The organism is Candidatus Accumulibacter phosphatis, assembly GCF_012939955.1.
In the GTDB taxonomy this organism is placed as follows: domain Bacteria; phylum Pseudomonadota; class Gammaproteobacteria; order Burkholderiales; family Rhodocyclaceae; genus Accumulibacter; species Accumulibacter delftensis.
This window is the reverse complement of record NZ_SPMY01000016.1, coordinates 57,672-107,583: the sequence shown is the minus strand read 5'-3', so window position 1 is coordinate 107,583 and position 49,912 is coordinate 57,672. Positions and strand designations below refer to the sequence as shown.

General features: G+C 62.4%; 44 protein-coding genes and 2 pseudogenes (1 of these 46 running past the window's edge). 15 read left to right on the top strand and 31 right to left on the bottom strand.

The window, feature by feature from the left end:
- A partial coding sequence (locus E4Q23_RS05680) for an IS4/Tn5 family transposase DNA-binding protein (RefSeq protein WP_169065727.1) occupies positions 1-324 on the bottom strand: 324 nt, incomplete at its 3' end.
- Positions 325-547: 223 nt separating this feature from the next.
- Between E4Q23_RS05680 and E4Q23_RS05675 the strand changes: the two genes are divergently transcribed.
- Positions 548-3,136 carry an SIR2 family protein gene (locus tag E4Q23_RS05675; protein ID WP_169065726.1) on the top strand — a complete coding sequence of 863 codons (2,589 nt, stop codon included), beginning with the start codon at positions 548-550 and terminating at the stop codon, positions 3,134-3,136.
- On the top strand, positions 3,133-7,245 hold the full coding sequence (locus E4Q23_RS05670; RefSeq protein ID WP_169065725.1) for a hypothetical protein: 4,113 nt from the start codon (positions 3,133-3,135) through the stop codon (positions 7,243-7,245). The genes E4Q23_RS05675 and E4Q23_RS05670 overlap by 4 nt, the downstream gene beginning before the upstream one ends.
- 269 nt (positions 7,246-7,514) lie before the next feature.
- Here the strand turns inward: E4Q23_RS05670 and E4Q23_RS05665 are convergent, their stop codons facing one another.
- The 7 genes from E4Q23_RS05665 to E4Q23_RS05635 form a co-directional block, all read right to left on the bottom strand.
- Positions 7,515-8,786, bottom strand: coding sequence for an EAL and HDOD domain-containing protein (locus E4Q23_RS05665; protein ID WP_169065724.1), 1,272 nt, complete (start codon positions 8,784-8,786; stop codon positions 7,515-7,517).
- A gap of 95 nt (positions 8,787-8,881) precedes the next feature.
- On the bottom strand, positions 8,882-10,297 hold the full coding sequence (locus tag E4Q23_RS05660) for a phosphomannomutase/phosphoglucomutase (protein ID WP_169065723.1): 1,416 nt from the start codon (positions 10,295-10,297) through the stop codon (positions 8,882-8,884).
- Positions 10,294-11,301, bottom strand: coding sequence for a hydrolase (locus E4Q23_RS05655; protein ID WP_169065722.1), 1,008 nt, complete (start codon positions 11,299-11,301; stop codon positions 10,294-10,296). Before E4Q23_RS05655 ends, E4Q23_RS05660 begins: the two co-directional genes overlap by 4 nt.
- Complete coding sequence (locus E4Q23_RS05650; protein WP_169065721.1) at positions 11,298-11,744, bottom strand: YybH family protein; 447 nt, start codon at positions 11,742-11,744, stop codon at positions 11,298-11,300. Before E4Q23_RS05650 ends, E4Q23_RS05655 begins: the two co-directional genes overlap by 4 nt.
- The gene (gene waaF, locus E4Q23_RS05645; RefSeq protein ID WP_169065720.1) at positions 11,741-12,757 is read right to left on the bottom strand and encodes a lipopolysaccharide heptosyltransferase II; all 1,017 of its coding nucleotides are present in this window, start codon (positions 12,755-12,757) and stop codon (positions 11,741-11,743) included. The genes E4Q23_RS05650 and waaF overlap by 4 nt, the downstream gene beginning before the upstream one ends.
- 45 nt (positions 12,758-12,802) lie before the next feature.
- Positions 12,803-13,000: a zinc-finger domain-containing protein gene (locus E4Q23_RS05640; protein WP_169065719.1), complete on the bottom strand. Its 198-nt coding sequence runs from the start codon at positions 12,998-13,000 to the stop codon at positions 12,803-12,805.
- A gap of 22 nt (positions 13,001-13,022) precedes the next feature.
- Positions 13,023-13,943: a branched-chain amino acid transaminase gene (locus E4Q23_RS05635; protein WP_169065718.1), complete on the bottom strand. Its 921-nt coding sequence runs from the start codon at positions 13,941-13,943 to the stop codon at positions 13,023-13,025.
- A 106-nt stretch (positions 13,944-14,049) separates the two neighbouring features.
- On the opposite strand from E4Q23_RS05635, the gene E4Q23_RS05630 reads away from it, so the two are divergent.
- The 5 genes from E4Q23_RS05630 to E4Q23_RS05610 all read left to right on the top strand — a co-directional run bounded on the left by E4Q23_RS05630 (position 14,050) and on the right by E4Q23_RS05610 (position 19,066).
- Entirely contained in the window at positions 14,050-14,496 is a 447-nt protein-coding gene (locus tag E4Q23_RS05630; RefSeq protein WP_169065717.1) for an NUDIX hydrolase, read from the top strand.
- Positions 14,493-15,173 (top strand): hypothetical protein, encoded by a 681-nt coding sequence (locus E4Q23_RS05625; protein ID WP_211203649.1) that lies wholly within the window; start codon positions 14,493-14,495, stop codon positions 15,171-15,173. The genes E4Q23_RS05630 and E4Q23_RS05625 overlap by 4 nt, the downstream gene beginning before the upstream one ends.
- Positions 15,160-16,287 (top strand): tRNA 2-thiouridine(34) synthase MnmA, encoded by a 1,128-nt coding sequence (mnmA, locus tag E4Q23_RS05620; protein ID WP_423753311.1) that lies wholly within the window; start codon positions 15,160-15,162, stop codon positions 16,285-16,287. The genes E4Q23_RS05625 and mnmA overlap by 14 nt, the downstream gene beginning before the upstream one ends.
- Positions 16,288-16,384: 97 nt before the next feature.
- Positions 16,385-17,578: an MFS transporter gene (locus tag E4Q23_RS05615; RefSeq protein ID WP_169065737.1), complete on the top strand. Its 1,194-nt coding sequence runs from the start codon at positions 16,385-16,387 to the stop codon at positions 17,576-17,578.
- Between the two features lie 279 nt (positions 17,579-17,857).
- Entirely contained in the window at positions 17,858-19,066 is a 1,209-nt protein-coding gene (locus E4Q23_RS05610) for an SGNH/GDSL hydrolase family protein (protein ID WP_169065715.1), read from the top strand.
- Here the strand turns inward: E4Q23_RS05610 and E4Q23_RS05605 are convergent.
- The gene (locus tag E4Q23_RS05605; RefSeq protein WP_169065714.1) at positions 19,063-19,275 is read right to left on the bottom strand and encodes a hypothetical protein; all 213 of its coding nucleotides are present in this window, start codon (positions 19,273-19,275) and stop codon (positions 19,063-19,065) included. The two genes, E4Q23_RS05610 and E4Q23_RS05605, sit on opposite strands and share 4 nt — an antisense overlap.
- A 26-nt stretch (positions 19,276-19,301) precedes the next feature.
- Positions 19,302-19,484 (bottom strand): hypothetical protein, encoded by a 183-nt coding sequence (locus tag E4Q23_RS05600; protein WP_169065713.1) that lies wholly within the window; start codon positions 19,482-19,484, stop codon positions 19,302-19,304.
- Between the two features lie 726 nt (positions 19,485-20,210).
- Between E4Q23_RS05600 and E4Q23_RS05595 the strand changes: the two genes are divergently transcribed.
- Positions 20,211-21,191 (top strand): PEP-CTERM sorting domain-containing protein, encoded by a 981-nt coding sequence (locus E4Q23_RS05595; protein ID WP_169065712.1) that lies wholly within the window; start codon positions 20,211-20,213, stop codon positions 21,189-21,191.
- A 186-nt stretch (positions 21,192-21,377) separates the two neighbouring features.
- On the opposite strand, the gene E4Q23_RS05590 is transcribed toward E4Q23_RS05595, so the two are convergent.
- The 8 genes from E4Q23_RS05590 to E4Q23_RS24780 all read right to left on the bottom strand — a co-directional run bounded on the left by E4Q23_RS05590 (position 21,378) and on the right by E4Q23_RS24780 (position 29,175).
- The gene (locus tag E4Q23_RS05590; protein WP_169065711.1) at positions 21,378-22,169 is read right to left on the bottom strand and encodes an SDR family NAD(P)-dependent oxidoreductase; all 792 of its coding nucleotides are present in this window, start codon (positions 22,167-22,169) and stop codon (positions 21,378-21,380) included.
- Positions 22,151-22,801 carry a class I SAM-dependent methyltransferase gene (locus tag E4Q23_RS05585; RefSeq protein ID WP_248595262.1) on the bottom strand — a complete coding sequence of 217 codons (651 nt, stop codon included), beginning with the start codon at positions 22,799-22,801 and terminating at the stop codon, positions 22,151-22,153. The genes E4Q23_RS05590 and E4Q23_RS05585 overlap by 19 nt, the downstream gene beginning before the upstream one ends.
- A 10-nt stretch (positions 22,802-22,811) precedes the next feature.
- Complete coding sequence (locus E4Q23_RS05580; protein WP_169065710.1) at positions 22,812-23,522, bottom strand: class I SAM-dependent methyltransferase; 711 nt, start codon at positions 23,520-23,522, stop codon at positions 22,812-22,814.
- A 216-nt stretch (positions 23,523-23,738) separates the two neighbouring features.
- A complete protein-coding gene (locus tag E4Q23_RS05575; protein ID WP_169065709.1) occupies positions 23,739-25,340 on the bottom strand; it encodes an FAD-dependent oxidoreductase in 1,602 nt (533 codons plus the stop codon).
- A 20-nt stretch (positions 25,341-25,360) separates the two neighbouring features.
- Positions 25,361-26,548 (bottom strand): glycosyltransferase, encoded by a 1,188-nt coding sequence (locus tag E4Q23_RS05570; protein WP_211203648.1) that lies wholly within the window; start codon positions 26,546-26,548, stop codon positions 25,361-25,363.
- 163 nt (positions 26,549-26,711) lie between these two features.
- Positions 26,712-27,908, bottom strand: a complete 1,197-nt coding sequence (locus E4Q23_RS05565) for an ABC transporter permease (protein WP_169065707.1) — start codon at positions 27,906-27,908, stop codon at positions 26,712-26,714.
- Between the two features lie 32 nt (positions 27,909-27,940).
- Entirely contained in the window at positions 27,941-28,711 is a 771-nt protein-coding gene (locus tag E4Q23_RS24785) for an ABC transporter permease (RefSeq protein WP_336511610.1), read from the bottom strand.
- The gene (locus E4Q23_RS24780) at positions 28,645-29,175 is read right to left on the bottom strand and encodes a hypothetical protein (RefSeq protein ID WP_336511609.1); all 531 of its coding nucleotides are present in this window, start codon (positions 29,173-29,175) and stop codon (positions 28,645-28,647) included. The genes E4Q23_RS24785 and E4Q23_RS24780 overlap by 67 nt, the downstream gene beginning before the upstream one ends.
- 351 nt (positions 29,176-29,526) lie before the next feature.
- Between E4Q23_RS24780 and E4Q23_RS05555 the strand changes: the two genes are divergently transcribed.
- Positions 29,527-30,429: an MBL fold metallo-hydrolase gene (locus E4Q23_RS05555; protein ID WP_169065706.1), complete on the top strand. Its 903-nt coding sequence runs from the start codon at positions 29,527-29,529 to the stop codon at positions 30,427-30,429.
- Between the two features lie 38 nt (positions 30,430-30,467).
- Here E4Q23_RS05555 and E4Q23_RS05550 read toward each other — a convergent pair whose 3' ends face one another.
- From E4Q23_RS05550 to E4Q23_RS05520, 7 genes and pseudogenes are all read right to left on the bottom strand, one after another.
- Complete coding sequence (locus E4Q23_RS05550; protein WP_169065705.1) at positions 30,468-31,535, bottom strand: nitroreductase family protein; 1,068 nt, start codon at positions 31,533-31,535, stop codon at positions 30,468-30,470.
- Positions 31,532-32,423, bottom strand: a pseudogene (locus E4Q23_RS05545) (ThiF family adenylyltransferase). The gene E4Q23_RS05550 and the pseudogene E4Q23_RS05545 overlap by 4 nt, the downstream one beginning before the upstream one ends.
- 65 nt (positions 32,424-32,488) lie before the next feature.
- Positions 32,489-33,010 (bottom strand): gamma carbonic anhydrase family protein, encoded by a 522-nt coding sequence (locus E4Q23_RS05540; protein ID WP_169065704.1) that lies wholly within the window; start codon positions 33,008-33,010, stop codon positions 32,489-32,491.
- Between the two features lie 59 nt (positions 33,011-33,069).
- Positions 33,070-34,290 carry an ABC transporter permease gene (locus E4Q23_RS05535; RefSeq protein WP_169065703.1) on the bottom strand — a complete coding sequence of 407 codons (1,221 nt, stop codon included), beginning with the start codon at positions 34,288-34,290 and terminating at the stop codon, positions 33,070-33,072.
- On the bottom strand, positions 34,284-34,994 hold the full coding sequence (locus tag E4Q23_RS05530) for an ABC transporter ATP-binding protein (protein WP_169065702.1): 711 nt from the start codon (positions 34,992-34,994) through the stop codon (positions 34,284-34,286). The genes E4Q23_RS05535 and E4Q23_RS05530 overlap by 7 nt, the downstream gene beginning before the upstream one ends.
- The gene (locus E4Q23_RS05525) at positions 34,994-36,223 is read right to left on the bottom strand and encodes an efflux RND transporter periplasmic adaptor subunit (protein ID WP_169065701.1); all 1,230 of its coding nucleotides are present in this window, start codon (positions 36,221-36,223) and stop codon (positions 34,994-34,996) included. The genes E4Q23_RS05530 and E4Q23_RS05525 overlap by 1 nt, the downstream gene beginning before the upstream one ends.
- The gene (locus E4Q23_RS05520) at positions 36,220-37,557 is read right to left on the bottom strand and encodes a TolC family protein (protein ID WP_169065700.1); all 1,338 of its coding nucleotides are present in this window, start codon (positions 37,555-37,557) and stop codon (positions 36,220-36,222) included. Before E4Q23_RS05520 ends, E4Q23_RS05525 begins: the two co-directional genes overlap by 4 nt.
- 353 nt (positions 37,558-37,910) lie before the next feature.
- On the opposite strand from E4Q23_RS05520, the gene E4Q23_RS05515 reads away from it, so the two are divergent.
- Positions 37,911-38,288, top strand: coding sequence for a DUF3301 domain-containing protein (locus tag E4Q23_RS05515; RefSeq protein WP_169065699.1), 378 nt, complete (start codon positions 37,911-37,913; stop codon positions 38,286-38,288).
- Positions 38,285-38,878 carry an ACP phosphodiesterase gene (locus E4Q23_RS05510; protein ID WP_169065698.1) on the top strand — a complete coding sequence of 198 codons (594 nt, stop codon included), beginning with the start codon at positions 38,285-38,287 and terminating at the stop codon, positions 38,876-38,878. The genes E4Q23_RS05515 and E4Q23_RS05510 overlap by 4 nt, the downstream gene beginning before the upstream one ends.
- 69 nt (positions 38,879-38,947) lie before the next feature.
- Here the strand turns inward: E4Q23_RS05510 and typA are convergent.
- Both typA and E4Q23_RS05500 read right to left on the bottom strand, forming a co-directional pair.
- Positions 38,948-40,781 (bottom strand): annotated as a pseudogene (typA, locus tag E4Q23_RS05505) (translational GTPase TypA).
- Positions 40,782-40,860: 79 nt separating this feature from the next.
- The gene (locus tag E4Q23_RS05500; protein WP_169065736.1) at positions 40,861-41,247 is read right to left on the bottom strand and encodes a group II truncated hemoglobin; all 387 of its coding nucleotides are present in this window, start codon (positions 41,245-41,247) and stop codon (positions 40,861-40,863) included.
- Between the two features lie 257 nt (positions 41,248-41,504).
- On the opposite strand from E4Q23_RS05500, the gene E4Q23_RS05495 reads away from it, so the two are divergent.
- Together E4Q23_RS05495 and E4Q23_RS05490 are read left to right on the top strand one after the other, a co-directional pair.
- Positions 41,505-42,020, top strand: a complete 516-nt coding sequence (locus E4Q23_RS05495) for a phasin family protein (RefSeq protein ID WP_169065697.1) — start codon at positions 41,505-41,507, stop codon at positions 42,018-42,020.
- A 250-nt stretch (positions 42,021-42,270) separates the two neighbouring features.
- The gene (locus E4Q23_RS05490; protein WP_169065696.1) at positions 42,271-42,549 is read left to right on the top strand and encodes an ArsR family transcriptional regulator; all 279 of its coding nucleotides are present in this window, start codon (positions 42,271-42,273) and stop codon (positions 42,547-42,549) included.
- Between the two features lie 80 nt (positions 42,550-42,629).
- On the opposite strand, the gene E4Q23_RS05485 is transcribed toward E4Q23_RS05490, so the two are convergent.
- A complete protein-coding gene (locus E4Q23_RS05485) occupies positions 42,630-44,069 on the bottom strand; it encodes a DUF294 nucleotidyltransferase-like domain-containing protein (RefSeq protein ID WP_169065735.1) in 1,440 nt (479 codons plus the stop codon).
- Positions 44,070-45,067: 998 nt separating this feature from the next.
- Here E4Q23_RS05485 and E4Q23_RS05475 point away from each other — a divergent pair.
- On the top strand, positions 45,068-45,271 hold the full coding sequence (locus E4Q23_RS05475) for a heavy-metal-associated domain-containing protein (protein ID WP_169065695.1): 204 nt from the start codon (positions 45,068-45,070) through the stop codon (positions 45,269-45,271).
- Between the two features lie 91 nt (positions 45,272-45,362).
- Here the strand turns inward: E4Q23_RS05475 and E4Q23_RS05470 are convergent, their stop codons facing one another.
- Complete coding sequence (locus E4Q23_RS05470) at positions 45,363-47,216, bottom strand: SUMF1/EgtB/PvdO family nonheme iron enzyme (RefSeq protein WP_169065694.1); 1,854 nt, start codon at positions 47,214-47,216, stop codon at positions 45,363-45,365.
- Positions 47,217-47,389: 173 nt separating this feature from the next.
- Here E4Q23_RS05470 and E4Q23_RS05465 point away from each other — a divergent pair, with 173 nt between their 5' ends.
- The gene (locus E4Q23_RS05465) at positions 47,390-48,640 is read left to right on the top strand and encodes an Rpn family recombination-promoting nuclease/putative transposase (RefSeq protein WP_248595260.1); all 1,251 of its coding nucleotides are present in this window, start codon (positions 47,390-47,392) and stop codon (positions 48,638-48,640) included.
- Positions 48,641-48,764: 124 nt separating this feature from the next.
- Here E4Q23_RS05465 and E4Q23_RS05460 read toward each other — a convergent pair whose 3' ends face one another.
- Entirely contained in the window at positions 48,765-49,676 is a 912-nt protein-coding gene (locus E4Q23_RS05460) for a DMT family transporter (protein WP_169065693.1), read from the bottom strand.
- A 132-nt stretch (positions 49,677-49,808) separates the two neighbouring features.
- On the bottom strand, positions 49,809-49,912 hold the 3' end of the coding sequence (locus E4Q23_RS05455) for a hypothetical protein (protein WP_169065692.1). Its footprint extends 376 nt past the window's final position; only the last 104 of its 480 coding nucleotides appear in the window; its start codon lies off the right edge, out of view; its stop codon occupies positions 49,809-49,811.

Sequence of the window (49,912 nt, the reverse complement as noted above, 5' to 3'; positions counted from 1 at the left end):
TTCGTAGCTCAGCGGCCCCAAGCCAGAGATGCTCTGCCCGTTGAAGTCCAGTTCGGTGGTGTCCTGCAGCATCAGCACCACTTTGTGCTGCGCGATCCGTCTTCGGGAGCAAGACCAATGGGGCGTGAGGATCGCCTCCCAGGTAATGTCATCGTTGCCGAAGAAGCGGTAAGCCGCCATCGTCTCCGACCAGTCCGAACACGCCCCCGGGATACTCGCCGTCGGTCTCGCAGAAAGCGTATCCAGCAACGCGATCGCTCGTTTGTCCCGACGGCGATCACCCAGGTTGATTCCATTCAGTTCCTCCTCAGCCCACCTCGCCATGATACCTTCTCAAGGAAAAACGACAGCTTACAGACGAAACCTAAAGTTGTGTATAAGGCTATGCCTTGACAGGGGGCGTCGAGGGTAGGGGAGTTCGGTGCACGGTGATCCGGGCCCAGCATGCAAGCTGATTCAATGGCAAACCATGAGCGCGCAGCAAGGGGCCAAAACGAGTGAACCGGATTGCACGTGCCAAATCGCCAAGCGAGGAGGGCCCTGAAGAATGAGCACAACACGGCTATTCATCAGCTACAGCCACAAGGATACCAGTTGGTTGGAGAAGGTCATGCCGCATCTGAGTATTTTGGACGCGCAAGGCCTAGTCAGCGCTTGGGCCGATCAGGAGATCAAGCCCGGCGAGCGCTGGAAAGAAAGGGTCGACGCTGCCATCGGCGAGGCGGAGGTTGCCGTGCTCCTCGTCTCGGTAAATTTCCTCACCTCAGAATTTATCATGAAGTACGAACTACCCACTCTCCTGGCGATCATGAACGGCGAGAAGAAAGGCCGCTTGCGCCGTCTCGTGCCGCTACTTCTCAGGCAGTGCAGGTGGGGGTCCGTTGCCGAGTTAGAGCAGTTGGAGATGCGTCCGAAGGTTCATGGGAACGTTGAAGCACTCGAGGGTTTGAGCCAGCACCAGCAAGACGTTCATCTGACCGATTTCGCCGAGCAGGTGAGCAAGCTTCTGTTCGACGCGCCGAGATCGGAGGGGAAGGTAGCGGCAGCGGCAGGCGGCGCCGCGGTGGCCGTTATTGGTGCCAAGGACTACGCAACCCTGGAGCTGCGGATTTCACACAGTGCCTGGAATAGCTACCGGGTGGAACTGTGCTTCACTTGGTCGGGTAGCCGTAAGGAGGACTTCGTGTGCCGCTACGGCGTTTGCCTGAACATGGACGCCTTTGCCGTGATCGAGGACGCGGAAGATTACGCGTTGGAGCTGCGCAAGGCGCTATTCCCGAAACCGGAAAATTGGGCTGCGGTAAGCCTCGCCAGAGAACGCGCCGAAGCGAAACGCGTGAAACTGCGGGTGCGCATTTGCATCGATCGGAGTGCGCGCGAGTTGCATTCCCTCCGCTGGGAGAAGCTGACGGTCTGGGGTGGCTCTGATAATCCGCTGGCCCTGGCTTCTGTTGCCTTCGCTCGGTATGTTCTGGGCTACGGCGGTGGCTCGCACGCCACCCTGGTGCGGCGCAGCGCCGAACCCAGAGCGTTGTTGCTGGGGCTTGCGGTCACGCCTGCCGATCGGAGCAGTAACGACGAGAGTACTGAGACGCTGGAGCCGGTAGCGCAGGTACTCTCGGAGGCGGGTATCTGCTGCACTGTCGAACAGCACTGGTACGCGATCCCGGACTTGCGCGAGCTCTTGCGGAAGCACAAGGAAGTCGACTACCTCTACGTGTTGATACGCGACTGTCCTTGCGATCCACAAGGGGCGTTGCTATGCAATCCGGACTCGGGTGATTGTGGGCCGACGGACCGTGTTCGCAGCGCCATTGCTGACGCTCTCGAGGCCATGGATCGTCTGCCCCGGTTGGTCGTCGTCGCGCCGAAGCTGGCGTCCGCGGATACTCCGCTGGAAGCCAAGCCCTGGTCCTGGCTGGCGCATCTCGCGCACGAAATCGTCCGGCGCGGCGTGCTCGGGGTCGTCACTTTGCAGGAGCCGCTGAATACTGCGACCTGGCACATGTTTCTTGCCCGATTCTTTGAGGAGTTGATGGCGCACGGGCTTTCTGACGAGGCGACGCGTGCCGCCCGGGAGAAAATTGTCAGCCTGCCCGAAGCGTCGGCGCCGGTGATGGTGACGCGCCTGCGTAGCGCCAGACTGTGGTACGAGCCGCACCTGATGGACGAAACGCGGCGCGACCAGACCTGGGATTTGCTCATTTCGCGCATCGCCGAAGGCCGTTGCACACCGATCGTCGGGCCCGGGGTCGATCACCGTGTCGCCCGCTTCCGCCAGCACATAGCCCAGGACTGGGCCGAGCGTTATCAGTATCCACTGGCCATGCACGAACAGCTGAGTCTGCCTCAGGTCGCACAGTATATTGCCGCAACCCGCGGCGATGCCTACCTGGAGGCGGCCTTCAGCAAGGACTTGCGCGATTTCGCTCTGCAGCGCTATGGACACCTCCTCAAAGGGGGCGAGCGAGGCCTGCCCCTGACGAAAATGCTCTCGCTTATCGCTGGCAAGGTGCTGCTCGCCGAGCCTGATGACCCACACGTGGTGCTCGCCTCGCTGCCTTTTGCGACCTATGTAACGGCCAACTTCAACAACTTTCTTGCCGAAGCCCTTCGCCGCTCCGAGCCTGCGCGAGTGCCGACCGAGCTGGTCTTCAGCGCCGACTGTTCGTCGGAGACGGACGCGGTGATTTACGCTCCGAGTCCAGAACAGCCGCTGGTTTACCACCTCTTCGGGCGGCTTGACGACATCGAGTCGCTGGTGTTGACCGAAGACGATTATTTCGACTTTCTGATCGACTTCTGGCGCGAGCACGAGCGCGTTCCCTCTGTGGTGCGCGCGGCACTGGCGAGTTCGAGTTTACTGTTCCTCGGTTTCAACCTGAATCAGTGGGACTTTCGTGTTCTCTTTCGCAGCCTGCTTAAGGGGGCAGGCCACCAAAAGCGGCGCAAGCAGTTGCATGTTGCCGTTCAGGTGGACCCGGACGACGACCAGATCACCGATCCGGACCGGGCGCGCGAGTACCTGGAACAGTATTTCGAGGGCTTCTCTGAGAGCGAAGTGAGCATTTACTGGGGTTCCTCGGAGGACTTCCTTACGGAGTTACAACGGCAGTGGCGGGAGCGAGGATCATGATTGGCACGCACAACCCTTACGTCGGGCCGCGCCCCTTCCGTCCCGACGAGGCCCTCTACGGGCGAGATAACGAGTCCCGGGCCCTGCTCGACCTGCTGATTGCCGAGCGCATCGTCCTGCTCTACTCGCCCTCTGGCGCTGGCAAGACCTCGCTCATTCAGGCCAAGGTGATTGTCGAGATGCGTGCTGAGGACTATCAGGTGCTGCCCGTCGTGCGCCCCGGCGCAGACGTCAATACCCGGCAACCGCAAGAGATGGGAAATCCCTTCGTTGCCCGTGTCGTCGCCGCCTGCGAGGACGGTAAGCCAGACGGCGAAGCGCCCCTGTCCAAAGTCGCCGGCATCACCCTCGCCTCTTACCTTTCGCAGCGTTCCTGGATACGGGGTGATCCGCGGCTCAAGCTCCTGATCCTCGACCAGTTTGAGGAGGTCTTGACCTCTGACCAGAACGACAAGGATAGGGCTGAGTTCTTTCAGCAGTTGGGCGAGGCTCTGCGGAACCCGCAGATCTGGGCGTTGTTTTCCATGCGTGAAGAATATAGCGCGGCCCTCGATCGCTACCGTCACCTGCTGCCTACCCGCCTCGCCAGCCACTTTCGCCTGGAGTTGCTCGATCTGGAAGCGGCCGAGAAGGCGATCCGCAGGCCTGCAGAGAGCGCTGATGTCGCCTTCGACGACGAGGCCGTCGCGCAGCTGGTCAGGGAACTCGCTACCGTGCGCGAGCGTACCGGCGACGGCGCGATCATCGAGCGTTGCCTGGCGATCGTCGAACCGCTTTACCTGCAGATTGTTTGCCACCAGCTCTGGGAAAAAAAGATTTCGCCGGGTACCCGCCGGATCGTTGCGGAGCACCTTGGTCTCGATGCGGCGTCTCGAAAAAACGGGGGCGGCATTGTCGAGCAGGCGCTGGAGGAGTACTACGCAACAGTGGTGCGCGAGGTCTCCATCGAGGGCGGAGTGGCAGAACGCCAGATTCGCGAATGGTTTGGGCGGGAGCTGGTCACTTCGCGAGGGCTGCGAAAACAAGTGTCGCGGGGCCAGCAGGAGACCGCGGGGCTCGCCAATTCACTGGTTGAAGCCCTCGCTGGGCGCCTCCTCTTGCGCAATGATAGTCGCAGCGGCACCTTGTGGTACGAGATCGCGCACGACCGTTTGGTCGAGATGATCGTCGGTGGAAATGCTAAGTGGTTCGATCAGCATTTGACGAAATTGCAGCTCCGGGCTGTGCGCTGGGATTTGCTACGGCGCAATGGCGCCACCGATCTGGCCGAACGCGAGCTCCTCGTCGGGAGTGATCTGCGCAAGGGCGAAACGTGCCACCGACAACATCCGGATGAGCATGCGAGTGCAGTTGACGAGGAGTTTCTCGGCGCGAGCAGGAAGGCCCGGAAGGTCGGGAGCTGGAAGCGCCGGGCGCGGATCTGCGTCGTTGGCCTTGCAATCCTTCTCGGAGGCGTCGTCGCATACTGGTTTCCGCAGGAAATCAAGCTCAACAAGGAGCTCACCGAGCAAATCGCCCGCACACGCGCCAACTCACTGCTGTCCGCCTCTGCCGGTGAAAGGTGGCGCGGTCATGATCACGAGTTGGCGAGCTTGCTGGCGATTCAGGCCTACCGTTTGACGGCTGGGGAGCAGCACGAACAGGAGGGCGGACTCGATAACCGGGTTGAGGAAAGCCTGCGCGGGGCTCTCCGAGAGCAACCTTTTGCGTTTGGAGCCACAGCGATCGCACCACGCACGGCGACCAGTGTGGGCGCCGACGAGGTCCGGGTCTGGCTTTCCAGCCAGCCGGGACTAATCGCGGTCAAGGAGGGGCCGCGCTCGCTTGTCGTGCGTAATTTTGTGGGTGGGCCACGTGATCTGACTACCATCACACTCGCCGACGACCTGGTCGGCGCGGCCTTCGACCGCGGCGACCGCAGGCTTGCAGTCCTGACCAAGTCGGGACTGGAGTTGCACTCGCTGCCCGCCCGCTCAGGGACTGCAGAAGGCGCCGGATCGCTACTCCTGCCCATCGATACAACTCCGCGCGGCCCTTTCTGCTTGTCGCCGAACGGGGCAGTTGCGGCCGTCGTAGTGGGCTCGGGGGACGTCGTCGAGGTCTGGAGACTGCTTCCTGCTCCGGTCCGGGTCGCGTCACTGTCGCCCTCCACCTTCCCGGATCGGACGGTGCTTACTGCTCTGGCCTGCGATGCGACAGGCGACCTGCTGGCCTGGGGAAGTCAGAGCGGCGATGTCGGACTGGCCGCCCTGGCGGACGGGACGTCGCTTTGGATCTCGCACAATCTTTTCAACAAGTGGCCAAAGTCATTACAGAAGATCCTGAAAAAACGCGAGAGGAACATGGATCGGGCGGTGACCGCGTTGCACTACCTGCCCGAAACGCAGCGGCTGATGGCGATCTACCGGCAGGGGCCGCCGCGGCTCTATGACCTCCGCAGCGGTGGTTCACCGCTTGGTGCGCACTACCTGCTCCCCAACCTGCGCAGTGCGACTGGCTTGGAGCTTGCCCAAGACCGCGGCCGAGCAACGCGCAATATCGTTAGCCTGCCGCGTTACTTGAGTAGCGACGCCAGCGCGGATGAGCGGCGGATCGTCGTCGGTGGCGCACGTGGTGAGATCGGTTTGTGGGACATCACCTCGTTGAATGCCAAGCTCGACCAGGGCGCCGGGCCAGTAAGCGCGCCAGAAGGCACGGCCGCCGCCTACGCCGCCTACGAGGAAATCGCTGGCTTTGACGGCAACGTCGGGGCGATCAGATGGGCGCTGCCGTCAAGGCGGTCGACGGAGGCAGTGGACTCCCCCGTCGGCGTGGAGCAGCGCGGGTTGATCGCCGCCAACGATCGTGGCGACCTTCGCTGGTGGTCCCTGGCCGGCCTGCAGACGGTCGGTTACCGATCCTATCCAACGTGGAGCAAGGAGCCGGCGGTGGTCTACGCGCTGGCCTTCATGGCCCGTGCAAACGACGACCCGGGAGCTTTGCTCCTGGCATTCGGTGGGACCGAGAACGCGGGCGTGCTGCGCATTGACCCACAGGATCTGAGCGTGACGAAAGATCCCTCCTTGCAAATTCCACCGAAAGTCCGTTCGCTAGCCACCAATGCCCGGGGGGAGCGTCTGATCATCGCAACCGGCAAGGTCGACAGGGGCGAGTGGGCGCGTCCACCATGTCCGCAATGCTCACAATACTCGTGGTTGCTCGATCTGACCAAAGGTGCTCAGGAGAAGGCGGTGCCGCTGCCGGGAGATCATCACGACGACGGACAATGGGCAGCAGTCATCAATGCGCAAGGAAACCTTCTCCTGACGGCCGGATATGATGGCGTGGCGATTATCTGGCGACAATCCAAACGCATAGACATGGAGTGGGAAGCGGAGACACTGCCGGACTCTTTTCCGAAAGACCAACGTTCAGCAATCTATTCCGCCGCGCTGGGTGCCGGCGACCGTGACCTGGTATTGGGGACCCTCGATGGTAAAGTTCGGCTGTGGCGAGAGAAGAGTGCTCGTTTCATCGAGCAGGAACTGCTGCTCGACGCCAAGGTTCCCATTCGCTCCCTGGCCTACAGCCCCGACGGCAAACGACTCGTTGCCGGTGACGAGAACGGTCTGCTGCGCGTCTGGAGTATCCGCGACGGCCATTACAAGCAAGAAAAAGCTGTATCCGCGCACAAGGGTACGATCTACACCGCCAGCTTCAGCGGCGACGGACGCCTGCTGACAGGCGGTGGCGACGGCCGAGTCTACGTGTGGAGCGAAGTGGATGGCCGCTTCGATCGTAAGCTGCGGCTGGGCCTGGAGGGGCCCCGGGCAGAAGTCGTTTCAGTCGTTTTTGAACCGACGGCCAATCTTGTCGCGGCCAGCGACGCGGATGGTTATGTCCATCTATGGACCTTGGGCATGCCGGGTCTGGTCGAGAAGGCATGCGCGGCACTTGGACGCAATTTGTCAGGGAAGGAATGGGAAAGGTACTTGGGGCGAACGGACTACGAATGCACCTGTCCGCGTCTTTCCCCCGCTCCGGAGCTCAAGCCGGAGGCGCTTGCTAAGGCGCGCGGGTGCGACGCCATCTCTAAGCGCGGGCGTCAGGCGGTGCGGGAGGGGGGGTGATGGATCAGGGATCGCCGCAGCACACAGTTCCCTTCGTACGGGCTTGAAATACCAACGCACGCGTGCGTCATCGCGCTGGCTGCCGATAGCATCGGCCCCACGACGAATGAGGTCAGCCAGGCGTCGCAAGTGTTGTGCATCTCCACATCTGGCAGCGGCGAAGTCGGCGTTGGTCGAGGCGGTCCTCCACAAGCTGCACGCCCGGGTTCAGGGAGTGGGCAGGCGGTCAGCGACAGGCGGGGGGGCAGTGCAACGCCTGAAGCAGCCGCTTAGTCCTCGTCCCCGCTGCTGTTCAACCAGCTCAGCGCGGCGCTCAGGCCGGTATTCAGGGTCTGGCGGTCGAAGTTGCCGGGCAGCCTGGACAACAGGCCGTCGCAGCAGGCGGCGTCGTCGTTGTCGAAGCACTCGAGCAGCGCCAGGATGGTTCCCAGCAGGCCTTCGTGCTGGCGCAGGGCCTTGCCGACTTCGCGCTCGACCGCGATCTGTTCGAGAATTTCCTCAATGGGCAGGCCGAGCGCTGCGGGCATCATCGACAGGATGCCGGTGATGAACGCCAGGTCGGACAGTTTGTGGTCTCTTGGCTTGCCGACGGCGACCAGCAGCTCCATCATTCGCCCACGCAGGGCGGCCACTTGCAGTAGCGGCGAACGGCTCGGGTCGAGCGAATCGTTGCTATGGTTGCCAGGCGCCAGAAGCAGCAGCGACAGCCAGCGCTGCAATTGGCGCCTGCCGAGCAGGGTGATGGCGTGGCGCAATGAGGTTACCGGTTGCGTGGACCGGTTGCCGAGGCGCCCGACGGAGTTGACAATACGCAGCAGGTTGAGCGTCAGCGCCGGCTCGTGCTTGAAGGCATCCTCGATGACGGCGGTATCGACGTCACGGCCGACCAGGTTGCACAGGCGAATCAAGGTCGCATGCGCCGCCGAGAGGCGGCGGCCGCTGACGATTTCGGCCTGCGCAAAGTAGCGCCCCTGGAAGAGGGCGAAGCCGAGGTTTCGACAACATTCCATCTGCGCGTGGCTGTCGACAGCTTGCGCGAGAAGCTTGAGCGGCAATTGGCGCAGGGAGCCCGCCAGCTCCTCAAGGCGGGCTTGGTCAGCATGGCGCAGGTCAATCTTGACGACCGAAACCAGCGGCAGCAGCGGTCGGCTGTGATCGTCGATGCCCTGGTAGTTGCTCAATGCCAGTGAGTAGCCGCGGTCGACGAGGGCGCGACAGCGTGTCAGTGTCGGTTTCGTGGGTGCGCCATCAAGCAGCAATTCGAGGACGACGCCTTGCGGTGGCAGTAGCTCGATCGCTTCCTGCTGCAGGAAGTTGGCATCGACGCCGAGGTAGGCACTGGTATTGCCCAGGGCGCTGCGCATGCCGAGTTCGGAATAGGCGGCACAGAGCGGTGCGCCAGCACCGCGGCGGGCGGTCGGGTCATCATCGCCGACTTCCTCGCCGCTATGGAACGACAACTGGTAGCCGGCCAGCTCCTGTCTGCGGTTCAGGATCGGCTGTCGGAAGAGGAATGCGTTTTGCAGGAATTGATCACTCATTGGGCATGCTTGTCTGCGCTATGCATTCCATTATCTGGCGGATCCCGGTTGCTCATCTTAGCACTGCCTTTCGGCAAAGTGCTCGATCGGAGTTCTCAGAAGGGCAGTGCCAGGCCCGGACGCGCGGCATGGATGACCCGACGGAAATCCGCCTGGATGCGTTCGAGGGCCGCCTGGTTGTCGGCTTCGAAGCGCAGGACTACCACCGGTGTGGTGTTCGACGGCCGCGCCAGACCGAAGCCGTCGGCGTATTCGACGCGCAGGCCGTCGATGGTGATGATCTCGCGCGCTCCCGTAAAATGGGCATCACGGCGAAGCTCTTCGATCAGCGCCAGGGGTTCGCCTTCCTGCATGGCGATGTTCAGTTCCGGCGTCGAACTGCTGTCGGGCAAGACCGTGAGCAGGGCGTTGGCGGCGTCGGCGTTGCTGCTGCGCGACAGGATCTCGAGCAGCCGGGCTCCGGCGTAGAGGCCGTCGTCGAAACCGAACCAGCGTTCCTTGAAGAACACGTGCCCGCTCATTTCACCGGCCAGTGGCGCGCCGGTTTCCTTCAGCTTGGCCTTGACCAGCGCGTGCCCGGTCTTCCACATCAGCGGTTCACCACCATGCTCGCGAATCCACGGCGCCAGCTGGCGGGTACATTTGACGTCGTAGATGATCTGCTGGCCTGGGCAGCGGCTGAGGACGTCGGCCGCAAAAAGCATCAGCTGACGATCCGGGTAGATGATCTGGCCGTCCTTGGTGACCACGCCGAGACGGTCGCCGTCGCCGTCGAAAGCAAGGCCGAGCTCGGCGTCGGTGTCGCGCAGGGCGCGGATCACGTCCTGCAGATTCTCGGGCTTCGAGGGGTCGGGATGGTGATTCGGAAAGTTGCCATCGACCTCGCAGAAGAGCTCGACCAGCTCGCAGCCGAGCGCGCGGAAAAGTTGCCCGGCGATCACGCCGGCAACGCCGTTGCCGCAGTCAACGACGATCTTCATCGGTCGTGCCAGGCGAACGTCGGCGACGACGCGTGCCAGATACGCTGGCAGGACATCGGCGTTGCTGGCCTGGCCCCTGCCATTGCGCAGCTCGCCGGCGTCGACACGCCGCCGGATGCCCTGGATTGTTTCGCCGGCCAGGGTCTCGCCGCCAACAACCATCTTCAGCCCGTTGTAGTCAGGCGGATTGTGGCTGCCGGTGACCGCCACGCAACTATCGCAGCCCAGCTCATGGGCGGCGAAGTAGGCGACCGGCGTCGGCACGCAGCCAATGTCGATGCTGTCGATCCCCGCCAGGCGGATGCCTTCCATCAGTGCTGCCGCCAGCTCGGGTCCGGAAAGGCGGCCGTCGCGGCCGACGGCAATTGCGCGCTGACCGCGCTCGGCGGCCAGCGAACCCAGGCCGTGGCCGATGCGGCGGACAGTGTCGCTGGTCAGCGTCTTGCCGACGATGCCGCGAATGTCGTAGGCCTTGAAGATCTCTGCAGGGAGTGGAGTGGCGCTTGGCTGGGGGGGGAGGGGGCATTTCAAACCTCGTTCTGGAAATGGTGAAGAAGGCGCTGCGGCAGCCAATCAAGGTGCCCAGGCGGCTGGCCAGCGACGAAGCCGACATGGCCGCCACGCGCCGGGAATTCACGCTGCACGCTGGCCGATACCTGGCTGGCTGTGGGCAGCGCCTGCTCTGGCAGGAAGGGATCGTTGCGCGCGTTGAGCAGTAGCGTCGGCAGGCAAATGCTGGCCAGCCAGGGCTTGCTCGAGGCACGTCGCCAGTAGTCGTCGGCGCTGGCGAAGCCGTGCAGCGGCGCGGTGACTGCCTCGTCGAAGTCGTGCAGATTGCTCGCCGCCCGCATCCGCCGCTCGTCGAAAATGCCAGGGTGACGGCGCAGCTTGTCGGCTGCCTTACGCTTCAGCGTGTGCAGGAAGTGCCGGGTATAGAGGCGGTTGAAGCCGCGTGCCAGATGGTGGCCGGAGACGCTGAGGTCGAGCGGGGCGCTGACCGCTGCTGCTGCACGCAGACAGTCGGCGGCATCCGTTTCGCGTTCACCGAGCCATTTGAGCAGCGCATTGCCACCTAGCGAGACACCGATGGCGTAGCGCGGGCGGTGCGGGAAGAGCTGTTGCAGGCGGCGCAGAATCCAGTCGATCTCGTCGCTGTCACCGGAATGGTAGGCGCGCGGCAGGCGATTTATCTCGCCCGAGCAGCCGCGGAAATGCACCACTACGCCGGTCCAGCCGATGGCTGCGGTGGCGTGCATGAGCGAGCTTGCGTAGTGGCTGGCCGAACTGCCCTCGAGACCGTGAAACAGCACCAGCAGCGGCGCGGAGTTCGGCGCAGCGTTGGTCGCAGCGTTGGTCGTAATCTCCGGCGCCAGGCACGGCGGGCGGGGATCGCTCCAGTCAAGGTCAATGAAATCATCGTCGGGCGTTTGCCAGCGCTCGCGGCGATAACCCGGAGAAGGTGACTTGATGAGCAGTGGGTAGATGGTCTGGGCGTGACCGCCTGGGAGCCAGGAAGGCGCTGGGTAGCCGGTCAATGCAAAACCCGTTGGCTGGTTTCCTCGCGCTCACCGGCGCGCTTGTCGGCCAGGTCGCGATCGGCGGCGGTCGACGAATGATGCGCGAGCAGGCGCCAACCGTTGGTGCCACGCTGAAAAACGTTGGTGGCGAGCATCGGGCCGTGTGCCTTTTCCTCGTCGCCGATGTACAGCGTTTCAACGACGTTGTGCACCGCCAGCAGCATGCTGTTCCAGCGCAGGACGCGCGACAGGCGAACTTTCAGGCGCGCGTTGTTGGCGAAAATGCTGCGCCAGCTGTCACGGATGGCCACTGTGCCGCTCAGCCGCTGGCCGGTCGGGTGGATGCAGACGATGTCTTCGTCGTCGGCCCAGACGCTCATCAGGGCAAGCAGATCGGCGCGCGCGATGGCGTCGTAAAAAGCCGCTTCGACGTCGGCGGGGCTGGCGAAGGTGGCGATCATGCCGTGCTCCTCGACAGGCAGGCGTCGAGCACGCGCAGCGGCTCGAGCTTGTTCAGGCAGTCGAGATGGCCAAGCGGACATTCGCGCTTGAAGCAGGGACTGCAGGCAAGCGCGAGGCTGATGACCTGCGCCCGCTCCGACAGCGGCGGCGTGAAGCCGGGCGACGACGAGCCATAGACGGCAATCAGCGGTCGGCCGAGGGCGGCGGCGACGTGCATCAGGCCGGAATCGTTGCAGACGACGAAAGAGGCCGCGGCCAGCAGGTCGATCGCCTGACGCAGCGAAGTGCTGCCGCAAAAGTTGCGTGGCGCGCTGGCCCGATCGGCCAGCTCGGTGATCTCGTCGGCGATCGGCCGGTCCTTTGCTGAGCCGAGCAGCCAGATGGCGTAGCCACGTGCTGCCAATGCGTCGGCTAAGGTCGCGAAATGACGTGCCGGCCAGCGCTTGGCCGGGCCGTATTCGGCGCCGGGGCAGAATACCGCGAGTTTTTCGGGGCGGTCGACGGCAAGTTCGGCGCGGGTTGCGGCGCCTTGTTCGCGGCTCGAAGTCAGTCGCGGCAAGGGTAGCGGTCGCGGTAGCGGAGCGCCGGGGGTTTCGGCGAGTTGGGCGAAGCGTTCCGCCATCTGCGGCAGCAGAGTCTTGTCGAGCGTATGGCGCTGGTTGATCAGCCCGTAGCGCTTCTCGCCGACAAAGCCGATGCGTTCGGGAATGCCGGCGAAGAACGGCACCAGCGCTGATTTCAGTGAATTGGGCAGGACGTAGGCCCGCTGGTAGCCGGCCGCCGCCAGTTGGCGCGCCAGACGATGACGTGCTTGCAGCGACAATTCGCCGTGGGCGAAGGGGCTGTCGACAAGCTGTGTGATTTCCGGCATGCGCTCCAGGACCGGTGCCACCCAGCGTGGCGCGAGGGCGTCAAGCTGCAGGCCTGGCGTGCGTTCGTGTAGCCGCCGGAATAGCGGTTGCGCGAGAACCGTGTCGCCGATCCACGACGGGGCGACAATCAGTGCTTTCATGAGCCTTGCTTCAGTCGGCTATCCGTCGCCGGCAGCCGCCGACGATCAGTGGTGGCCCTTTGGCAATTCGCCGGTCAGCACGTAGTGCGCACTGCAGTACGGGCAGACGGCCTCCCCGGTGTGGGTGATATCGAGAAATACGCGCGGATGCCGAGCCCAGAGCGGTGCGTCGCTGGTTGGGCAATGCAGGGGCAAATCCTTGGCGCCGATCGCGATGGGCTTCTGCTGGATGTTCTGGGGCATGGTGGCAACCTTGCAAACTGGGTTAGACGTAGGCGAGCCAGTCTGCATGCGCCGGAATGCGGCCGTTCACGCAGTCGAAGTACAGGCTCTGGATGCGGGTGGTGATCGGCCCGCGGTGGCCGGCACCAATCTGGCGATTGTCGAGTTCACGAATCGGCGTCACTTCAGCAGCGGTGCCGGTAAAGAAGGCTTCATCGGCGCAATATACTTCGTCGCGCGTGATCCGCTTTTCGATCACCGGAATGCCCAGTTCATCAGCAAGTTGGAGCACCGAGGCACGGGTGATGCCTTCGAGGCAGGAGGTCAGGTCCGGGGTGTACAGCTTGCCGCGCTTGACGATGAAAATATTCTCGCCGGCACCCTCGGCGACATAGCCATCGACGTCGAGCAGCAGTGCCTCGTCGTAGCCGTCGTGTGCCACTTCCTGATGGGCGAGGATCGAGTTGGTGTAGGTGCCGACCGACTTCGAGCGGCACATGTTAATGTTCACGTGATGGCGAGTGAATGAAGAGGTCTTGACGCGGATGCCTTTTTCCATGCCCTCGGCACCAAGGTAGGCGCCCCACGGCCAGGCGGCGATGGCCACGTGCGTACTGATCGCCGTGGCGGCGATGCCCATGGCTTCGGAACCGTAGAAGACGATTGGCCGGATGTAGCACGACTCGAGTGCGTTGGCGCGGACCACTTCCTTCTGCGCTTCGAGCAGTGTTTCCTTGTCATAAGGCATTTTCATCTGGAAAATGTACGCCGAATTGAACAGCCGGTCGGTGTGCTCTTCGAGACGGAAAATGGCGGTACCCTTATCGGCCTTGTAGGCGCGGATGCCTTCAAACACGCCCATCCCGTAGTGCAGGGTGTGGGTCAGCACGTGCGTCGTTGCCTCGCGCCACGGCACCAGCTTGCCGTCGTGCCAGATGAATCCGTCGCGATCCGCCATGGACATGGTTTGCTCTCCCTTTGCTGGAAATGCTGAAACGGAAAGTTTAGCCGATTTCGCTTCTCGGTTGGCGGTAAAATGGCGTGTTGTCTCTATTCGCAGGGCTTGTCGAATGGTCTGGAAACCCAACGTCACCGTCGCCGCGGTGCTCGAACGCGATGGCCGCTTCCTGCTCGTCGAAGAGGAAACGGAGTACGGTGTCTGCTACAACCAGCCGGCAGGCCACCTCGAATGCCGCGAATCGCTGCTTGCTGCGGTGATCCGCGAAACGCTCGAAGAGACGGCCTATACGCTGAATCCACAGTACCTGCTTGGCGTTTATAACTGCCGCAACGACGCTCGTGACGTGACCTACCTGCGCTTCAGCTTCGGCGGCGAGATCCTCGCTCATGATCCTGATCGACCGCTTGACAACGGCATTCTTGCCGCGCACTGGCTGACGCTTGCCGAGATCCGCGCACTGCAGGCGCAGCATCGCAGCCCGCTGGTTCTGCGCTGCATCGAGGACTGGCTGGCGGGCAAGCGCTATCCACTGGAACTGCTGACCCATTGCTCATGAAATGGCTGCTGGCGCTGCCGCTGTTGGCGGCGATGGCACCCGCAAGCGCTGGCGAGACGATCAGCGTCTGTTACAACTACGCTTGTCTGGCACAGTCCCAAGTGCATTACGTAGACGCGCAACTGGCGCAGGTGCAGGCCCTTCTCGGCGCGGCAACGAGCGCCAGCGACGAGCGCGAGAAGCTGGCGCTGGCGATTGGCCAGTTGCATGGCTGGGCCGGCCGGCAGACGCCGATTGCTGCCGACCGTGGTGGCAACACGGCGGACGATGGCGTCTACGGGCGTATGGATTGCATCGACCACTCGACCACGACCACACGCCTGTTGCGCTTGCTGGAGGAGCGCGGCTGGCTGCGTTTCCATCGTGTCCTGGAGCCGGTATCGCGCGTTCTTTACATGTTCCAGGTGCACTATTCGGCGCAGATCGAAGAGATCGCGGCAAGCGAGCCGGCAAGCGACACGGCTGACGTGGCCAAGCAAGCCGAAGCAGGGGCCGAGCAGGCCCGTTATGTGGTCGATACCTGGTTTCGCGACAATGGTCGGCCGGCGGTGGTGATCGGTTTGCAAGACTGGTTCGATGGCCAGGATGACGGGGATGGCGACGCTGGACGGGACGAAGGGGCGCAGCCGAAGATCGTCCTCGATGGTCGTGGCAAGGAACAGAATGTTGAACCCTAGCAAAGGCAATGGCATGAACGAGGCAAAGACAGTGGTCGTCGGCTTGTCCGGCGGCGTCGATTCGGCGGTCGCGGCCCTGCTGCTCAAGGAGCAGGGTTGGCATGTGCTCGGCCTGTTCATGAAGAACTGGGAGGACGATGACAGCGATGAGTACTGCTCCTCGCGACAGGACCTGGTCGATGTAATCAGCATTGCCGATAGGATCGGCATCGACGTCGAAGTGGTGAATTTCGCTGCCGCCTACAAGGAGCGCGTCTTCGCCCACTTTCTCAAGGAATACCAGGCCGGTCGCACGCCGAACCCGGACGTGCTGTGTAACTCGGAGATCAAGTTCAGCGCTTTTCTTGAGCATGCAGTGAGCATCGGTGCCGATTATATTGCCACCGGACATTACGCCGGCGTGCGCGAGTTTGCCGGCGCTTTCCAGTTGCTCAAGGCCGAGGACGGTACCAAGGACCAGAGCTATTTCCTGCACCGCCTAAATCAGCAGCAGTTGGCAAAGACGCTGTTCCCGCTGGCTGGCCTGTACAAGCGCGAGGTACGCAAGAGGGCCGAGGCGGCCGGCTTGCACGTCGCGCTCAAGAAGGATTCGACGGGTATTTGCTTCATCGGCGAGCGGCCGTTCAAGGAGTTCCTGATGCGCTACCTGCCGCCGCAGAAGGGCGAGATTCGCAGTCTCGATGACGAGCGCCTGCTGGGCGAGCACGATGGCATTGCCTATCACACCATCGGCCAGCGCAAGGGCCTGCACATCGGTGGCGTCAAAGGGGGCAAGAGTGGTGACAGTGGCGACCACGACGCCTGGTTCGTGGCCCGTAAGGACATCGCCAGCAACACCCTTTACGTCGTGCAGGGGCACGCGCATGCGGCGCTACTGGCCGATGAACTGCGTGCCGAGGATCTCTCCTGGGTGGCCGGCGCAGCAGCACATACGCACTGGGTGTACACCGCCAAGACGCGCTACCGCCAGGCCGACGCCGCCTGCGAAATCGAGCGCGTCGACGCGGATTCCTGCCAGATCCGCTTTGCCGAAGCGCAGTGGGCCGTCACGCCGGGCCAGTCGGTGGTGGTCTACGAAAGCCGGGTCTGCCTCGGCGGCGGCGTCATCGCTTGAACCGGGTGCTGTCCAGCGCAGTCGCGGCGCGGGGGCGCAGGGCGACGGCTGCCGCGGCGAGCCATTTGCCGGTCGTCTGCAGGGGCGCTCCGTGACGATGACTGCGGTGACGGTGGCTGCACCGCACTATCGGCGAAATATTGGCCTGTTGGCGGCCGCGCAGGCCTTGCTGCTGACCAACGGGGTAACGCTGGTGGCGATCAATGGCCTGCTCGGCTTGCAACTCGCGACCGACCAGCGCCTGGCGACCCTGCCGATCACCACCTACGTCATCGGTGCTGCGCTGGCGGCCGTGCCGGCGGCACTGTTCATGAAGCGCCATGGGCGGCGCGCCGGTTTCATGCTTGGCGCAGCTTTCGGGATCGCTGGCGCGCTGTTGTCGGCTTTCGCAGTGCACGCGGCCAGCTTCTGGCTGCTGTGCTTGGGAACCGTCTTTGCCGGCGTCTACAACGCTTTTGGCCAGCAGTATCGCTTTGCCGCCGTCGACGCTGCGCCGGCCGACTGGACCAGCAAGGCGATTTCGCTGACTCTGGCCGGCGGCATCGTCGGTGGCGTCATTGGCCCGCAGGTCGGCATACTGACCCGCCATCTGCTGCCAACGACCTACCTGGCGAGCTACGTCGCGCTGGCCGCATTTGCTGCGCTGGCGATGCTGATCGCCAGCCGGCTCGATATTCCGTTGCCGGCTGTTCGCGAACAGCAGGCTGCCGGGCGCCCGTTCGCGGAGATCGCATGCCAGCCGACATTCATCGTCGCCGTCGTCGCTGCCGCTTGCGGCTACGCGACGATGAACCTGCTGATGACGGCGACGCCCTTGGCGATGGATATCTGTGGTCTGCCTTTCGCCGACACCGCTTTCATCCTGCAATGGCACGTGATCGGCATGTTCGCCCCATCGTTCTTCACGGGCCACCTGATCAAGCGCTTTGGCGTGCTCCTTGTGCTGCTCGTCGGTGCAGCCCTGGTGCTGGTGTGCATCGGTGTTGCGCTGTCCGGTGTCAGCCTGATGCACTTCTGGTGGGCCTTGCTGCTGCTCGGCATCGGCTGGAATTTCCTCTTCGTCGGCGGCACGACCCTGCTGATTGAAAGCTGCCGCCCCGAGGAGAAAGCGAAAGTGCAGGGCAGCAACGATTTCATCGTGCTTGGCGTACAGGGGCTGACCTCATTTGCCGCCGGCCTGTTGATCAGCGACGGTGGCTGGGCGACGCTCAACCTCCTCGCACTGCCGATTGTTTCGCTGACTGCGCTGGCCAGTTTGGGCTTGGCGATCAGCCGACGTCGACACGCCTGAGGCATTGCAGGCGCGCGCCGCCGGGCCTCCCGAAGCGAGCCTGGTCCCTGCGTCGCCAAGACGCAATGGCACTCGTAGGTGTCGGGAAATTTTACAGTCTCAGGCTGTGCGGCTGCTAAGTGTATGAAATATATAGATGGCACGTTTTTTTGCGTCCCAGGGTCCGGGCGCTGTCGACTTGTCTCGATTGGTGACAAAGCAGTAGGCGGGTCGTGGCAGTCGGGGCGGTGCTGGGCAGCAAATCCATCCGGGTGAATGTTGTTTTGGGGGGACTTACGCATGCGTAGATATCTCATTGGCTGCCTGGCGGCCGTCGCACTTGTCATGCCTGTTGCGGCCTTGGCAGGTTTCTCGAACATGTACGTTTTTGGCGACAGTTTGTCCGACAACGGCAATCTGTATGGCTGGACCGGGGCTCCGAACCCGGTTACTGGCGTGACGCCGATTCCAGTCGCACCACCGTACTCGCCAGGGCGCTTCCAGAATGGTCCAAGTTATTCCGAACTGCTATGGACTGGGCTGCAGGCCGCCAATCACCTGCCGGCTGGGGGCGACCTCAAGCCGCGGGGCTTGTTGCCGTGGGGGCCGCCTGCGCTCGACCCGAATCCTCCGGCCGGGACCAACTACGCTGTCGGTGGCGCCCGTTCGCGTTACCACCGCTTTGACGTACCAACCGATCCGAAAACGCAGCGACTCGTGCCCCCGGTGACTACGCCTTTAGGCGCTGCCACTTTTTATCCGTTCAGTCTGCGTGGACAATTTGCCCAGTTTGCGATGGACGTCAGCGGTAGTGTCGATCCCGACGCACTGTTCGTCGACCCCGGCGCACTGTTCGTCGTCTGGTCCGGTTCGAACGACGTTGGCGACGCGCTGCTGCTGTTCGACCCCGCTTCCGCTGACCCGTTTGCCAATGTCAATCTTCGCATGCAAGAAGCGCTGCAGGATGTCGGGACGGTGCTCGGTGGCCTGGTCACCGCTGGCGCCGAGTACCTGTTGGTACCTAACGTTCCGGACCTGGGTCTGACTCCCGAGCTTAATGTGAGCCCTGGAGCCGCGTTCCTGGCCACCGGCTTGTCGGCGGCCTACAATGCTGCGCTCGAGGGGATCATCGCGGGTCTGTTCAGCATCAACCCCAACCTTACCGTTTATTCCTTCGATACCTTTGCTCTGTTGCAACAGGTGGCCGCTCACCCCGGCGACTTCGGATTCACCAACGTGACCGAGCCGTGCCTGGTGAATTTCTTCGTCGGCGGCGCCATCGATCCCGCTGAGCCCGTCACAGTCTGCCCCAACCCCGACGAGTTCCTGTTTTGGGACATCAACCATCCGAGTGCTGCTACCCAGCGGATTCTGGCGAACGGTATGCTGTCGGCGATTCCCGAGCCAGGCAGCTGGCTGCTTGTCGGCATTGGCCTGGTGGCGCTTTCCTTGAGAAGGAGCGGACGGCGTGCCACGACGGTGCCGGCGGCGAGTTTCGCACGGGTCTAGAGTGCCTCAAAAAAAAAGCTACGTACTTGTTGGGCTGCGGTCGGTGCCGGTGGCGCGCCGATCGCTTCGCGGGCGCGCTGGATCCCTCGCCGCTGGCACGCCAGACGCCAGACGTATCGCGTCGGATGGTCGCTGCGCTCCGTCAGAAAACTGGTGATGGTGTTCGCCAGTTCCTTGACGGAAGCAAAGCGATCGGCAGTGCCGCGCATTGAAACGTCGCCGAAGAATCGTTCCGTCAGATCGAGCCCGGACGATGAGGTCCGTGCGAAGTGCGCGTGAACGTGTGGATTGGATGCGCCTGCAGCCAGGCCTTTACCTCAGCATGCTTATCGCTCGCATGGTTGTTGCCGACCAAGCGGATGGGCAATTCTTTGGAGGTTTCACGGTCGATTTTCTTGCGGAAGGGCAAACGTTCCATGATGCAGCTGCCGCTCGCCATTGATCGTGATCAGTTCGCCTTCCAGAGAGTTCGGTGAATGGCGTGAGGGTGCCGTTACCCAGAAGTTTTCTTGCCGGTGCCGGCAGCCATGCCGCGGCAGCTCCTGCGTCCCACCGTTTGCGGGCAGCGGTCTCGATCAACTGCCCGACTGCCAGCGTGGGTACATTTGGCTTCCGGCCCCGGTCGGCGGCATCTGGCAGGCGAGCAGGTCGCTGTTGCGCAACGCGCCGGCACCAGTGATGATCCATGCTCACCCGCGTCACACTCAATGCGGCGCCGATGGTTTCCGGTTTCTGGTCTGCGGAGGCCGGCAGGATGATCTGCGCGCGCAAGCGGTCTGGAATCGCCGCGGACTGGCTTGCGTGCGCCTTCAGCATCAAGCACAATCGATGTTGTCGGTATTGCTCGGTCCTCCACGAGCGCGTCCCTGCCGTATCGATCAGATGTTGGCTAGATCGAGGCATGGGAGAGACACTGCGCCAGCACGGCTGAACGACGCGGCTGCCAGCGAACGTTCTATGGCTCCTGCACTAGTTTCCACTGTCGGTATTTTTTTACACTTTTGTAAGAGTGTCTGGGTTGTCTTTGTGTAAGTGATTGACCTAAAAGAAAAAAAAAAGACTGGCATGGAGATTGCTTTGTTCTTGACAGGTGCAGCGTTAGTGGCACCACACGATTAACACGATAAGTCCCTTGGAGGTAAATATGAAATTTAAGAAATCTCTTCTGTCGGCTCTGGTTGTCTCTGGACTGAGTCTGGCCGGCAGCGCCCATGCTGGGCAAACCAATTTCAACTGGGGTAACGGTGTGCCCGGAAATCTGGCCCTGAACCAGACCAGCCTTGACTGGAACGAGCAGGGTAGCGGCGTCGCCAAGGGCCGCGGTCCCTTCGGGAACGTCCCCGCCTTGCTGCCGGGCCAGAAATTCCAGTTCCTTTACCAGTCCAACCTGGTTAACGTGAACCCGACCGGTACTCCTGTTGCGGGTCTTGACACCAGCTCCAATGGTGTCTGGGCCTCGCCTAGCAGCTTCGAATTCACGCTGGTTGCCACGATCAACGAGGTCGTGGATACCCTTACTGCGATTCCAGGCGCTCCAGGCGATCCAGACGTCGGCTACTTCGCATCTTTTGGGCTTGATACGTCTCTGCACAGTTCCATTTCGATCTACTACGATTCGGCGGCGGGCGGCGGCCTTAATGCTAGTACCGCAACAGGCACCGGTTTCGATGACGGCCTGGAAGTCCTGCGCATGACCGTGGATACCGGTGTTCCGGGCTTCGCGACGCTGAGCAGTTTCCTTGCGACGACCGCAGGCCCAGGGGCGGGTACCGGGCAAGGGTCGGCCAAGATACATGCCGCCAAGGACTTGGCTTTCGGTGACTTTGTCGACGAGAACTATTTCCAGGGCCTGCTTGATTTCATCTGGGACTCTGAGTTCCAAAGCAACCTCAACTACCCGTCCGGTACTTCGTCGACGATTGGTTTTCATGTTGGTGGGGACCCTATGTATCCCAGCTATGCCGTGGTTCCCTGCACGCCTGGCGCCACCACTTGCGACCTGCTGCTTAAAGTCGATGGCCAGAGCGAGTTCACTGTCCCAATGGATGTACCGGAACCCGCGAGCCTCGTGCTCCTTGGACTTGGGCTGCTGGGTCTTGGCGCTACGCGCCGCCGCCAGGCCTGACAGCACGGAGTTCGCCAATACTTGGCAACCCCGGAACCCGACCGCGAGGTCGGGTTTTTTTTGTGGTGCGCCCAGCATGGGCGCACTCTTGCGGGTGCAAGTCACCGTCGTAAGTCGATCTGCTGCCGCGCCTCGTCAAACTGACGGGCATGTTCGCAAGGGCGCGGTTTTCTCCGTGCTTAGTGCTTAGCTGCCGGGGGAAAACATCCGGCTGACCTGTCGAATCACGAATTTGGCAGGGAGCAAAGCAAATAGCCGTTGCCACAGCGTGCCACGGGCGGCGGTCACCACTGCTGTCGCCTTCGCGAGATGTGGCAGCGATAGGCGTACCGGATAGGAGGCCCCTACTGTCGTGCCAATGCCTTTTCCACGAGTACCTGCCTGTGCGCCTGGCAATTCGGTTGGCGTTGGACCGGGGAGCAGGGTCTGCACCAGCACCCCGTGCTTGCGCCACTCTTCGTGCAGGGCCTGACTGAAGTTGTGCACGAAGGCCTTGCTCGCTGCATAGACGGCCAGGAACGGGACCGGTTGATAAGCGGCCGGCGAGGAGACGTTGATGATCGCGCTATCGTGATGTGAAGCCAGGTCGTGCAGGAAGTTGTGACATAGATTGACGACGGCCAGGGCGTTAACCCGGATCAGCGCTTCGTAGGCCTGTGTCGTACCGGTTTCGAAGGGTGCCCAATGGCCGAGGGCGGCATTGTTTACAAGAAGCCGGATCTTGATCCCCTGCCGCTGCAAAAGCTGGTGCAGTTCTTCCGCAGCCATTGCTTGCGCGAGATCGATGGGTAGATCCAAGGCCTCGATGCCGTGTCGCGCACGCAGGTTTGTGGCGAGGGATTTCAGCCGATCGGCGCGCCGCGCGACCAATACCAGGTTAACCCCGGCAGCCGCCAGTTGCAGGGCGAACTCCTGGCCAATTCCCGATGAGGCGCCGGTTACCAGGGCCCAGTCCCCTTTCAGATCCTCCAGATGCATGCGAGCCCTTCCGTGTGGCTGTGGAAAGTCATGTGCAGCACCCGACACCGTACACGTAGTCGCCTCCCCCCTTCTCCGACCCAGTTGTTCCCGACGCAAAAACGCTGTCGCTCCAGTTCCGCGATAAATTCCTGTGTGCTGAAACGGTTCTCGGCAGGATGCTCCAGGAAGGTTCGAGCGAACCACTTGTCCAGGAAGTGGCGGGTCACCTCCTGAAAATAAAAACGGCCCCCGGGTTTCAGTACCCTGCGGATTTCGGCCACGCCATCCTGCCAGACCGGGACATGGTGCAGGATAGCGAAGTCAAAAACGGCATCATAGGTGGCATCCTCGACATCAAGTTGGGTCACGTCGCCCAACGACAAGCGCAGGCGGTCGCTGGGATAGCCGGCTAGCCTCTTGCGGGCCAGCTTGATCATGTCAGGATCCACGTCGAGGGCGTGGACTTCTTTGGCAGCGAAGCGTTCCAGGATCTCCTCCGTGCCTACGCCGCGGCCGCAACCCACCTCCAGGACCACTAGTCCGTCGGTGCGGCCGCCCAGTTTTTCCAAGAGAGGGGCCTCGTATTGGCGCTGAAAGGCCGCCCGGATCGGGTTGTTCATCAGGAACTTCTCGACGCTGTTCATCTTCATGGGTAATTCCTCAATCAGGCGCGGGCTGGCGCAGGAGCACCGCTGGCTCGCATGCGGAAGGGGCGAAATAGCCGAAAAAAGCGTAAAAGATGAGGCTCGGTCGTCTCAGCAAAACTCTTGCCGCGTCCGGAGCCATGGCCCGGTCCATGTTGTGGTCTAGCGCCGCGTTGAATTCATCAAGGAAACGGTAATTGGCAAAAGGAATGAGGGTATCCATGTAGGACCGTCGCCAGTTGCGCACCAGATTCATGCCTGTTTCGGCAGCGAGCTGCTGTAGTCCCTGTTCGGTAAGGATCACACGGTGAAAAGGTTGGTGCAGTCGCATCAGGTGGGGCGCCAGATTGCTCATGTCCACCGGCTCCGAATCAGCGGTGCCGACATAGAGTAGCCCTCCTGGTCGCACATGGCGGACACAATCCGCCAGCATCGCGCGCGGGTCGTCCACATGCTCGATGACGTCGTTTGCCAGCACGCAGTCGAACTGCCCTGTGGGCGGCCGCGAGAATTCCCTTACGTATGGGTCGTATCCAGTCAGCTTTCGGTAACCGCGCCGCTCTAAGAACTCAAGGAAAATACCGTTACCACAGCCGTAGTCCAGAATTGCCGCATCCTTGCTAAGACCAGCCTCCGTGAGACGGCTTAACAGATTGTTCAGGGTGCCCCTGGCGAAGACGTCCAGACGTCGCTTGTTGGGAGGATAGTCGCGATAGATGTCGACCATATCCACCGCATCCAGGCTGTGGAGGGTGAGGCACTGCGGGCATTTCCATAGTCGGAATAGCCGTTCCAGGAAACGCGCGGTATTTCCCCTGACGCTACCATATTCCCTTGTTAGCAGGGGTTCGGCAACATGACCACAGAGGGCACATGCAATAGCGGGTGTGTCAGATGGCATTTGTCGATCCTTCATTGGCATGTTCGATGCTCGTGGTGAAGCTTACGCAAGGATTCGCTCAGCGACCCGCAAGGCGTTGGCGGCAATCGTCAGCGCGGGATTGCTTCCGCCGCTACTTGGGAAAAACGAGGCGTCAACGATATATAGGTTGTCGATATCATGCGCCCGGCAGTCCGGGTCAAGAACGCTATCGGCCTTGTCCGTCCCCATGCGACAGGTGCCGCACACATGTGCGATCCGTTCATTATTCTCCGCCTGCTTGATCAGCATCGGTCGGCGGGGGCCCAGGGTATTCCGCAGGAGCGCCCGCATGGCCTTGATCCGCTCCTTGTCATAGGGGCGGATGCGGTATTGAAACGCCAGTTGGCCCTCCTCCAGTGAGACGTGGTTTTCGTAATAGGGCAAGTCCTCCATGAGGCTGGCCAACACTACGCCGCGTTCCGAGAGACGGTGAAGAAACGCCGTTACGAGAGGCTTGAGCAGGTTGAACGGCCCTAGCAACCATGGTGCCGGACCGTTGCGAATATCGCTGCAGAGGTTTTCAGCCAGCAGGGCCGCCGGAGGCAGTTGGCCAAAAGACTGCACCGAGCCCAGCTTCTCGTCCCCCATTTGATAGAAGTCGTTAAAGGCGATCGTCTTGTCCGCGTTGCCATCGGAGCGATTCCGCTTCATGACATAAAGATCAACGTAGTGGCGCATCATGCATCTGCCAACAAATCCGGAGGTGTTTGCCAAGCCGAGCGGCCACTGCGATGATTTTGAAGCAAGCAGGATGGCGGGGGTGTGCAGGGCACCTGCCGCGAGTACCACCATTTTTCCTTGAACAGAAAACTGTCGACCCTTGCGGATACAGTTTACGCCTGTGACCCGGGTGTCCGAGGCCTGCAGCGAAACGATCTGGCATTCATCCAACAAGGTCGCACCGTATTGGGTAAGCGCGGGTTCAAGGCAGATGCGTGCACTATCGTTCTTGCAGCCTTGCTTGCACAGGTAACCTTGACAGAGTTGGCAAGTGGCAACATATTCACAGGCCATATGTAGCCGGTAGGGATGCAGGCCACGGCCCGCAAGAAAATCGAACAACTCCTGTTGGCCGCCAGGCATCGGGCTAGGCGTCAGCAACTGACCGGGCGCTTCGTTGCGCAGCGGATCTGCTTCTCCTCGTACGCGGTAGAGGGCCTCGGCTCGAGCGTAGTAAGGTTCGAGGTCCTGATAAGAAATGGGCCAGGACTCGGGCAGGTCGGTTCCGTATGCGCCCGGGTGATTCCGGCGCGGGACGAAGTCGGCGGGGAAGAAGCGCTCCAGCGCCATACCGTAAAGTGCGCTGGAGCCCCCGATTCCCGAGCCGATAAACGGGATGAATGGCTTGCTGCGGCGATCGGAACGGTCAAGAATCTCCTCGTCGTGACGGCCTCCACGCCTGAGAATGTCCTTGAACTCGACCTGATCATGCCACGGGTCGTCGGCGAAAGTCTCGGGATAGTCTCCGCAGAGACTGTTCTTCGCCCCGCTCCCTGGGTACGATCGCCCTCGTTCGCAGAACAGTACGCTCAAACCCGCCTTGGCTAGTGCGTAGCCCAGCGTCGCCCCGCCCATGCCGGTGCCGACAATAACCACGTCCCACGTTTGATCGGTTGGGTTCATTGCTGAGGCGCCTCTCATTGCTAGGACAGGAGGCTGGCAAGCAGAGCGGGGAAGCTTTCTTCGACCCGGCGTTTTGAGCACAGTGTCTGAATCTGTCGTGCGGACCTGCAATAGGGGCTCTCGTCTGCCAGCATGGCCATGACCAAGCCTGCCAGCGCGGTTGCCGAGGCCTGTTCACTGCGTACCATCATACCTGCGCCGTAGTCTTGCAGGTAACGCATGTTGAGGAACTGGTCGAGATTGCCGGGAATCCCAAGGACCGGACGACCCGCCGCGAGAGCAAGATAGCTGGTCGGACTGCCGCCATTACAGATCACCAGATCGGACCGGGCGATGGCCTGGGCTGCGGGGAGGTAATTCGCCACATGGAGTCGTTCTCCATATACCCTGTCGATGGGCATTCGCCCCGCAGTAGCCACCAGCAGGTGGACCGGAAGGCTCGATAAGCCGGCGAGAATTTCGGGTAGATACGCCACCGGACCGGAACTGCCCAGGCTGATGAACAGCGTCTTTTCGTCCAGGGGAATAGTGTGCCACCAATCCGGGAGATCCATGGAGGGTTCCCAGAGGACTGGCCCAATGTAGTGGTGATTGGGCGGCAAGGCATGCGTGGTGACCAATTCGGGCAGATCGGCATAGAGCACGTGATCGGCATCGGTGTAGGTCCGGCGGAGATCATGGCCGAGGCTGCGGAGCCCATGCCGGCGGCGTACGCGATTAAGCGGATGGCAATGGTATGCGAAGGCTAGCGGTCGGGTGATGTCGAAAATGAGTTGACTTACGCCGCTGCCGAATAATCCAACCATGGGTAGGTCGGGCACGGTGTAGCGGGGTTGCGCATAGGGACTCCAATAGGCATTGGTGATGGCGATGTAAGGTTTTTTCGCCAGACGACAGCTTACCGAAAGAGATAAGCGAAAGTCCCCAATCACGATGTCGGGATCGAATTCGTGCATGACTTCCAAGTCTTCCTGCACATAACGTTCCAGGGTTTCGACATCATAGACGGGGCTCCCCTTGGCGAGGGCCTGCAAGAAGTCCTGTGTCGGTATGGATCTGATCTGGCGGCTGGCAAAAGGGTGCCGACCGAGCAAGGCGTCGTAGCGGTCGTCCTTGGCAATACAAATCGCATAGTCCAGGGGGTTGAGAGTGGAAGCCAAAGCGAGCGGTCGAACGACATGCGCCAAGGTTACCGCTTCGGCGAACATTAGAATACGCTTCTTGTGCGGCTTCACTGGCGCCCCCCGGAGTCCTGAGAAAACGGTGTGCACTGAGCCAAGGCTGCCGACGCCATGGTCAAGGTGAGCGTATCGCTTCTGTCCCGAACACCGTTCCTTGGTCTCATACTCGCAGGAATTGTCCAGCGCTTTGTCATGCGCCCTGCCGTAGTGCGTCAACCACAGGCCAGCGTGATGCCCGGCGAGCGGGAATAATAGCCGCCAGGCAGGTGGCAATAAGGCCGACACTACCAGCACTCAATACGTCATCAAGATTCAGGCGAATAACAGCGGTATAGCCGATGTTGGAATTCGGGGGAGGGGGCATGGGGATGCCAATGGCTGAAACGATCCAGGCTAACACCACTCCGAGCGCCATACCGACGGTGGCACCAAGCAGGCCGAGCAGCGTACTTTCCAAAATGATCAGCTGAAATACGCGTGCCGGTCTGTCGCCCAGCGCCTGCAGTGTTCCAAATTCTCGCGTTCTCTCAAAGAGCGTCATGTTGATACTATTCGCGACGCTCAGCAGGACCATTGCCAATATGATCAGGCGTAGCACACCAAACTGTGCGGCATACAGTTCGACGGCTTTCTCGTAGAAGTCCGAAAGCTCCATCCAAGACATGACCTGAAGCTGTTGTCCGGACATCCTCTCCCGAACGGCATTGACGGCGCGCAGCGTATCATGCGTGTGCTCGAGGCTTATGACCACCACGTGTGCGCCTTCAGTGTCGAGCAGCTGGCGTGTCGCAGACAGAGGAATGCGCACCGATCGAGCGTCGAACTCTCTGGAAAAGCTCTGAAAGACGCCGACCAGCAGGAAGTCCTGCGTGTTCAGGGCGCCTTGTGCGACGCTGGCGACAAGGGTGACACGATCTCCTACTTGGAGGTCCAGAGTGCGCGCGACGCCTTCTCCGACGACCATCCCATCGAGATCATTGTCGGTGAGGGCGCGCCCTTCGATGTAGCGCAAGAAGCTACCGATTTTCGCCTCTCCGTCGGGCTCGATACCATCCCCTATGATGCCGAGGTCGCGTTTGCCATTATTCAACATTCCAGAAAAGTTTATCCGGGAAACCACCTGCTCGATTCCCGGTTCTCCGGCAAGCAAGCTCTTGATACGCTCTGGCTGGGAAATCAGGTGCAAGTCGGATGCGCGCCTCCGGCTTTCACGAAATCCCTCTTGCGTCAGCTGTATGTGCCCAGTCTGCGAATGAATGGTGGCCTCACCGAGCTGTATGAAACTGTCTTGAACGAAGCCGCCAGCAACAATCAGGCTGGCGACCCCGAGACCGATCGCCGCCAACGTTGCCAGCGTGCGTGTACGATGGCGGAAGATATTTCGCATGGCGAGCGCGAATCGACCCGTAGCAGCGAACCTCACTGGTTAAACCTTAACGCGTCTACGATGTTCATGCGGCTGGCCCGCCCAGCCGGCAATGTGCTTGCCAGCAGGGTCGTCACCAGTGCCAAGACAAAAGCGTCAATTGCCATTCCAGACGTAACAAGGATCTCTGCTGTAAAGCCGGTGGTCATTCCAGGTGCAGGCGGCATGGGAATACCAACCACAGATATAATGGTAGCCAGTAACCAGCCGGCGGAAACCCCGACGACGCCACCAATCACGCCGATCAAGACGCCCTCGACAAGAAAAGTGGACAGCACTCGCGATCGACGCTGCCCAATTGCCATGATTGTTCCAATCTCGGTTGTTCGTTCAAGGACGCTCATGGTCTGAGTGTTGGAAATCGTAAGGAGGATGAGCGTCGCGATGATGTATTTCATCAGGTTGATCTGTTTGCTGTACAAAAGAACAGTCTTGTTGTAGAAGTCTGCCAAATCGGTCCACGGGATTACCTGAAAACTCTCGGTTGGGAGAACCTCGCGCAGGTGCTCAACCGTGGCCTTTGTTTGCTCCGTTCTGTCAAGCAAGACCACCCAGGACGTGGCACCGTCCACGCGCATCAGCTTGCGAGCCAGCTCGATTGGCAAACGTAAGGCATTGTCATCGAACTCCTTTGAGGCGGTAAAGAAGATTCCGGCAACCTTGATCTCGATCGCGTTTGGCCCGCCGCTTGCCGTTGTTACCAACAGGACGATATCGTCTCCCGGCTCCACGCCGAGGTTTTTGGCCAGGCCTTCGCCGAGCAAGGCCGCTTTTTTCGTCCGAGCGGCTCAGCTTTTTTTCCTGAGCGCAGGTTGATGTCATCGCTGATGGCGACCTCCCTTTCGGGTTCGACTCCTTCACCGATGAAGCTGACTGTCGAGTCCCCGTGGCTGAGCAATCCGCTGAACGCAAGTCGTTGCGCAACGCTGACGACTCCGTTTGCCTGCTGGATGGTCTCGAACTCGGGGGAAGTTGCCGGGAGAAGAAAGCGGTACGGATCCGCCACTCCCTTCACCATGTACCCGGGCCTGACAATCTGGACATGGCCCAGTTGCCAGCGGATCGTTGCCTCGCGCATGCTCTGGAATATCCACTCGATGAATCCGCCCGCGAGCAGAAAGGCTATTATTCCCATTGCTACCGTCAAGACCGCAACCAGCGTTCGATTGGGGTTGCGCCTGAGGCTTCGCGCGGCGAGGCGCAAGTCCATCATCAGAAAGCTGCTCATTGGCACGCGGGCCATGCTCCGAGGAAGAATGGTAGGATGGTAGGGCTGGAAATTGTACTACCAAACCTAATCCGGCGTGATTTCGGGGAGAGGACGAGAACATGGCGGCCGTTTACTACCATCCGGCGCTTTCAAAAACTACCGACTGGGTCTCGTGGGTCCTGGAGAGACGGCTTCCCGGTTTGATGCAGCGACTGCCGGTTCGCGGCCTTGGCCTTGGCACGCTGGCCTTCCGGGCGCCTTCGAGAGGCCTGCTTCGCTCCTCTCGACAGCGCTGGTGTCGGTGTTACGTCAGCGCTACGACGGAGACTTTGCAGTGGCACACGTGGGCAAGGAGAGCAAGAAAGCTCGATGCCAACACGTTCGCGCGCGACTGCTTTGTGGGTCAAAGAGACATTCAAGCAGAATCGCTCGATGCTTTCCTGGATGGTGCCGCCGGACGGGTTGACCGCGGCTGGGACCACAGATCGTGGCGCTGACCGAGTGATAAAGACCTGGTACAGGATTCTCCACCTGGGCTTGCTAATCGCCGCGGGAGCCGCGCCGGCAGAAGCGGCCACTGCCGCGCAGGTCGTCCACGTCCGCCTGAGCATGTCGAACGTCTATCTGTTAAAGGGGGCGCGGGGGCCGGTGCTGGTGGACTCCGGCTCCAAGAACGAGATGGCTCCTCTCGTCGCGGCGTTGGCGGAGGAGGGTGTGCGCATAGAGGATCTGCGCGCTGTCATTCTCACGCACGGGCACGCCGACCACGCCGGCCTGGCGGCAGAGATACGTCGTCGCAGCGGTGCCGTGCTGATTGCCGGGCGGGGCGATCGCTTGATGATGGCCGCTGGCGTCAATGACCCGGTGACGCCGACCGGCCTTTTCGCCAGGCTGATCCTGATGTTCCCACTTGACGCTCGCTATGAGCCTTTCAGCGCCGATATCGAAGTCGACACCGAGCTTGACCTGTCGGTCTACGGCCTAGCGGGTCGCGCCCTGCCTATGCCGGGACATACGCCCGGGTCGCTGGTCGTCGTACTCGACGATGGCCGCGCGTTCGTTGGCGACATGATCCTTGGTGGCTGGCTCGGTGGCGCACTGTTCCCGCATCGCGCCGGTGAGCATTATTTCCACCAGAACGTAGCGCAGAATCATGCCAACATTGTCGCCCTCGCCAAGCGTCCGATCCGGCAGTATTTTCTGGGGCATGGCGGGCCGGTGAGCGCGCAGTCGGTACGGGAAAACTTTGCTCTCGGTGCGGTCGTACATTGATCGGGCACATACACTGCCGGCAGTCCGGCAGCTTTCCGCTAGCGCATCAGCCGCTCGCGTGGCAGGCGCAGAGAGCGACTCCAGGGCGCCGCCGCCACGCCGACGCGGCAGAAGAAGAAGAACGGCTCGTCCGGCCCGCACTGTGCCAGGCGCTCAAAGACATGCGACAGGCGTTGCGCATCTTCGAACAGTGCCGGAGCGGACGAGAAGCGGCGATTGTCGCGCGCGTACCAGCGAAAGATCACCGGTGTTAGTTCGGGCTGAAGGTGTAGTCCTTCCTTGGTGACCGTTAGCCAGAGCCGCTGCAGGGATATTCCCAGACGTACCCAGTCTTCCAGTTCGGTGGGTGCGCGGGCGGGGCGCAGTAGCAGATGTGCGGCACAAAAAACGGCTGGCAGGAAATCGAGCTGGACGCGCGGGGCGACGGTGCCGAGAAGGTAGCGATTGAAAAAGCGCACGCGCTCCCAGCTCTGCATGACCCATTCCATCAAGCGCGCGGTCAGCGGATCGACGCCGACCGCCTGCTCTGGGATGCGATCTTCACTGAAACGAGCCCGCCACTCGATGACCTTTCTGTGCACGGCAAATGCCTCCGGGCAGGTCAGGCGGATTCTGGCGTTGTGCCAAAGCAGCGACGCCACTTCCAGGCGCTCGGAAAAAGATTCGAAAAACTGGACCTCCAGTTCGTCACCGGCCGATGCTTGAATGGCGGCGCGCTGCGTCGGTGTTAGCGCAGTGGTCCGCATCGGCCGTCGTTGTACGACGCGTTTTTCAATGTACGGGAAGAGTGGGTCGGTCGACATATCCGACTGTGCCGAGAAATGAACGTCGTAGACCGGGCTGCGCGCTTCGCTATCGGCTTCGACTGTCCAGTGCGTTGCCAGACCGAAACTCGAGGCCACGACACGCAGCGTCTCGAGCAGTGCGCCGTGCGCAATGTGGCTGGCGCGGCCCTCGTAGTCATAGAGAACTTCGTCGCGCGTGTCGTGGCCGTGCACGCGCAGATGTTGCTCACCGACGATGCTGAAGCGCCATGGTTGGGTGTTGTCGCCGCTCGGCGCCCAGCGGGCGAGGTCGATCACTTGCAGCAGGATGTCACGATTCATGGCGCGCTCCGCTTGCTTGCACGCTGCACCATCGCCTTGAGCTGCACTTTGAGCAGCATGATCATCAGGCGCTGCAGCGGGTTTCGGTAGCCCCAGGGGCGCCAAGTGCGCACCAGACGCATGCGATACGCATCGAATTGGGTCGCCCACGGAGCCAGTCGCACGCCACCACGACCGAGCAGCAGCTTCAGGACCTCAACCGCGGCGACTCCCGCGCAGAGCTGACAGGCGGCAATGCTTGAGGGGCCCCGGTGTTCGGCCAGGTTCACCCGCGTTTCGTCTACGATGTAGCCGCGCTGCAGCATCGCTGGCGACAGGCCGACCAGGAAGCGGATCGACATCTCCAGCTCGTCGCTATCGTCCCATCCGAAGTAGTCCTCGAAGGACATCCCACCAGGCGCAAAGCTCACTACTGCGGTCCCCAGGCCGAGAGGGGCTGCGGTGACCACCGGAATGCCTTTCCTTTCGCACGCGGCAAACGTCATCCGACGTGCGGCGAAAGCAAAAAAAATCGAGGCCGTCGACGTAAACATCTACACCATCCAGGAAGTCGTCGAGTGACTCTGTATTGATTCCCGCCGGACAGCAGCGGAGCTCTGCGTCCGCATTGATATCGCGAAGCTCAGCGGCCATCACGTCTATCTTGGGGCGTTTCAGGGTACTCATTCGGGCGCCGACCTGGCGATTGAAATTCGCCATCTCGAAAACATCGAAGTCGGCAATCGTGAAGCGGCCGATGCCGAGGCGCGCCAGCGTCAGCAGGTGAACGCCGCCAACGCCGCCAAGCCCACCAATCGCCACTCTGCAGTTGCGCAGTTTCTCCTGTTCGGCTTCGGTAACCCAGCCGATATTTCTCGAAAAGGCGTCATGATAGTCAAACATGTCCATGTTCTCCTTTCGTCGCTTCAGTGAGATGTTGGACCCAAACGCTTACTCTAATGGCCGCCCGTCCGCTACTGGGCTGCGAGCTCAAGCCGGTAGCGCTGCCAGTTGGCGACATAGTGGTCGGCACTATGCGCGAGGCGCTCGACCTCGGCGTCACTGAGTTGTCGGATCACCTTGCCCGGTGAGCCAATGATCAGCGAGTAGTCGGGAAAGACCTTGCCTTCGGGAATCAGGGTGTTGGCCCCGACGATGCAGCCCTTGCCGATCACCGCATGGTTGAGCAGCACCGAACCGATGCCGATCAGTGAGCCGTCGCCGATCCTGCAGCCGTGCAGCATGACCAGGTGGCCGACGGTAACGTTGCGGCCAACGATGAGTGGCACACCTTCGTCGGTGTGCAGCACCGAGTTGTCTTGAATGTTGCTGTTTTCGCCGATGCTGATCGGGTCGTTGTCGCCGCGTAGTGTGGCGTTCCACCAGATCGAGGCATTCTTTGCCAAGCGGACGTCACCGATGACGATCGCCGTGGGGGCGACCCAGCTCTGCGGGTCGAGTTGCGGGCGGCGGGCGCCGATTGCGTAAATGGGCATGGCAGGGGTCTCGCGGTCGTTGCGGACTGCAGATTGTAGCCTGTAAGGAGTTGCCAGGACTATTGATGGCGAAGTGCTTCGATCGGGTCGAGCGCGGCGGCCCGACGCGCCGGGTAGAAGCCGAAGAAAATGCCGATCCCCGCCGCAACGCCGAAAGCGATCAGCACCGAGCCACCGGAGATGACGATCACCATATCGGAGATGGCGTTGATCAGCAGCGCGCCGCCGATTCCGAGCAGCAGGCCGATCAGGCAGCCAGCGATGGAGATCATCAGTGCTTCGAGCAGGAATTGGCTGCGGATGTCCTTCTGGCGGGCGCCGATGGCCATGCGAATGCCGATTTCGCGCGTTCGCTCGGTCACCGAAACGAGCATGATATTCATGATCCCGATGCCGCCGACGAGCAGTGATACCGAAGCGATGGCGCCGAGCAGCAGCGACATCACGCGCGTCGTCTCGGCAGCGGAGTCGGCGGCAGCGGTCAGATTGCGAACGTAGAAGTCGTTGTCCTGTCCGTCGCGCAGGCGGTGGCGCTGGCGAAGCAGGGCAATCATGCTGGTTTCCACGCCTGACATGGCTTCGGCGGACACGGCCTGGACCAGCATCACGCGCACCGATCCGGGAAAGGGCGTGCCGAAAACCTTGCGCTGGGCGGTGCTCAGCGGCACGATGACCGTGTCGTCCTGATCGCGTCCGTCGAGGTTCTGGCCCTTCTTGGCGAGAACGCCGATGACCAGGAAGGGGCTCTGCTGAATACGGATGGTCTTGCCGACGGGGTCGTCGCTGCCAAAAAGGTTGGCGGCGGTGGTCTGGCCGATCAGCGCGACGCGGGTCGCCGAGCGCAGGTCGGAGTCACCGAAAAGATAACCGTTGGTCACCGCCCACGCACGTGCGTCAAAATACGCGGGTGTCGTGCCGACCACCGTCGCACTCCAGTTGTTCGCGCCATGCACCAGTTGTTGTCGCCCCTGGTGGACCGGTGCCACGTGGCTGACGCCGTCGAGTTGGGCTATCGCCTCGGCGTCGGCAACGTTCAGCGATGGGCCGCCGCCACCGCCGCTGCGTAGACCGCCGGAGCTGGTCGATCCCGAGATCACGATGTACAGATTGCTGCCCATGGTGCTGATGGTCTGTGCCACGGCGTACTGCGCACCCTGGCCGATGGCCATCATCAGGACCACCGAGCCGACGCCAATGACCATGCCGAGCATGGTCAAGGCGGTGCGCATGCGGTTGGCACCCATCGCCTGCCAGGCTTCACCGAGCATGGCTTTCAGCATTCGCCGAGCGCTCTTGCCGGGCTGGCGACATCGCTGACGATGAGCCCGTCGAGGAAACGCACCTGCCGCCGTGCATAGGCGGCGATGTCGGCCTCGTGGGTGACCAGGACGATAGTGATCCCGGCGCGGTTGAGCTCCGAAAACAGGTCCATGATTTCCTCGCTGGTATGGCTGTCGAGGTTGCCGGTTGGTTCGTCCGCGAGAATCAGTGCCGGCGAATTGACCACCGCGCGGGCGATTGCCACGCGCTGCTGCTGGCCGCCGGAGATGCGACTGGGCAGCGAGTCGAAGTAGCCGGCGAGCCCGACGCGGTCGAGTGCCTGCTGCGCTCGCAGGCGTCGCTGCGCGCGCTCGACGCCTGCGTAGACCAGCGGCAGGGCGACGTTGTCGGTCAGCGTCATCCGCTGCAGCAAATTGAAACCCTGGAAGACGAAGCCGATGCTGCGGTTGCGCAGCGCTGCCAGTTCGTCGTGGCCGAGATGGGCGACATTGCGGCCGAGTAGAAAATAATCGCCGCTGGTCGGTGTGTCGAGGCAGCCGAGCACGTTCATGAGGGTCGACTTGCCGGATCCGGACTGACCCATGATGGCCACGAACTCGCCGGCTTCGATGCTCAGATCGATGCCCCCGAGCGCCGCGAAGGGTCCGGCAGCCGTGGCGTAGGACTTGCCGAGTGCGGCGACCCGAATCAGTGGCGGCGGCATCAGAACAAGCGCAGGCCGACGCTGCTCGGCTTGCCGCCCGAATTGAGCGCGTTCTCGCCGATGACCACCCGCTCGTCGACCTTCAGCTCGCCAGCGAGGACTTCACTGTTGCGGTTGTCGGTAATGCCGAGTTGCAGACGTACGGCTTTCAGCTGGCCTCGATCGACGATGTGTACGGTGCCGCTGCTGCCGCCGCGGTTGGCTTCGCGCGTGCGGCCCTTGCCGGTGCCCTTGCTGGCCTCTGCGGGGCGCTCCGCGGACTCCGCAGACTCCGCCGATTCCGCGGGGAGCGACTTGTTGGCGTCCTCCGGAGGCTTGAAGCGCAGCGCCGCGTTGGGGACCAGGAGAGCGTCGTCGCGCTGGGCGACGGCGATGCTGACGTAGGCGGTCATTCCGGGCAGAAGAATGTGTTCGGGGTTGGAGAGCGAAACGCGGACGTTGTAGGTGACGACGTTCTGCTGCGTGGTCGGATTGAGGCGAATCTGCTGCACGCGGCCCTCGAAACTACGCTCCGGGAAGGCATCGACGGTAAAGCGCACGGCTTGTCCTTCACGGATCTTGCCGATGTCGGCTTCCGCGAAGCTCGAATCGATGCGCATTTCGGACAGATCCTGGGCAATCTTGATCAGCGTCGGTGTCTGCAGACTGGCGGCGACCGTCTGGCCCAGGTCGATGACGCGGTCGACGACGACGCCTGAGACCGGCGAGCGAATCGTGGTGTAGCGGAGATTGACCTGATCCTTGTCGGCCGCTGCCCTGGCCTGCGCCAACTGCGCCTCGGACGAGCGGCGCGTCTGGATCGACTGCTCGAATTCCTGGCGGGAAACGTACTCCTGCGCGAACAGGGCGCGCATGCGTGCTTCGTTGGCGCGTGCCAGATCGAGTGCTGCCGAGACGTTACGCACGTTGGCCGCCGATTGCCGAGCCTGGGCGGCGAGCAAGGAGTCGTCTAGTTCGAGCAAGGCCTGTCCCTTTTCGACCTTGTCGTTGAAATCGACATATAGCCGGGTCACCGTTCCCGAGACCTGCGTGCCGACGTTCACCAGCACTACCGGGTTGAGAGTGCCGTTGGCCGATACGGTCTGGGTGATCTCGCCACGCTCGATGGGCTGCAGCTTGTAGCGCTGCTCCGGCGACAGGGTGGCGTTCTTGTGCTGCCAGTACATGCCGCCAGTGGCGAGGGTGACGGCGAATAGGCCAAGAAGCGATTTTGTGAGTGAGATTTTCATGGTTTACGGGCATTTGGTTCTGCGCTGACCGAGAGCAGCAGGCTGCTGTCGAGGGCGCCGATCGATCTGGCCAGTGCGGCGCGCGAGACCTGCCAGTCGAGCATCGCCTGGATGCGCTGCAGGCGCGCCGCGGCGAGTGCGCTCTGCGCGTTGAGGACGTCGAGGATATTGCCGACGCCGGCTTTGTAGCGCCCCAGGGCAACGCGTTCGGACTGCTCGGCACTGCTCAGCAGGTCGGCGCTGCTGCGGATGGTCTGGGTGGCGGTGCTCAGGCTCTGATAGTTTTCCCAAACCTCCAGCGCCACCTGCTGGCGAGTGTTTTCGAGGCGCGCAGCCTGAACTTCGCTGCGCGCCTCTGCGGCGCGTATCTGGTAGGTGGTGTTGAAGCCGGAAAAAATCGGTAGTTGGACGCTCAGGCCGATCGAATTGCCCTGGCCCGAAAGACCGTCGAGGTGTTCCCATTGCGGGCCGCCACTCAGTGAGATCGTCGGCCGACCGGCGGCGCGCGCGTAGTCGATGCCCGCTTCAGCCGCTTTCAGTTCCGCTGCGGCGGCCTGCATCTCGGGTCGTCGTCGGCGCGCTTCGCTAATCAGCGCCGCGACGTCGCGGTCGAAACCGCTGTCGGGCAGGGTCTTTGGGATGTCGTCGAGACGCAGCGGATGGTTGGCGTCCAGGCCCATCACCTTGGCCAGTCTGCCGAGCGCATTGCGTAGCACGCCCTCGCTCCTGATTCGGTTGAGCGTCGCTTGCGACCAGGCGGTCTGTGCCTGCAGGCGGTCGGCCGGCGTGCCGCTGCCAACGCGGTAGCGCACTTCGGCGGCGGTCAGGCTTTCGCGACTGGCTTTTTCCGACTCCAGCGCAGCCGTGACTGCAGCCCGCGCCGCCTGGGTGTTGAAATAGGACTGCAGGGCGCTGAGAAAAACACTCTGCACGGTGGCGTCGAGCGTTGCCGACGCGGCGCTGAGCAGCTGCCGGGCGACTTCGAGATTGGCCGAGCGGGCACCGAAATCGACCAGCAGCCAGGACAGGGTCAGCGACGCATTGCGTGGGGTGGCGCTGCGCGACTTGCCGTGCAGGCGATTGACCGCCAGTTGGCCGTCGATCGCCGGCAGGAACTGGGCCTGCGCGACGCCGACCTCAGCCGCTTGTAGGCGAGCGATGGCCCATATTTCGCGCGTCGTCGGGTTCTTGCACAGCGCCAGGTCGACGACTTCGAGGACGCCGTAAGGGGGTGTCGCTGGGCAGCGCCTGGCATGGCAGATAGGCCTTCTCTGTGGCAGTGAGATCGAGGGCCGGGCGAGGTGGGGTGATGGCCCTGGTGGCAAAGGGATCACTCGCTTCCAGGGCCGAAAGCGGCTTGGGAAGCGCAGCGAGCAGGAGTGACGAGGGGGGGCGAGGAAGCGAGCCGCGGGCGGTGGCAGCGAAGCCGGTCGGGATGTGGTGATGGCCATTTTTCGCTAGTATAGCCAAGCTCGTCGCGATCGCAGTGGAGCGATGCGCTCGGCGTCGCTTTTCCGATGGGTAAATGTGGCAGCCGCGCAGGCGGTGACCCGGCGCTGCCGCGACTTACGATAATGAGGCCATTGGTGATGACATTAAAGTGCTCAGGTTTCGGCGCCCGGCGCCGCCGGGCCGCCATCTCCGGCGGCAGCATGTCTGTCGCTGGCCGCGGCCGCGGCAGCCGCTGATGCCCTGGGTGGAGGTACTCAGCCTGCTGGCGATGCTTGCCGGCTGTGCCTTGTGGTTCGACAGCTTCCAGTCGCGTGAGGCTGGCATGCGAGCCGTTCGCGCGGCCTGTGCTGCCGAGGATCTGCTGCTTCTCGACGACACCGTTGCACTCGCTTCCTTGCGCCCGGGACGCGATGATGAGGGTCGCTTGCGACTGCGTCGCGTCTATCGTTTCGAGTTCAGCGATACCGGTAACAATCGTCGCAATGGTCAGGTAACGCTGCTCGGCAGCGAGCTGGTGGCGCTGCACTTGCCGCACTCGGAGCGGTCGCGTCTGCGCTTGGTAGGCACGGCAGACGACGAGCAGAATCGACCGTTTCCCCGCCTGCCGTCTTGAACTACCTGGCACACGCGCTGCTGGCCGGGCCCGACGACGACTACCGGTTCGGTGGCTTGCTCGGCGATTTCGTCAAGGGGCCGCTGTCGCCAGCGCCGCCACAGTTCAGCGCGGCCGTCGTGCAAGGTCTGCTATTGCACCGGCGGACCGACAGTTTCGCGGATGCGCACCGGGCTTTTGCGCGCAGCCGGCAACGGGTCAGCGTCGAGCGTCGTCGCTACAGCGGCATCGTCGTCGATATGTTTTACGATCATTTCCTGGCTGCGCACTGGGCGCGTTTTTCGACGCAGCCGCTGGAATCCTTTTCTGCCGCCGTCTATGCGCTGCTCTCCCGGCGACGGCTCCCCGATCGTCTGGCCGGGATTCTGCCCAGAATGCGCCAGGAGGATTGGCTGGCCAGTTATCGTGAGCCGGCGGCGGTGGGCCGGGCGCTCGACCAGATCGCCGTGCACCGGCTCAAACGCAGCAACACGCTGAGCGGCGCGGGTGGCGAGCTTATGCAGCGCTACGCCCAGTTTGAAAGCGACTTCCTCGAGTTCTTTCCGGCAGCCGTGGCCTTCGCCGAGCACTTCCGCAGACAGCGCGCGTAGACAAACGCTAAAACGCTCAAACACCGCCGAGCTATCCGGTCAGCGGCCCGCCTTTGCCGGCGATCAGCTTTAGCGCGAGGCGCGTCGGCGCTCGTTGTCGGTCAGCAGGCGCTTGCGGATGCGAATGTTCTTGGGGGTGATTTCGACCAGTTCGTCGTCGGCGATGAACTCGACGGCCGACTCCAGGCTCAGCGCCACCGGTGGCACCAGGCGCACCGCTTCGTCGGTGCCCGAGGCGCGGACGTTGGTCAATTGCTTGCCCTTGATTGGATTGACCACCAGGTCGTTTTCGCGGCTGTGGATACCGATCACCATGCCCTCATAGAGCTTGTCGCCAGGGCTGCTGAACATCCGCCCGCGATCCTGTAGCTTCCACAGCGAGTAGGCGACGGCTTCACCACGCTCGGCCGAGATCAGGACGCCGTTGCGGCGGCCCGGAATGTCGCCCTTGACCGGTGCGTACTCGTCGAAAACGTGGCTGATCAGCCCGGTGCCACGCGTCAGGTTGAGGAACTCGCCCTGGAAACCGATCAGGCCGCGCGCCGGGATGCGATATTCGAGACGGACGCGGCCGCGTCCGTCCGAAGACATGTCCTGCAGATCGCCGCGCCGATAGCCGAGCGCTTCCATGACCCCGCCCTGATGCGCCTCCTCGACGTCGAGAGTGAGCATTTCATAGGCTCGCACGCCTCGCCGTCGATCTCCTTGACGATCACCCGCGGCGCCCGACGGCCAGTTCGTAACCCTCTCGGCGCATGGTCTCGAGCAGGATCGTCAGATGCAATTCGCCGCGACCGGAAACCAGAAAGCTGTCCGTGTCGGTCGTCTCCTCGACCCGCAGCGCCATATTGGTGAGCAGCTCTTTGCGCAGGCGCTCGCCGATTTGCCGGCTGGTGACGAACTTGCCTTCAGTACCTGCGTAGGGCGAGTTGTTGACCATGAAAGTCATGTTCAGTGTCGGCTCGTCGATGCGCAGCATCGGCAGTGCTTCGGGTTGCTCGGTGGAGGTGATGGTGCAACCGATCGAGAGGTCATCCATGCCGGTTACCAGCACGATGTCGCCGGCAACAGCCTCGTCCATCGGTACTCGCTCCAGGCCCTGGAAACCGAACACATGATTGACTTTCGCCGTCTTTGGTGCGCCGTGCTCGAAATTTCCGTCGGCATCTGCCTGGCCGTACATGATGGTGACTTGCTGGGCCGGCTTCAGGCGGCCACGCTGCAGGCGGCCAATGCCAATGCGCCCAACGTAACTTGAGTAATCGAGCGCTGAAATCTGCAGTTGCAAGGGCCCATCGATCTCGTCGGCGTGCGGTGGCGGAACGTGCTTGAGAATGGTCTCGAACATCGGCCGCATGTCCGGCGAGGGTTGTGCCAGATCCAGCGTCGCATAGCCGTTGATCGCGGAAGCATAGATCACCGGAAAGTCGAGCTGCTCGTCGCTGGCGCCGAGTTTGTCGAAGAGGTCAAAAGTGTGATCGACCACCCAGTCCGGCCGCGCGCCGTCGCGGTCGATCTTGTTGACCACCACGATTGGTTTCAGACCGAGGGCGAGCGCTTTCTTGGTCACAAAGCGCGTTTGTGGCATCGGACCCTCGACGGCGTCGACCAGCAGCAGGACACCATCGACCATCGACAGCACCCGTTCGACTTCACCACCGAAGTCGGCGTGTCCCGGCGTATCGACGATGTTGATGTGCACGTCGCCGTAGTCCACCGCCAGGTTCTTGGCCAGAATGGTGATCCCCCGTTCCTTCTCGAGATCGTTCGAGTCCATCATCCGCTCGGTGATGTGCTGGTGCGCGGAGAAGGAGCCCGCCTGAACCAGCAGCTTGTCGACCAGCGTGGTCTTGCCGTGGTCGACGTGGGCAATGATGGCAATGTTACGGATGGCACGGGACATAAGGGGTCAAGCCTCTCAACAGGGGCGGTTATTCTATCACAGGCGGGCAAACCGTGCTGCGCTGCAAAATACCGCTCGCCTAGGTGGCCTGGTTGCGCATGAAGTCGGCCGTTTTGAAGAAGGAAAGCAGCAGCTTCTGGCGAAGTGCTTCCTCGATTCCCACCGCTTCCATGGCCAGCAGCATGCACGCCACCCACTGATCACGCTCGGCCTCGCCGATCGCAAAAGGCAGGTGACGTCGGCGCAACATCGGCTGGCCAATGTTCTGCACGTAGAGGTCGGGTCCGCCCAGCCAGCCGGAAAGAAACATGAACAACTTGTCACGCGAGGACTGCAGGTTGGCAGGGTGCAGCGCGCGAATCGTTGCGAACTGGGGGACCGTTGCCATCAGTTCGTAGAAGCGTTCGCAGAGGCTGGCAACGGTGGCTTCGCCGCCGATAAGGAGGTAGGGCGTCTGTTCCTGCATGGTGCTCACTCAAGGTCGATGATGTGCTGCAACGCGGGTGTGCTGGTCGCTGTGCCGAATATTGCGAGTGGTCCGCGCTTGGCTGCCTTCGGTCGGTCGCCCGCGGCTCGCTGAATTGTGTTTGTTGCAACGCAACAAAAAGGCTTGACAATCACTGCCCGAAGGCTAGAATGGGTCATCCGCTGCAGTGCAGCAAACAGCTTCAGGCGGCAGCCGCCTGGGCGGTGTTTTGGTTTCGCAATTTCAAGGAGAGTACCGTGTACAACGTAGCTGAGCAATTCACCAGCAAGAGCCAGGTCGGCCTGGAAGCGTGGAAGTCGGTGGTCAATGCGTCGCTCGACGGAATGGGCAAACTGGCTGCGCTGAATCTTCATACGGCACGTGCCGTCGCCAAACAGGGGGCCGAGAATTTCAAGGCCTTGTCCGAAGTTCGCGATATGGACGGCCTCAAGGCGCTGCAACAACCCATGGCGGTTGCTGCCGTCTCGCAGTCGGTCGCCTTTTCGCGTCGTGCTTACCATATTTCCAACGAGACTTCGTCAGCCGTCGTCCAGGTCTTGGGTGGCCAGTTGTCGCAGGCCGGCAGGGGTGCAGTCGGATTCCTTCAGGAAGCCAAGAAGAACACCCCTCCGGGTGTGGACTTTGCGGTGTCGTCGGGCAAAGCTATGCTGTCGACGGTCAACTCGATGCTTGCCAACCTGGCCCAGATCGCCAAGCCGGCGACCGAAGTCAGTGCCGAACCGGCAGTGAAAATGATTGCCAAGACTGCCTGACCAGACCGACCAGTCGCCACTGCTTTCTGGCGGCTGTCTTCGTTCAAGCCCGGTGTTACAGCACTGGGCTTTTTTGCGCTTGGCACAGTGGGCGTTTCCGCGTTGCTTTTATGCCTGCGCATAGCTGCGGTGATTCGCCCTGCGCAGGCGTCAGAACCGGCTTGTGCCCGGGCGCGATTTGCCAGAATGGCATCTGCGGCGCACACTGACACATTTTGCCGACTGGCAAAGGCATTTATTGGGAGTTCAGATGACCGATTCGATCCTTGCTTTCCTCAGAGCCAACGGCGAGCAGCTCGATGTCGACATGGCAGCGTCGCTCGATATTCCGATCGCCGAACTACGCGACGAGGTCGCGCGGCTCGCTTCATCGGGGGACCTGATCTGTTGCCGGGTGACCCGTTTCATCGACGGCCGGAAGATTGAGGGTACCAGCTGCCGGCTGTCGTGCGATCCGCCGACGCCGGCGCGTGGGCGCAAGCCGGGTGTAAAAAAGGCCGACGACAATAGCGAGACCAATAATTACTGAGTTCGCTGCTCTGCGCGCCAAGGGACGGCGTTGCTCGAAAAGACCCGCGTGGGGGCGACCCCGGCCCCGCCGGCACAGGCCTACCTGAGCAGATTCAGGTTGAAGTGGGATTTGGCGAACTCCTGGAATTTCTCGACCCCCTTCAGCGCCAGTTGCAGGCGGCCGAGCTCCATCATGTTGAGACGTTTGAGGGGAATGTAGTTGTCCGGTTTGCGCCCTTCACGTACTGCTTCGACCTGACCGCGCAGCCGCATCAGAACCAGAAAGTCGAAGGTTTCGGCAATGTTTTCGGCCATCGTCGGATTGAGCACCTTCTCCTTGACCAGCGCTTCAAGGCGCTGGTGCGTGCTCCCTTCGAGCTTGCCGGCGAGAATGGCCAGCGCTTTCACGCCCTCGGAAATGGCAAAGATGCCGGCTTTCTTGATCTCCAGCATTCCGGAATGCTCGCCGCCGCTTTCGCCCTTGATTTTTCCAAACCAACCCAGCGGGGGGGCAAAACGCAAGGTGCTCTCGACCATTCGCATCAGGAACAATTTGTCGCGCTGCACATGCTCGTAGAGTTGCGCCTTGAGTTCCTGTTCAAACGAACGATCGCCGTAGATCGTGCGGATGTCGACAAAGGTGCCGCAACTGAGAACGTGTTTCGGCGTCGGCGTGCGTAGCCAGCGGTCGAGTTGCTCCTTCCACTTGCCGATGCTGCGCCGCCACTCCTTGTTCTTGGCCATGATTCCGCCCGGGCAGGGCGGGATGCCAATGGCGATCAGCGACGCGACCAGCTCTTCGGAGAAGGCCTCGATGCGGGCGATTTCTTCGGGCCCCAGTTCGTCGCCGTAGACGATGGCATTGTCCTGGTCGGTGAGCAGCGTCTGCTCGCCGCGTCCCTCGCTACCAAGGACCACAAAGGCAAAGCGCGCAGGCAAGTCGGAAAAATGATCGGCGCGCATCAGCGCGATCAGCCGCAAGAGGATCTGGTCGTTGAGGTGGGCGATCAGTCGCACCATGTCGCGAGTGCTGGTGCCGCTACCACTGAGGTGCAGGACCAGGCTCTGGATCCTGCCGTACACCACCTTCACTTCCTCAATGTCCTGGGCCACTTCGATGTCCAGAACCAGTTGATGCGGCGAGTGCGATTGCAGGCGAATGATGTCGCTGTCGGTGATGATTCCGGAGAGTCGGCCCTTGCCATCGACCACTGCCAGGCGATGAATCTTTTGGCGTGACATGCGATACAGGGCTTCGTAGAGCAGGTCATCCTCGCCGATCACTGCCAGCGGGCTGTTCATGATCGCGCTGACGGTGAGCGTCAACGGGTCAACACCCGAGGCGACCACCTTGTTGCGCAGGTCGCGGTCGGTGAAGATGCCGCTCGGTCGTTTCTGATCGCAGACCACGACGCTGGAGATATTCTTCTCGCGCATGATGCCAACCACGTCCACCAGTGCGTCATCCGGTTTGCAGGTGACGACCGTGCGCTGGCAGAAATCCTTCACCGGGCGAAAAAACTGACCTTCCTCAGCCATCGTGTGCTGTTCCTTGTTGTTGGCTTGTTGTTTGCCCCGGCGGTGTGTGAGGTGCGAGAGGGAAGCCAACACCGGACGGGAAAGTACGAGGCGCGATTCTAGCACTGGTGACGGGTGGGAGTTTGTTGCCCGCCTGGCGGAGTCCCCGTTGCCCGCCCTGGCCAGTCCTATCACAGCACGCCCCGCCAGGTGTGGGTCAAAGCGCTGACCTCGGATACTTGCGCCTCGCCGGGCTGCAAGCAGGGTCAGGAACTCAAGTCCGAGGTGGCAAGCTCTACTCCTGGTCATACGCGGACGTTCGCCTCCTTGTGTCGGGAACGCTTTTTCCGACCATCGAGCCTGAAGGTTTCGCCGCTCTTCCAGCGCCAGACGTACGGCGAGCCCGGCGAGAACACAGCCCATAAGCCAGCGCTGCGCGACCAGCCAGAGAGGAGTGCGGGTAAACCACGACGCCATCCAGGCGACGAACGCGGCGCCAATTTGTGGGCGTCCCCAGAGCGCAGGAAACGGCCCGGTGAGCCAAGGCCGTGCTCCCCCTCGCGGGCTGATCGTCGCACACACTTAACTCCGTGGCAGCGGAGCCGTAGCGTATGGTCATGCGGAATTGCGGGCAGGAGTTCTCCCTCGACATCCTGGAGCGAATGCCAGAGCGAGAGTGAATCCGGGAGGTGGTTGTGTCGGTGCCGGACATATCCCCCCGCGCGTTGTCGCGTCGGGTGTGCGCGTGGCTCGATTGGCGGAGCGCGACCGGTGCAAGGAGCTGCCCATCGAGCCGAGCATGAAGTGGCTGAGCAGCTTCGCCCGGCTCTCCGGGATCCAGGCGCTGTGTGCGAAAACCCAGCTGGTGAGCATCGGCGATCGGGAATCCGACATCTTTGACTTGTGTGAGGGTAAAGGTCGGCGCGAGGGGGGAGGGAAGGGGAAGGGGAAGGGGGTGGATTGCGGTGACGCTGGGCTTAGCGAATACAATGAGCGGCCACACCGAAGAGGAGCTTGCGATGCCGACCACTACCCTGAAAGTCACCGGAATGAAATCCGACGACTGCCTGCGCCTGGTGATGAATGCGATCCAGGATCTGCCATGTATCGGCCACGTCGAGGTCTCGCTGGCAAGCGGCGAGGCGGTCATCGAGCACACGGCAATGGTGAGTGAGAGCGACATCCGCGAGATCATCGAGCAGGCCGGCTATCCGACGGCATAGGCGCGGGGCGCTGCGCGCCCCGCAGAACGTCGCTGCGCGATGTTCCAGAGGGTCAGCGAAACAGAGTTGACAGAGATCAGAGCTGCGGTGCTCAGCGCTTCGGGATGGGGGAAACACACAACACCCGAAAGCCGAGATCGCCGCCGCGGTAGTCGCGAGCGACGACGTTGCGGGAGGCGCAACGCGCGTGGTGACGATCGCCACCGCACGAGCCGCCGCGAACCACGCGCCGGGCGTCAACAGCCAGTGTCGCATCGCTCGGCGTATCGAACTTGTTGAGACACCAGTCCCAGGTATTGCCGGTAAGGTCCAGCACACCCTGGGCGCTTGCTCCCTGCGGATATAGGCCGACGGCAGTCATCCGGCCCAATTCGCTGTCGACCGTGTTGGCCCGTCCTTCCTGCCACTCGCCCCAGGGAAACTCGCTGCGCGGGTCGCCGCCGGTCGCCGCCTGCTGCCACTCCCACTCGGTCGGCAAGCGGACGGGAAAACCAAGCGTCACAGAAAGCCACTGGCAGTAAGCCATTGCTTCGATCCAGGTGACATTCCCCGCCGGCTGGTTGTCGCTGCCGCGCTGAAACGCTGGCAGCCAGCTGTAAACCTTGCGCAGCAGTTCGTCGTAGCCGTCGGCGGCTTCGAGAAAGACGCGCCACTGGGCGATCGTCAGCGGATGACGGGCGATGTGGAAAGGCGCAACCTGGAAGCGCGGCCGACCGCGCCAGCGCTTCCACAGGCCAGTGGCGTCGATGTCCAGTTCGACCTCGCCGCCCGGAATCGCGTGCCAGGCGATCTCCGGCAGGCCGTCGGCACCGACGCCTACGCCGGGGCGCGGGTGGCCGCGGGCGAGCAGCGCCAGGCGGTCGCCGATCTGCGCGCGCAAGGCCTGCGGGGTGGAGGCCTCGTCGAGCAGCGCGAGCATTGCGTCGGCGGCGAGCGGGCCGAGGAAATCGCGCTCGACGTCGTTCAGCTCGAAGCGCGATCCGAGGCGCTGCAGCATCGGCGCGGTTTCGCGAATCACCCGCTCGTCGGGCCAGCGATAACTGTCGCCGTGCGCCCGCCAGGCCAGGGTGGCACGTCCGATTTCGCGTCGCTGGTGCAGATCGGTGCGGTCTTCCTGCAGCCACTGGTGCAGGCGGTGCCAGTTGCGGATCAGCGCTTCGTGGGCGACCTCGACGGTCTCCGTTGCGCTGCCAGGGTCGCGGCCGGTGACCAGCAGACGGGCGGTCGCCAACTCACCGATCAGCGCGCGCGCTACATCGTCGAAGTCGACTAGCGGCGCGCGTCGGCGGGTGTCCTCGCTGCCTTCGCCGAGCTGCACGAGTTGCAGGAAGATGTCGCGGGCCATCGCCGCGCGGCCTGGATGCTCGCTCTCCATGGCGTCGATGACGCTGTCGGCACGTTGCACGATGGCGCCGCGGACGCCGCCGATGGCTTCGAAAGCGGCCTGGCACAGGGTGCCGTCCCGACTGCGGGCGTACAGTTGCGTCAGGCAGAATTCGAGCAGCGGCTGGTCGCCGACATCGGCAAGCCTGGCGGCTAGTTCGCCCGTGGCGATCACCCGTTTGACGCGCTCGTCGGCGGTTGGCTCGCCTTCGATCAGTTCGAGAAGGCAGGCGGCGAGGCTGCGCCAGGGTTCGCGACCGGGCCGCAAGATGCCCACCGCCCAGCCACCGCGAGCGCGCAGCACCGGGATCAGCCCGGCCTGCACCACCGACGACTTGCCGCTGCCCGAAGCGCCGACGACGGCGGCGGCGAGTTCGCTGGTGAACGCGTCGCGGCCGAAGAAGAGCGGCTGGTCTTCTTCGCGGAAAGCGCGCAGGTCGCGGTAGGGGCAGTCGGCGTCGGGCGGGCGCTCGCTGAGCGCGTCGAGCGCGCGAACGAGTGCGCCGTAGTCCGCGTGTTTCTCGTCGCCGGCATCGCGCTGCACGACCTCCAGCAGCAGCACAACGAATGCCGCGAGCCGGCGAAGCCGCGTTCGAGCAGATTACGGACGCAGCGCAGGGTGAACTCTCGCGTCGCACCGCTCTGGTCTATCGAATCGTAAATGTCGCGCAAGCGACTCACGAATCTCCATTCTCTCCTCGCGGGATAAGGGTCGGGGAAGAGGGGAAAACGGTCATGACTTTCATGATCTGGGGTGTCTCGATTGTCATGACCGTTAGCCGAAAACCATTTTCGGCAGGTGGTCGCCGGTGGCGACCGCGCCTGGCGGCGCATTGTCTGCCATCGTTACCGTGGCTGCCCCAAAGTGGCTCGCTGTGCGAGAATGTACGTCGAAGCGCATTCGCACGAGCAACGATCTCCAGCCTGGAAGCCATCGACCCCATGCTTGCCGACTCGCCACCGCCCGCCGCCGCAAGCTACGACTCGGGCTACAAGCTGCTCTTTTCGCACGCCCAGGTCGTCGAAGACCTGTTGCGCGGTTTCGTCGCCGAGGACTGGGTCGCCGAGCTTGACTTCGCGACGCTCGAAAAAGTCGCTGCCAGTTACGTCAGCGACGATTTGCGCGAGCGTGAGGACGACATCGTCTGGCGCCTGCGCCACCGCGGCGACTGGCTCTATGTGTACCTGCTGCTCGAGTTCCAGAGCAGCGTTGATCCGTGGATGGCCTTGCGCATCATGGTCTATACCGGATTGCTGTATCAGGATCTGATCAAGAGCGGCGAGATCGGCAGCCAGCAGAAGCTGCCGGCGGTTTTCCCGCTCGTTCTCTACAACGGGCGCCGTCGCTGGACCGCGGCACGCGAAGTCAGCGAACTGATCGAGCCCTTGCCGGCCAGCCTGAAGCCTTATCACCCGGCGCAACGTTATTTCCTGCTGGAGGAGGCGGCGCTCGGCGATGACGAGCTGACCGACACGGAGAACACGGTCGCCGGTATCATTCGTCTCGAAGCTAGCCGCGCGCCAGCGGACGTGCGGCGAGCGGTCTCACTATTGCAGAAGCGTTTGCGGGGGCCGCAATACGCGAGCCTGCGCCGCGCTTTCGCCGTCTGGATCAACCGCGTAGTCCTTCGCCGGCTGATGCCCGGGCAGGAAATACCCGAAGTCAAGGAATTACAGGAGATTGATACCATGCTCGCAGAAACCGTCGAAGAATGGACCCGGCAGTGGAAAGCGGATGGCCTGCGCGAGGGGCGGCAGCAGGGTCTGCAGCAGGGTCTGCAGGAGGGTCGCCAGGAGGGTCGCCAGGAGGGCATGCAACAGGGCGAGGCAGCCCTGCTGCAAAAACAACTCGCGCGCCGTTTTGGGGTGCTACCGGCCTGGGTGCCGGAACGACTGGCGCAGGCCAGTCCTGCTCAGCTCGAAAGGTGGGGTCTTGAACTGCTCGATGCAGCCAATCTCGACGACGTTTTCGCAGACGGTGCTTGAGAGGCCGAGAAGGTGATCGACTTCACAGTTGGCGTGTCATCGACGGCATCGTCCTCAACGACAACGTCAACAACCTCGATGCCATTCGTCGCGAGAAGGGGACGGTCTTCCCGCGCTTTCCGTCCTATTGCGCTCGCCGGGCAAGCGCTTGCCTGCCGGCTGCGGCCAGCGGCGCGATCTGGACGGCGACGATGCACACCAGGATCAGCACACAGCCGGCGATGCCGTTGGCGTTAAGCCGATCACCCATGAGCAGGAAGCCGAACAGGGCGGCGAAGACGGTTTCGGCGGAGAGGATGATTGCCGCGTCGGCGGGCTGTGCATAGCCTTGCGCGACCACCTGCGTGGTGTAGCCGATGCCCACCGACACCAGGCCGGCGTAGGCAATCGGCAGCGCTGCCTGGACGACTCCGCTCAGGGTAATGCTTTCGCTGAGTAAGGCCCAAAGCAGGCTGATGACACCGCAGACCAAGAATTGCCCGCTGGCGATCAGGAACGGCGCGTGCAGGCGCTCGGCGATGCGTCCGACAAAGATCACATGCAAGGCCCAGAAGATGCTGCTGGCCATCACCCACAGGTCGCCGACGACGGGCTCGAAACCTTGCGCGCCGGAGAGCAGCCAGGTGCCGGCCAGGCAACCAATCGACGTCGGCCACACCGACCAGTGCGCGGGTGTGCGCAGCAGCATCCAGCCGAGCAGCGGTACCAGCGGCACGTAAAGCGCGGTGAGAAAGCCGGCGTTGGTGATTGTGGTGCTGATGATGCCGATCTGCTGAAAGACGGCGCCAAGCATCAGCAGCACGCCCAGGGCGCTGATGCCGAGGGCGTCGGTGGGCCGCGGCTGCGCCTGGCGTAGCGACAACTGGCGCCACTCGCGCCAGGCGAGCGGGGCGATGACGGCGGTACCGAGCAGGAAGCGGGTGCCGGTGAAGGTCAGCGGCCCGACGCCGGCCATGCCTTCGGCCTGGGCGACGAAAGCCGAACCCCAGATCAGGGCGACGGCGAGCAGCAGCAGATTGGCCTGGGCGCGAGTCAAGGTGAAGGTTTCCGGGAAAAGCCGGCAAGTGTAGCCGAATTGGCAGTCTTCGCCGCACTCGTGAAGTGCCTGGCGGACTCGCCAGATCGGCGCCAGGTGGTCGGCCGCCCTTGGCAGATGCTGGCGCGGCGTTTACAGCCCGAGCGTGGTCGCGCTGATCGGGTCGCCGCCTTCGCCGAGGATCTCGTCGAAGCGCTTCCGGTAGGGCTTGCACTCGTGGACATCGTCGGTAATCA

Excerpts from the sequence above, each read along its gene's own strand:
- E4Q23_RS05675 (WP_169065726.1), top strand. The coding sequence starts at position 548 with ATGAGCACAACACGGCTATTCATCAGCTACAGCCACAAGGATACCAGT.
- E4Q23_RS05670 (WP_169065725.1), top strand. The coding sequence starts at position 3,133 with ATGATTGGCACGCACAACCCTTACGTCGGGCCGCGCCCCTTCCGTCCC.
- E4Q23_RS05665 (WP_169065724.1), bottom strand. The coding sequence starts at position 8,786 with ATGAGTGATCAATTCCTGCAAAACGCATTCCTCTTCCGACAGCCGATC.
- E4Q23_RS05650 (WP_169065721.1), bottom strand. The coding sequence starts at position 11,744 with ATGATCGCCACCTTCGCCAGCCCCGCCGACGTCGAAGCGGCTTTTTAC.
- waaF (WP_169065720.1), bottom strand. The coding sequence starts at position 12,757 with ATGAAAGCACTGATTGTCGCCCCGTCGTGGATCGGCGACACGGTTCTC.
- E4Q23_RS05640 (WP_169065719.1), bottom strand. The coding sequence starts at position 13,000 with ATGCCCCAGAACATCCAGCAGAAGCCCATCGCGATCGGCGCCAAGGAT.
- E4Q23_RS05635 (WP_169065718.1), bottom strand. The coding sequence starts at position 13,943 with ATGTCCATGGCGGATCGCGACGGATTCATCTGGCACGACGGCAAGCTG.
- E4Q23_RS05630 (WP_169065717.1), top strand. The coding sequence starts at position 14,050 with ATGGTCTGGAAACCCAACGTCACCGTCGCCGCGGTGCTCGAACGCGAT.
- E4Q23_RS05625 (WP_211203649.1), top strand. The coding sequence starts at position 14,493 with ATGAAATGGCTGCTGGCGCTGCCGCTGTTGGCGGCGATGGCACCCGCA.
- mnmA (WP_423753311.1), top strand. The coding sequence starts at position 15,160 with ATGTTGAACCCTAGCAAAGGCAATGGCATGAACGAGGCAAAGACAGTG.
- E4Q23_RS05615 (WP_169065737.1), top strand. The coding sequence starts at position 16,385 with ATGACTGCGGTGACGGTGGCTGCACCGCACTATCGGCGAAATATTGGC.
- E4Q23_RS05610 (WP_169065715.1), top strand. The coding sequence starts at position 17,858 with ATGCGTAGATATCTCATTGGCTGCCTGGCGGCCGTCGCACTTGTCATG.
- E4Q23_RS05605 (WP_169065714.1), bottom strand. The coding sequence starts at position 19,275 with ATGCGCGGCACTGCCGATCGCTTTGCTTCCGTCAAGGAACTGGCGAAC.
- E4Q23_RS05600 (WP_169065713.1), bottom strand. The coding sequence starts at position 19,484 with ATGGAACGTTTGCCCTTCCGCAAGAAAATCGACCGTGAAACCTCCAAA.
- E4Q23_RS05595 (WP_169065712.1), top strand. The coding sequence starts at position 20,211 with ATGAAATTTAAGAAATCTCTTCTGTCGGCTCTGGTTGTCTCTGGACTG.
- E4Q23_RS05590 (WP_169065711.1), bottom strand. The coding sequence starts at position 22,169 with ATGCATCTGGAGGATCTGAAAGGGGACTGGGCCCTGGTAACCGGCGCC.
- E4Q23_RS05585 (WP_248595262.1), bottom strand. The coding sequence starts at position 22,801 with ATGAAGATGAACAGCGTCGAGAAGTTCCTGATGAACAACCCGATCCGG.
- E4Q23_RS05580 (WP_169065710.1), bottom strand. The coding sequence starts at position 23,522 with ATGGTCGACATCTATCGCGACTATCCTCCCAACAAGCGACGTCTGGAC.
- E4Q23_RS05575 (WP_169065709.1), bottom strand. The coding sequence starts at position 25,340 with ATGAACCCAACCGATCAAACGTGGGACGTGGTTATTGTCGGCACCGGC.
- E4Q23_RS05570 (WP_211203648.1), bottom strand. The coding sequence starts at position 26,548 with ATGTTCGCCGAAGCGGTAACCTTGGCGCATGTCGTTCGACCGCTCGCT.
- E4Q23_RS05565 (WP_169065707.1), bottom strand. The coding sequence starts at position 27,908 with ATGCGAAATATCTTCCGCCATCGTACACGCACGCTGGCAACGTTGGCG.
- E4Q23_RS24780 (WP_336511609.1), bottom strand. The coding sequence starts at position 29,175 with ATGAGCAGCTTTCTGATGATGGACTTGCGCCTCGCCGCGCGAAGCCTC.
- E4Q23_RS05555 (WP_169065706.1), top strand. The coding sequence starts at position 29,527 with ATGCCAACACGTTCGCGCGCGACTGCTTTGTGGGTCAAAGAGACATTC.
- E4Q23_RS05550 (WP_169065705.1), bottom strand. The coding sequence starts at position 31,535 with ATGAATCGTGACATCCTGCTGCAAGTGATCGACCTCGCCCGCTGGGCG.
- E4Q23_RS05540 (WP_169065704.1), bottom strand. The coding sequence starts at position 33,010 with ATGCCCATTTACGCAATCGGCGCCCGCCGCCCGCAACTCGACCCGCAG.
- E4Q23_RS05535 (WP_169065703.1), bottom strand. The coding sequence starts at position 34,290 with ATGCTGAAAGCCATGCTCGGTGAAGCCTGGCAGGCGATGGGTGCCAAC.
- E4Q23_RS05530 (WP_169065702.1), bottom strand. The coding sequence starts at position 34,994 with ATGCCGCCGCCACTGATTCGGGTCGCCGCACTCGGCAAGTCCTACGCC.
- E4Q23_RS05525 (WP_169065701.1), bottom strand. The coding sequence starts at position 36,223 with ATGAAAATCTCACTCACAAAATCGCTTCTTGGCCTATTCGCCGTCACC.
- E4Q23_RS05515 (WP_169065699.1), top strand. The coding sequence starts at position 37,911 with ATGCCCTGGGTGGAGGTACTCAGCCTGCTGGCGATGCTTGCCGGCTGT.
- E4Q23_RS05500 (WP_169065736.1), bottom strand. The coding sequence starts at position 41,247 with ATGCAGGAACAGACGCCCTACCTCCTTATCGGCGGCGAAGCCACCGTT.
- E4Q23_RS05490 (WP_169065696.1), top strand. The coding sequence starts at position 42,271 with ATGACCGATTCGATCCTTGCTTTCCTCAGAGCCAACGGCGAGCAGCTC.
- E4Q23_RS05485 (WP_169065735.1), bottom strand. The coding sequence starts at position 44,069 with ATGGCTGAGGAAGGTCAGTTTTTTCGCCCGGTGAAGGATTTCTGCCAG.
- E4Q23_RS05475 (WP_169065695.1), top strand. The coding sequence starts at position 45,068 with ATGCCGACCACTACCCTGAAAGTCACCGGAATGAAATCCGACGACTGC.
- E4Q23_RS05465 (WP_248595260.1), top strand. The coding sequence starts at position 47,390 with ATGACTTTCATGATCTGGGGTGTCTCGATTGTCATGACCGTTAGCCGA.